At 67.8% G+C, this 56,419-nt stretch carries 54 protein-coding genes (2 of these 54 cut by a window edge); 27 read left to right on the top strand and 27 right to left on the bottom strand.

Annotated features, from left to right (window positions below):
* The 3 genes from RN629_RS00290 to RN629_RS00300 form a co-directional block, all read right to left on the bottom strand.
* Positions 1-15 carry the start of a sialidase family protein gene (locus RN629_RS00290; protein ID WP_407033283.1) on the bottom strand. Its footprint begins 1,095 nt before the window's first position, so 15 of the gene's 1,110 nt are visible here — the first part of the coding sequence; it begins with the start codon at positions 13-15; the stop codon falls past the left edge of the window.
* A 225-nt stretch (positions 16-240) separates the two neighbouring features.
* On the bottom strand, positions 241-2,082 hold the full coding sequence (gene typA / locus RN629_RS00295; protein WP_407033284.1) for a translational GTPase TypA: 1,842 nt from the start codon (positions 2,080-2,082) through the stop codon (positions 241-243).
* A gap of 182 nt (positions 2,083-2,264) precedes the next feature.
* The gene (locus tag RN629_RS00300) at positions 2,265-5,267 is read right to left on the bottom strand and encodes a M16 family metallopeptidase (RefSeq protein ID WP_407033285.1); all 3,003 of its coding nucleotides are present in this window, start codon (positions 5,265-5,267) and stop codon (positions 2,265-2,267) included.
* Positions 5,268-5,461: 194 nt separating this feature from the next.
* Here RN629_RS00300 and RN629_RS00305 point away from each other — a divergent pair, with 194 nt between their 5' ends.
* The 14 genes from RN629_RS00305 (at position 5,462) to RN629_RS00370 (ending at position 18,244) form a co-directional block, all read left to right on the top strand.
* Positions 5,462-6,220 (top strand): aspartyl/asparaginyl beta-hydroxylase domain-containing protein, encoded by a 759-nt coding sequence (locus tag RN629_RS00305; RefSeq protein WP_407033286.1) that lies wholly within the window; start codon positions 5,462-5,464, stop codon positions 6,218-6,220.
* 137 nt (positions 6,221-6,357) lie between these two features.
* Complete coding sequence (locus RN629_RS00310) at positions 6,358-8,172, top strand: methyl-accepting chemotaxis protein (RefSeq protein WP_407033287.1); 1,815 nt, start codon at positions 6,358-6,360, stop codon at positions 8,170-8,172.
* A 165-nt stretch (positions 8,173-8,337) separates the two neighbouring features.
* Complete coding sequence (locus RN629_RS00315) at positions 8,338-8,910, top strand: NifU family protein (protein ID WP_407033488.1); 573 nt, start codon at positions 8,338-8,340, stop codon at positions 8,908-8,910.
* Positions 8,910-9,500 carry a malonic semialdehyde reductase gene (locus RN629_RS00320; protein WP_407033288.1) on the top strand — a complete coding sequence of 197 codons (591 nt, stop codon included), beginning with the start codon at positions 8,910-8,912 and terminating at the stop codon, positions 9,498-9,500. Before RN629_RS00315 ends, RN629_RS00320 begins: the two co-directional genes overlap by 1 nt.
* Before the next feature lie 8 nt (positions 9,501-9,508).
* The gene (gene tsaB / locus RN629_RS00325) at positions 9,509-10,147 is read left to right on the top strand and encodes a tRNA (adenosine(37)-N6)-threonylcarbamoyltransferase complex dimerization subunit type 1 TsaB (RefSeq protein WP_407033289.1); all 639 of its coding nucleotides are present in this window, start codon (positions 9,509-9,511) and stop codon (positions 10,145-10,147) included.
* Positions 10,147-10,641, top strand: a complete 495-nt coding sequence (locus RN629_RS00330) for a GNAT family N-acetyltransferase (RefSeq protein ID WP_407033290.1) — start codon at positions 10,147-10,149, stop codon at positions 10,639-10,641. Before tsaB ends, RN629_RS00330 begins: the two co-directional genes overlap by 1 nt.
* 100 nt (positions 10,642-10,741) lie before the next feature.
* On the top strand, positions 10,742-11,164 hold the full coding sequence (locus tag RN629_RS00335; protein WP_042489602.1) for a Fur family transcriptional regulator: 423 nt from the start codon (positions 10,742-10,744) through the stop codon (positions 11,162-11,164).
* Positions 11,164-11,910, top strand: a complete 747-nt coding sequence (locus RN629_RS00340; protein WP_407033291.1) for a lysophospholipid acyltransferase family protein — start codon at positions 11,164-11,166, stop codon at positions 11,908-11,910. The genes RN629_RS00335 and RN629_RS00340 overlap by 1 nt, the downstream gene beginning before the upstream one ends.
* A gap of 85 nt (positions 11,911-11,995) precedes the next feature.
* The gene (locus RN629_RS00345) at positions 11,996-12,400 is read left to right on the top strand and encodes a hypothetical protein (RefSeq protein ID WP_407033292.1); all 405 of its coding nucleotides are present in this window, start codon (positions 11,996-11,998) and stop codon (positions 12,398-12,400) included.
* Between the two features lie 79 nt (positions 12,401-12,479).
* Positions 12,480-13,802, top strand: a complete 1,323-nt coding sequence (miaB, locus tag RN629_RS00350) for a tRNA (N6-isopentenyl adenosine(37)-C2)-methylthiotransferase MiaB (protein WP_407033293.1) — start codon at positions 12,480-12,482, stop codon at positions 13,800-13,802.
* 130 nt (positions 13,803-13,932) lie between these two features.
* Positions 13,933-14,931, top strand: a complete 999-nt coding sequence (locus RN629_RS00355; protein WP_407033294.1) for a PhoH family protein — start codon at positions 13,933-13,935, stop codon at positions 14,929-14,931.
* Between the two features lie 109 nt (positions 14,932-15,040).
* A complete protein-coding gene (ybeY, locus tag RN629_RS00360) occupies positions 15,041-15,556 on the top strand; it encodes an rRNA maturation RNase YbeY (RefSeq protein WP_407033295.1) in 516 nt (171 codons plus the stop codon).
* 9 nt (positions 15,557-15,565) lie between these two features.
* Positions 15,566-16,471 carry a hemolysin family protein gene (locus RN629_RS00365; RefSeq protein ID WP_407033296.1) on the top strand — a complete coding sequence of 302 codons (906 nt, stop codon included), beginning with the start codon at positions 15,566-15,568 and terminating at the stop codon, positions 16,469-16,471.
* A 444-nt stretch (positions 16,472-16,915) separates the two neighbouring features.
* Entirely contained in the window at positions 16,916-18,244 is a 1,329-nt protein-coding gene (locus RN629_RS00370) for a PQQ-dependent sugar dehydrogenase (protein WP_407033297.1), read from the top strand.
* A 99-nt stretch (positions 18,245-18,343) separates the two neighbouring features.
* Here RN629_RS00370 and RN629_RS00375 read toward each other — a convergent pair whose 3' ends face one another.
* Complete coding sequence (locus RN629_RS00375; RefSeq protein ID WP_407033298.1) at positions 18,344-18,646, bottom strand: polyhydroxyalkanoic acid system family protein; 303 nt, start codon at positions 18,644-18,646, stop codon at positions 18,344-18,346.
* Between the two features lie 162 nt (positions 18,647-18,808).
* Positions 18,809-19,666 (bottom strand): outer membrane protein, encoded by an 858-nt coding sequence (locus RN629_RS00380; protein WP_407033299.1) that lies wholly within the window; start codon positions 19,664-19,666, stop codon positions 18,809-18,811.
* A gap of 152 nt (positions 19,667-19,818) precedes the next feature.
* Here RN629_RS00380 and parE point away from each other — a divergent pair, with 152 nt between their 5' ends.
* The 4 genes from parE (at position 19,819) to hslO (ending at position 25,102) form a co-directional block, all read left to right on the top strand.
* On the top strand, positions 19,819-21,798 hold the full coding sequence (gene parE / locus RN629_RS00385) for a DNA topoisomerase IV subunit B (RefSeq protein WP_407033300.1): 1,980 nt from the start codon (positions 19,819-19,821) through the stop codon (positions 21,796-21,798).
* Positions 21,799-21,898: 100 nt separating this feature from the next.
* On the top strand, positions 21,899-23,089 hold the full coding sequence (locus tag RN629_RS00390) for an aspartate aminotransferase family protein (RefSeq protein ID WP_407033301.1): 1,191 nt from the start codon (positions 21,899-21,901) through the stop codon (positions 23,087-23,089).
* 55 nt (positions 23,090-23,144) lie between these two features.
* Positions 23,145-24,068 (top strand): ornithine carbamoyltransferase, encoded by a 924-nt coding sequence (argF, locus tag RN629_RS00395; protein WP_407033302.1) that lies wholly within the window; start codon positions 23,145-23,147, stop codon positions 24,066-24,068.
* 119 nt (positions 24,069-24,187) lie between these two features.
* The gene (gene hslO / locus RN629_RS00400; RefSeq protein WP_407033303.1) at positions 24,188-25,102 is read left to right on the top strand and encodes an Hsp33 family molecular chaperone HslO; all 915 of its coding nucleotides are present in this window, start codon (positions 24,188-24,190) and stop codon (positions 25,100-25,102) included.
* 52 nt (positions 25,103-25,154) lie between these two features.
* Here the strand turns inward: hslO and RN629_RS00405 are convergent, their stop codons facing one another.
* The 3 genes from RN629_RS00405 to RN629_RS00415 are packed head-to-tail and all read right to left on the bottom strand — an operon-like array spanning position 25,155 to position 27,546.
* Positions 25,155-25,946, bottom strand: a complete 792-nt coding sequence (locus RN629_RS00405) for a LysR family transcriptional regulator (protein ID WP_407033304.1) — start codon at positions 25,944-25,946, stop codon at positions 25,155-25,157.
* Complete coding sequence (gene apaG, locus RN629_RS00410; RefSeq protein WP_407033305.1) at positions 25,943-26,341, bottom strand: Co2+/Mg2+ efflux protein ApaG; 399 nt, start codon at positions 26,339-26,341, stop codon at positions 25,943-25,945. The genes RN629_RS00405 and apaG overlap by 4 nt, the downstream gene beginning before the upstream one ends.
* Positions 26,338-27,546 (bottom strand): trans-sulfuration enzyme family protein, encoded by a 1,209-nt coding sequence (locus RN629_RS00415; protein WP_407033306.1) that lies wholly within the window; start codon positions 27,544-27,546, stop codon positions 26,338-26,340. Before RN629_RS00415 ends, apaG begins: the two co-directional genes overlap by 4 nt.
* Positions 27,547-27,770: 224 nt before the next feature.
* On the opposite strand from RN629_RS00415, the gene RN629_RS00420 reads away from it, so the two are divergent.
* On the top strand, positions 27,771-29,015 hold the full coding sequence (locus RN629_RS00420; protein WP_407033307.1) for a phospholipid carrier-dependent glycosyltransferase: 1,245 nt from the start codon (positions 27,771-27,773) through the stop codon (positions 29,013-29,015).
* Between the two features lie 45 nt (positions 29,016-29,060).
* Here RN629_RS00420 and RN629_RS00425 read toward each other — a convergent pair whose 3' ends face one another.
* The 14 genes from RN629_RS00425 to RN629_RS00490 form a co-directional block, all read right to left on the bottom strand.
* A complete protein-coding gene (locus RN629_RS00425; protein WP_407033308.1) occupies positions 29,061-30,161 on the bottom strand; it encodes a glycosyltransferase family 2 protein in 1,101 nt (366 codons plus the stop codon).
* Positions 30,162-30,166: 5 nt separating this feature from the next.
* Positions 30,167-31,210 (bottom strand): 3-isopropylmalate dehydrogenase, encoded by a 1,044-nt coding sequence (leuB, locus tag RN629_RS00430; RefSeq protein WP_407033309.1) that lies wholly within the window; start codon positions 31,208-31,210, stop codon positions 30,167-30,169.
* 54 nt (positions 31,211-31,264) lie between these two features.
* Positions 31,265-31,996: a DNA repair protein RecO gene (recO, locus tag RN629_RS00435; protein WP_407033310.1), complete on the bottom strand. Its 732-nt coding sequence runs from the start codon at positions 31,994-31,996 to the stop codon at positions 31,265-31,267.
* 95 nt (positions 31,997-32,091) lie between these two features.
* On the bottom strand, positions 32,092-34,194 hold the full coding sequence (locus tag RN629_RS00440) for a TonB-dependent siderophore receptor (RefSeq protein ID WP_407033311.1): 2,103 nt from the start codon (positions 34,192-34,194) through the stop codon (positions 32,092-32,094).
* 200 nt (positions 34,195-34,394) lie between these two features.
* Entirely contained in the window at positions 34,395-36,314 is a 1,920-nt protein-coding gene (uvrC, locus tag RN629_RS00445; RefSeq protein WP_407033312.1) for an excinuclease ABC subunit UvrC, read from the bottom strand.
* 68 nt (positions 36,315-36,382) lie between these two features.
* Positions 36,383-36,703: a DMT family transporter gene (locus RN629_RS00450; RefSeq protein ID WP_407033313.1), complete on the bottom strand. Its 321-nt coding sequence runs from the start codon at positions 36,701-36,703 to the stop codon at positions 36,383-36,385.
* A gap of 340 nt (positions 36,704-37,043) precedes the next feature.
* The gene (locus RN629_RS00455; RefSeq protein WP_407033314.1) at positions 37,044-37,703 is read right to left on the bottom strand and encodes a F0F1 ATP synthase subunit B family protein; all 660 of its coding nucleotides are present in this window, start codon (positions 37,701-37,703) and stop codon (positions 37,044-37,046) included.
* Positions 37,696-38,190, bottom strand: a complete 495-nt coding sequence (locus tag RN629_RS00460; RefSeq protein WP_407033315.1) for a F0F1 ATP synthase subunit B family protein — start codon at positions 38,188-38,190, stop codon at positions 37,696-37,698. Before RN629_RS00460 ends, RN629_RS00455 begins: the two co-directional genes overlap by 8 nt.
* 58 nt (positions 38,191-38,248) lie before the next feature.
* On the bottom strand, positions 38,249-38,476 hold the full coding sequence (locus RN629_RS00465; RefSeq protein WP_407033316.1) for a F0F1 ATP synthase subunit C: 228 nt from the start codon (positions 38,474-38,476) through the stop codon (positions 38,249-38,251).
* Between the two features lie 79 nt (positions 38,477-38,555).
* Positions 38,556-39,347: a F0F1 ATP synthase subunit A gene (locus tag RN629_RS00470; RefSeq protein WP_407033317.1), complete on the bottom strand. Its 792-nt coding sequence runs from the start codon at positions 39,345-39,347 to the stop codon at positions 38,556-38,558.
* A 33-nt stretch (positions 39,348-39,380) separates the two neighbouring features.
* On the bottom strand, positions 39,381-39,698 hold the full coding sequence (locus tag RN629_RS00475) for an AtpZ/AtpI family protein (RefSeq protein ID WP_407033318.1): 318 nt from the start codon (positions 39,696-39,698) through the stop codon (positions 39,381-39,383).
* A 259-nt stretch (positions 39,699-39,957) separates the two neighbouring features.
* A complete protein-coding gene (locus RN629_RS00480) occupies positions 39,958-40,338 on the bottom strand; it encodes a YdbL family protein (RefSeq protein ID WP_407033489.1) in 381 nt (126 codons plus the stop codon).
* A gap of 2 nt (positions 40,339-40,340) precedes the next feature.
* On the bottom strand, positions 40,341-40,529 hold the full coding sequence (locus RN629_RS00485; protein WP_407033490.1) for a YnbE family lipoprotein: 189 nt from the start codon (positions 40,527-40,529) through the stop codon (positions 40,341-40,343).
* Positions 40,530-40,558: 29 nt separating this feature from the next.
* Positions 40,559-43,708, bottom strand: coding sequence for an intermembrane phospholipid transport protein YdbH family protein (locus tag RN629_RS00490; RefSeq protein ID WP_407033319.1), 3,150 nt, complete (start codon positions 43,706-43,708; stop codon positions 40,559-40,561).
* Positions 43,709-43,923: 215 nt separating this feature from the next.
* Between RN629_RS00490 and radC the strand changes: the two genes are divergently transcribed.
* The 6 genes from radC (at position 43,924) to ychF (ending at position 48,553) form a co-directional block, all read left to right on the top strand.
* Positions 43,924-44,631 (top strand): RadC family protein, encoded by a 708-nt coding sequence (radC, locus tag RN629_RS00495; protein WP_407033320.1) that lies wholly within the window; start codon positions 43,924-43,926, stop codon positions 44,629-44,631.
* A gap of 72 nt (positions 44,632-44,703) precedes the next feature.
* Positions 44,704-45,699, top strand: a complete 996-nt coding sequence (locus RN629_RS00500) for a hypothetical protein (protein ID WP_407033321.1) — start codon at positions 44,704-44,706, stop codon at positions 45,697-45,699.
* 152 nt (positions 45,700-45,851) lie between these two features.
* Positions 45,852-46,427, top strand: a complete 576-nt coding sequence (gene pth / locus RN629_RS00505) for an aminoacyl-tRNA hydrolase (RefSeq protein ID WP_407033322.1) — start codon at positions 45,852-45,854, stop codon at positions 46,425-46,427.
* Positions 46,424-47,026, top strand: coding sequence for a TIGR02466 family protein (locus RN629_RS00510; protein ID WP_407033323.1), 603 nt, complete (start codon positions 46,424-46,426; stop codon positions 47,024-47,026). Before pth ends, RN629_RS00510 begins: the two co-directional genes overlap by 4 nt.
* 166 nt (positions 47,027-47,192) lie before the next feature.
* Entirely contained in the window at positions 47,193-47,393 is a 201-nt protein-coding gene (locus tag RN629_RS00515; RefSeq protein WP_407033324.1) for a hypothetical protein, read from the top strand.
* Between the two features lie 59 nt (positions 47,394-47,452).
* On the top strand, positions 47,453-48,553 hold the full coding sequence (gene ychF, locus RN629_RS00520; protein ID WP_407033325.1) for a redox-regulated ATPase YchF: 1,101 nt from the start codon (positions 47,453-47,455) through the stop codon (positions 48,551-48,553).
* 81 nt (positions 48,554-48,634) lie between these two features.
* Here ychF and RN629_RS00525 read toward each other — a convergent pair whose 3' ends face one another.
* From RN629_RS00525 to pdxH, 3 genes are read right to left on the bottom strand one after another with little or no spacing between them, the layout of a single operon-like run.
* Entirely contained in the window at positions 48,635-49,441 is an 807-nt protein-coding gene (locus tag RN629_RS00525; RefSeq protein WP_407033326.1) for a PhzF family phenazine biosynthesis protein, read from the bottom strand.
* Positions 49,441-50,391, bottom strand: coding sequence for a cation diffusion facilitator family transporter (locus RN629_RS00530; protein ID WP_407033327.1), 951 nt, complete (start codon positions 50,389-50,391; stop codon positions 49,441-49,443). The genes RN629_RS00525 and RN629_RS00530 overlap by 1 nt, the downstream gene beginning before the upstream one ends.
* Positions 50,388-50,969: a pyridoxamine 5'-phosphate oxidase gene (pdxH, locus tag RN629_RS00535; RefSeq protein WP_407033328.1), complete on the bottom strand. Its 582-nt coding sequence runs from the start codon at positions 50,967-50,969 to the stop codon at positions 50,388-50,390. The genes RN629_RS00530 and pdxH overlap by 4 nt, the downstream gene beginning before the upstream one ends.
* 152 nt (positions 50,970-51,121) lie before the next feature.
* On the opposite strand from pdxH, the gene RN629_RS00540 reads away from it, so the two are divergent.
* Positions 51,122-53,590, top strand: a complete 2,469-nt coding sequence (locus RN629_RS00540; RefSeq protein ID WP_407033329.1) for a circularly permuted type 2 ATP-grasp protein — start codon at positions 51,122-51,124, stop codon at positions 53,588-53,590.
* Positions 53,591-53,601: 11 nt separating this feature from the next.
* Entirely contained in the window at positions 53,602-54,495 is an 894-nt protein-coding gene (locus RN629_RS00545) for a transglutaminase family protein (RefSeq protein ID WP_407033330.1), read from the top strand.
* Between the two features lie 36 nt (positions 54,496-54,531).
* Here the strand turns inward: RN629_RS00545 and RN629_RS00550 are convergent, their stop codons facing one another.
* The gene (locus RN629_RS00550) at positions 54,532-55,305 is read right to left on the bottom strand and encodes a metallophosphoesterase family protein (RefSeq protein WP_407033331.1); all 774 of its coding nucleotides are present in this window, start codon (positions 55,303-55,305) and stop codon (positions 54,532-54,534) included.
* A 74-nt stretch (positions 55,306-55,379) separates the two neighbouring features.
* On the bottom strand, positions 55,380-56,419 hold the 3' portion of the coding sequence (locus tag RN629_RS00555; RefSeq protein WP_407033332.1) for a glutamate--cysteine ligase. Its footprint extends 334 nt past the window's final position; the window shows 1,040 of its 1,374 coding nt (coding positions 335-1,374); its start codon lies off the right edge, out of view; the stop codon is at positions 55,380-55,382.

Here is a 56,419-nt window from a genome sequence, read left to right on the forward strand (position 1 = left end):
CGCGGTGATCCTCATGCCGGTTATCCTTCTACCCATCGATGCGTGGCAGGCCGATAGGCGGGATCGGGGGAAAACGGAATGGGCTCCGGGGAACAAGGGCGCCGTTTTCTCACGCACCGTTCGGTCCGAGCATAGTCGACGGCCATGCCGGACCTGCGCGGAGGGCGGAATCGCAGATCGCGGGGTCGCATCACCCCAAAAGAAAAAGGGCCGGACGTTTCCGTCCGGCCCCTGTCCTGCTTACGCCGCCTTCGAGCGCGCGGCGCGCTTGCGCTCGTTGGGGTCGAGGTAGCGCTTGCGCAGACGGATCGACTTCGGGGTCACTTCGACCATTTCGTCGTCGTCGATATAGGCGATCGCCTGTTCCAGCGTCATCTTCTTCGGCGGGGTCAGGCGAATAGCGTCGTCCTTGCCGCCCGACGCACGGAAGTTGGTCAACTGCTTCGCCTTCATCGGATTGACCTCCAGGTCATCCGTCTTGGCGTTCTCGCCGATGATCATGCCCTCATAGAGCGCCTCGCCGTGCCCGACGAACAGGATGCCACGCTCTTCGAGCGGACCCAGCGCATAGCCCTGCGCTTCGCCGGCGCCGTTCGAGATCAGGACGCCGTTCTTGCGGCCCTCAATCTTGCCCTTGTGGGGGCCATACTTCTCGAACAGGCGGTTCATGATGCCGGTGCCGCGCGTGTCCGACAGGAACTCGCCATGATAGCCGATCATGCCGCGCGACGGCGCGGAGAAGGTGATGCGGGTCTTGCCACCGCCCGAGGGACGCATGTCGGTCATCTCGGCCTTGCGCAGGTTCATCTTCTCGACGACCGTGCCCGAATGCTCTTCGTCCACGTCGATGATGACGGTTTCATACGGCTCGGTCTTCTTGCCGTCCTCGTCCTCGCCGAACAGCACGCGCGGGCGGCTGATGCCCAGTTCGAAGCCTTCGCGGCGCATCGTCTCGATCAGAACACCGAGCTGGAGTTCGCCGCGACCGGCGACCTCGAAGCTGTCGCGGTCGTCGCTCTCGGTGACCTTCACCGCGACGTTCGATTCCGCTTCGCGCATCAGGCGGTCACGGATCATGCGGCTGGTCACCTTGGTGCCCTCACGGCCCGCCATCGGCGAGTCGTTCACCGCGAAACGCATCGACAGCGTCGGCGGATCGATCGGCTGCGCCTTGAGCGGCTCGCTCACGCTCGTATCGGCGATGGTGTTCGCCACCGTCGCGACGGCCAGACCCGCCAGCGAGATGATGTCGCCCGCCTTGGCCTCTTCGACCGGCACACGATCCAGACCGCGGAAGGACAGGATCTTCGACGCGCGGCCGGTTTCGATCACATTGCCGTCGGCGTCGAGCGCGTGGATCGCCTGGTTCAGCTTGACCGTGCCCGAATTGACGCGGCCGGTCAGGATGCGGCCCAGGAAGTTGTCGCGGTCGAGCAGCGTCACCAGGAAGGTGAAGGGCACGTCCTCGACTTCGACCTTCGGCGCCGGAACATGGTTCACGATCGTCTCGAACATCGGGATCAGCGTGCCTTCGCGCGCGTCCATGTCGGTCGAGGCATAGCCGTTGCGACCCGAGGCGTAGAGGACCGGGAAGTCAAGCTGCTCGTCATTCGCGTCGAGCGAGACGAACAGGTCGAACACTTCGTCCAGCACTTCCTGGATACGCGCGTCGGCGCGGTCGACCTTGTTGACGACGACGATCGGCTTCAGGCCCAGCGCCAGCGCCTTGCCGGTCACGAACTTGGTCTGCGGCATCGCGCCTTCCGACGAATCGACCAGCAGGACGACACCGTCGACCATCGACAGGATGCGCTCCACCTCGCCGCCGAAGTCGGCGTGGCCGGGGGTGTCGACGATGTTGATGCGGATGGATTCGTCGCTACCCGGGGGCGTCCAGTCGACCGAGGTCGGCTTGGCGAGAATGGTGATCCCGCGTTCCTTTTCGAGGTCGTTGGAATCCATCGCGCGCTCTTCGACGCGCTGGTTGTCACGGAAGGTGCCCGACTGGCGGAACAGCTGATCGACCAGGGTCGTCTTACCATGGTCGACGTGCGCGATGATCGCCACGTTGCGGAGGCTCATGCAGGTTTCTCTTGTTCGGAGGGTATGTCGGCGCGCGCCATAGCCGAATTGCGGACAAAGCGAAAGGGTGGCGCGGATATTGCGGCGCACGGCGACGGTCGGCGGATGAAACCCTGCTCCGGGAGCATCGTTCCGTCCCGCCGAAAACATCGTTGCGCGCCCTCCCCGTGACGGGGAGGAACTCACCTGCCGCGCGGCACCACCTTCAGCGTCCAGTCGGTATCGGGGCGCAGATAGCGCGCCGCGACCTTCTGGATATCCGCCGGGCCGATCGCGACGAACTGTTCGGCCATGCGCCGCGTCGCCTCGATCCGCTGCGGGTCATAGGCTGCACCGCCCAGCCGTTGCAGCCAGAACTGGTTGCCCGACGACATGCGCAACAGGCGCTGCGCCATCGGGCGCTTGATCCGCTGCAACTCGTCCGTCCCGATCGGATGCGCGGCCAGGTCGGCGGCGATGTCGCGCGCGGTCGCCAGGAAGAAGTCGACCTTGTCGGGGGCGACCATGCCGATCGCGATCATCCGCCCGCCGCCGGGCAGGCCGATCGGCCATTGGCTGCCGACCTGCGGACTGTAGCTCGCCCCCGCCTGCTGACGCAGCCGGTCGAACAGCCGGTCCGAGAAGACCTGTGCCAGCACGTCGAGCGTGCTGCGCGTCGCCTCGTCCCCCGCGCCGCCGCCGGTCGGCCAGGCGATGACCGCCGCCGCCTGGTCCGCCGGGCCGCCATGGGTCAGCACGACCGGCGTCGCGCCATGTTTGGGGAAGCGGATCGGCGGGGCCGGGGTCGCGTCGACCTTGCGCGCGGGGATCGCACCAAAGCTCGACGCGACCGCCGCGATCGCCTCGTCCGCCTTCACATCGCCGAAGATCGAGACCTCGATCGGGCCCGACGCCAGCAAGGGCGCCCACAGCGCCTTGAACGCCTGCGGCGTGGTCGCCACGATCGCCTCGCGCGGCGGCGTGCCCCAGCGCGGATCGCCGTCGCGCAGCAATCGCTCCAGTTCATGGCCCAGCACGCTGTCGGGCGAGGCGTCGAACCCGTCATAGCCCGCCAGCATCGCCGCCCTGGCCCGGTTGACGGGTGCGGCGTCCCAGCGCGGCGCGATGAGCTTGGCCGCCATCAGCTTCAGATTGTCGGCATAATCGCCGGGCGCGCTCAGCGCGGTCATCGCAAAGGCGTCGTCATCGATGTCGAAGTCGAGGCCCATGCGCCGCCCGGCGGTCAGCCGGTCGAGATCGCCCTGATCGAGCTTGCCGATCCCCGCCGCCATCAACGCCATGTCCGCCGCCCAGATCGGGCTTTCGCGGTCGGCGGGCAGCGCGTCATAGCCGCGCCCGAACCGCACGCGCAGATAGACACGCCCGGTCTCCCCGTCATTGGCCATCAGCAGCATCCGCACGCCATTGGCGAAGCGGATCGTCTCGACCCCCAGTTCGGCCACCTTCTCGCGCGCGACGACCTTGCCGGGACGGCCGAGCCGGGGCAGTTGCGCGAAGCTGATCGCCCCCTGTCGCGCGCGCTGCTCGGCGAGCGGGCGGACATCGGCCTTCACCGCGGCGGTCAGCTTGGCGATCGCATCGGGCTGCGGCGTGCGGGTGTTGACCAGCGCGCGGGTCGCCGCGCCCTGAAAGATCTTGCGGGTGGAGGCCAGCACCGTCTCGGGCGTGAACATCCGCGCGGCGACCGCCTGTTTCAGGATCTGATAGGAGGTCTCGGGCGCGGTGACGGTTTCACGGATGTCGAGCGCGCCGACCATGTCGTCGGCCTGTTTGGCCCCCGCCTCGACCCGCGCGGTTTCGACCTGGGTGCGCAGCGCCGCGTCGTAATCGGCCAGTTCGCGGTCGATCTCCGCCTGGCTGGGCGCGACCGCCATCGCATCGGCGATGACCGCGCGGACATCCTTCAACGCGGCTTCCCAATCGTCGCCGATCGGCACGATGTTCACCGTGGTCATGTTGGCCGAGCGCGATACGTCGTCGAGCGACACGCTGGCCTGCAGGAAGCTGCCCCCGGCGCGCGCGCGGTTCTCCAGCCGGCGGCTGATGAGCCGCGCGGCCAGCATGTCGACCATCCGCTTCTGATTGAAGATCGCGGTGTCGTCCTGATAATGCCAGGGGCGCAGCACCGCCATGGCGACGACCGGCGGGATCGCCGGCTCGACCAGCGCGCCCGCGACCGGCGCATCCGCCCGGGGCTGCCCGAAATCGGGATCGGCCGGGCTCGGGCCGAGACCCTGCCAGCCGCCGAAATTCCGCGCGACCAGCCGCGCGAGCAGTGCCGGGTCCATATCGCCCGAAATCACCACCACCGCGCGTTCGGGGCGGTACCAGCGATCGTGGAAGGCGCGCACCGCCTCCGGCGTCGCCGCCTCCAGCGTCGCAAGCTGGCCGATCGGCGACCGCTCGGCGAGCGGCTGCCCCGCAAAGAAGGTCTCGCGCACCTTGTCCGAATAGCGGACCTGTGGCCCCGGCTGTTCGCGCCGCTCGGCCAGCACCACCGGGCGCTCGGCCCCCAGCGACTGGGCGGTGATCGAGGGGGCGGACATCATCCCCGCCAGGATCTTCAGGCTTTCGTCCAGCCCCGCCTCGGTCGCGCCGGGCAGATCGAGCTGGTAGACGGTCTGGGTGGGCGTGGTGGTCGCGTTGGAATCCGAACCGAAGGTCGCGCCCAGCCGCTGCCAGATCCGCTTGGCCTCACCATCGGGCACATGCTGCGACCCACGGAAGGACAGATGTTCGATCAGATGCGCGAAGCCGCGTTCCGAATCGCGTTCGTTGAGCGAGCCCGCATCGATCCGCACCCGCACCGCCACCTGCCCCGGCGGCACGCCGTTGCGACGGACGGCAAAGCGCAGGCCATTGGCCAGCCGCCCGAATTTCCACGCCTTGTCCTGCGGCAGGTCCGACCCCTTGTAGAGCCAGGGCGACAGGTCGACGCCCGGAATCGGCGGCAGCGGGGCCAGCGGGTCGCTGGCCTTGGGCAGCGCGACGCTGGCGGGAACCGGACTGCCCTGCGGGATCGAGGGATTGACGGTCGGAGTCGGGGTCGGGCGCGGCGCCTGCTGGCCGTCGACGGGGAGCGAAAGCCCCAAAAGCATCGGGCCCAAAAGGATCGAACCCCAAAGCCTCGGCCGGAGCAGGAGCGACGGGGCGGGGATGCGCATCGCGCGGGTCGGGAACGCCATGCCCCCTCTTATCGCGCCGCGCGCCACGCCGCCAGCCGCCCCTAAATGGCCATGGTCCGGGGCGTCCCAGCCATGATTTCGACCCACAATGCGCCTAGCCATCGCAGAATCGCCGATCGGATCCTGGGACAGACCAGGCCCGAATTTGACCAAGGAGCGGTCGGGCGAGAGCGGCCGGGGAAGTGAAGCGCGTTATGAGCAAGGTGATGAATGCCGGTGTCCACCGCCCGTCGGTCGAGACAATATGGCATGAATCGGGCGCGAGTCCCGGGTCCGGCCATCAGTCGCGCGCGCGCCTCCTCCGCCTTCATCCGCACGGCGATTCGTCTATCCTGGAGCCCCAGGCGCACACCTCCTGGCTGCTGCGCCGCTTGTGCCGGGCGACCAACCGGACGATCGCGGCGTCCTCGCTTGCTCCCCGGGGGCCGTTGATCGACGTGCGGGAATTTGCCTGGACCGCGACGCTGCGCCGCGAATGGCGGGCGATCCGCGACGAGGCGCGCGACGCCGGGTGGCGGGACCAGATGCTGTGGCAGGGCGGGCTGCCGGCCAGCGATCTGGCCGATCGCTGCCCTGTGACAGCGCGCACGCTCAGCGGCATTCCGGGTCTGCACAACGCCGCCTTCGCCGCGCTGCCCGCCGGGGTGCATGTGCCCGTGCGGCACGGCCTGACCAAGGCGCTCATCACCTGCCATCTCGGACTGGCGGTGCCGCGTGACGGCGATGCGCGGATGCGGTTGCGCGACAGGGTCGTCCGCTGGGCCGAGGGCGAGACGCTGTTGTTCGACGACAGCTATGATCATGCGCTCTGGAACGACGGGTCGGCGCCGCGCGTGGTGCTCCACCTCCAATTCGCCCGGCCGCTGCGCCAGCCCGGCCTAGGACTGGCGACGTTGATTCTGCGGGCACTACGCCATGCCGCCCCGCCGCTGGCGCGCGTGTCGCCCTTATAGAAGGCCGGTCATCGGCAAAATTGATCGGCTTCGATCAGGAATTGCATGACCGCACCGACCGCGCATTAACCTTTCGATAACAGGTGACGACCCAAAGATCGACCGTTCCTCCGAGGTCGTTCTGTCATGGTTTTGTCATGTTTTTCAAAAGCGTAACCGCACGCCTGATCGCGCCGCTGCTGCTCTCGATGGGATTGCTCGGCATCCTGTCGGCGGTGACGCTGCGCATCGAAAGCCAGGTGGCCGACGCCAATGCGACGGCGACCCGGGCGGAGGCGCAGATGGTCCTCCTCGCCGAGGCGCGCTCGCTCAGCCGTTCGTTGCAGCGTGATGCGCTCAACCTGGTGATCGAGAGCGACCCGGCCGAACGACAGGTCATCCAGGACAAGTTCGTCCATCGGCTGGACACATTCGCCCAGCAACTGGCTGCCGTGCGCGCCGACCCCGCGCTGACCGCGGCCTCGCCCGACTATCTGCCCTCGCAGGATCAGGTCCGGGCCGAACTGGCGACGGTCGGTCGCCTGTCGATGGCGGGCGACCGGATGGGCGGGCTGGCGCATTTCCGCGAACGCGTACGCCCGGCCGAACGCAATGCATCCAAGATCGCCGATGCCCGGATCGACGCGCTGCACGACATGATCGCCACGCTTCGCGACCAAGCCGATCAGACGGCCACGCGTGGGCGCTGGATCCTGATCGGTGCGACGCTGCTGCTCGCCGTCCTCGGACTGGCCGCGGGCCTTTCCATGGCGCTGCGCACCGTGGTGCGCCCCCTGCACGACCTGCGCGCGGCGATGGGCGCGCTGGCCGCCGGCGGAATCGACACGCGGATCCCGCATGGCGAGCGCGGGGATGAAGTGGGGCAGATGGCGCGGTCCATGACCGCCTTTCGCGACCAGCTGGCCCAGGCCGAACAGGCCAAGACGACACAGACCGCGCTGATCGTCTCCAGCATCGGCCAGGGGCTGTCCACGCTGGCGCGCGGCGATCTGACGGCGCGGATCGACGCGCGGCTGGACGCGCCGTTCGATCGGCTGAAGCTCGATTTCAACGACGCCATGTCCGCGCTGCAATCGGCGATGACCGCAGTGGCCAGCACCACCGGCGGCATCCGCGCGGGCGCGATGGACATTCGCCAGGCCTCCGACGACCTGTCGCAGCGGACCGAGCAGCAGGCGGCGAGCCTGGAGGAAACCGCCGCGGCGATGGACGAGATCACCGAAACGATGCGCCACGCCGCAAGCGGCACCGCCGATGCGGCGCGCGCGGTCGAGCGGACCCGCGCCGACGCGCGCGACGGCGGCAGCGTGGTGGTCCGCGCCCGCGCCGCGATGACCGATATCGAACGCGCCTCGACCGAGATCGCCGAGATCATCGGTGTGATCGACGGCATCGCCTTCCAGACCAATTTGCTGGCGCTCAACGCCGGGGTCGAGGCGGCCCGCGCGGGCGAGGCGGGGCGCGGCTTCGCGGTCGTCGCGTCGGAGGTTCGCGCGCTGGCGCAACGCTCCGCCGATGCCGCCAAGGATGTGAAGGACCGCATCGTCGCCAGCAGCGGCCATGTCCGGGTCGGCGTCGGCCTGGTCGGCGAGACGGGCGACGCGCTCGACCGGATCAATGCGGGCATGGGCGAACTCGGCACGCTGATGGCGACGATCGCGGAGGAGACCACGCGACAGGCCTCGGGCATGGCCCAGATCAACGTCGCACTGACCGAAATGGATTCGGTGACGCAGCAGAATGCCGCCATGGTCGAACAGGCGACCGCCGCCGCGCGCGGCCTGGCCGATGAGGCCGAGGATCTGAACCGCGCCGTCACCCGCTTCCGGCTGGCGCACGAGGTGGATGCCCCCACCAGGCCCCGTGTCGCGGCCGACGCGCCCGCCCGCATCCCGGCCCCGCCGGTACGGTCGCGGCGCGCGGCCAATGACGGCGGCTGGTCGGAGTTCTGACACCGGCGCGTTCGAGGCGGCGCCGACGCTCTGCGCGCGACCTGTCGGACCGGCCTTTGACAGGACGACGCAAGGGGATCCGCGATAGCGGGCGTGGGGCATGAGAAACGCATCCTTTCGCGCAGCCTGCTTGATCCCCACCGCCGCCCGCGCCACATGGTGCCCATGCTGATCGAGACCGAACCCACGCCCAACCCGGCGACGCTGAAATTCCTGCCCGGCCGCAAGGTCATGGACAACGGCACCCGGGACTTCGCCTCACCCGAGGAGGCCGCCGCCAGCCCGCTGGCCGAGGCGATCTTCACCCTGGGCGACGTAACCGGGGTGTTCTTCGGCCGCGATTTCGTCTCGGTGACGATCGCGCCCGGCGTCGACTGGGCCGAGGTGAAGCCCGATGTGCTGGGCATCCTGCTCGACCATTTCTCGGCACAGATGCCGCTGTTCAAACAGGGCGGCGCCGATTTCACGGTTCCGTCGGAGGAAGAAAGCTTCACCGACAATCCCGAGGATGCCGACATCGTCGCGCAGATTCGCGAGTTGATCGACACCCGCGTGCGGCCCGCCGTCGCCAATGACGGCGGCGACATCGTCTATCGCGGTTTCGACAAGGGCAAGGTCTATCTGCGGATGCAGGGCGCCTGCGCCGGCTGCCCCTCCTCGACCGCGACGCTGAAGAACGGGATCGAGCAGCTTTTGCGCCACTATGTTCCCGAAGTCACCGAAGTGAGGTCCGTCTGATGAACCCGATCAATGATGCCAGCCTGGACCGGCTGTTCCGCGAAGGGCGGACCTTCAACCATTATCTCGACACGCCCGTGGGCGAGGCGGAAATCCGCGCGCTCTGGGACCTGATGAAGATGCCGCCGACCTCGACCAACCAGAGCCCGGCGCGCATGGTCTGGTGCCTGAGCCAGGAGGCCAGGGACAAGCTGGCGGAGTGCGCCACGGGGAGCAACGCCGACAAGATCCGCGCGGCGCCCGCCGCCGTCATCATCGGCATGGACGTGAACTTCCACGAACACCTGCCGCAGCTCTTTCCGCATGTCGATGCCAAGAGCTGGTTCGACGGCAATACCGAGCTGCGCGAGGCATCGGCCTTCCGCAACAGCTCGCTTCAGGGGGCCTATCTGATCCTGGCCGCCCGCGCGCTGGGACTGGACACCGGCGCCATGTCGGGCTTCGACCAGGGGGCGGTGGACAAGGCCTTCTTCGCCGACCAGCCGGGGGTACGGTCCAACTTCATCGCGACCATCGGTTATGGCGACCGCGAAACGCTGCACCCGCGCAACCCGCGCCTCGCCTTCGACCAGGCCAACCGGATCGTCTGAGCACAGCCTTGCGCACACTGGTCATCGACACCGCCACCGCCGCCTGCTCGGTCGCCCTTCTCGACGGCGACCGGGTGATCGACCGTGCCCATGACGTGGTCGGGCGCGGCCATGCCGAAAAGCTGGTCCCGATGATCGCCGCCCTGCCCGATGGCGGCCGGGCGGCGCGCATTCTGGTCGATTGCGGGCCGGGGAGCTTCACCGGCATCCGCGTGGGCATCGCCGCCGCACGCGGGCTGGCGCTGGGCTGGGGCGTGCCCGCCTCAGGCTATAGCGCGCTGGCGCTGGTCGCCGCCGCCGCCTTTGCCGGATGCGATGACGACAGGCTGTCGATCGTGCTGGAAGGCGGGCATGGCGAGGTCTTCGTGCAGGGCTTTGCCCGCGACCTGACACCGCTCGCCCCGTTCGCCTCGATGAAGCCCGACGCCGCGCTCGCCGCGCTGGACGGGCGGATGGCGGTCGGCAATGGCGTGCGCTGGCTGACCCAGTTGGCCCCCGACCTGCGGGTCGTCGAATCGCTGCCCGACGCGGCGCAGGCATGGCGTCTGCCCCCCGCGCTGATCGACCTGGTCCCGCGCCCCATTTATGGCCGCGCGCCCGACGCCAAGCTGCCCGGCGGCATCACTCCGCCCGGAATCGCCGCCTGATGGCAAGCTTGAGCCTCACGCTGCGCCCCGGCGACGCGCGCGACGCGGGGGCCGCCGAACAGGTGATGGCCGCCGCCTTCGACCCGCAATGGGGCGAGGCATGGACCCGCGCCCAATTGCTGGGCGTGATGGCGATGCCCGGCGTTCGCCTGCTGATCGCCGAGGCGCCCGGGGATGCAGGCGGCGATGCGGGCGGGGAGCCGGTCGGCTTCGCGCTGACCCGATCGATCCTCGATGAGGCGGAATTGCTGCTGCTGGGCGTCGCCCCCGATCATCGGCGCCGCGGCATCGCCAGCGCGCTGGTCCGGGCGGTGATGGCCGATTGCGCGGCGGCGGGCGTCACCGTCCTGCATCTGGAGGTGCGGTCCAACAATCCCGCCATCCTTTTCTACACCGCGCATGGTTTTGCCAAATGCGGCGAACGGCGTCATTACTACCGGGGGCAGGACGGCCAGCTCTATGACGCGCATACCTATCGGCGCGCCATTGGCTGAGGCGATCACTGTCTCCGGGTTATTGCGAGCCGCTATCCTCTTTTCGCAATTAGGGAAAGCGCGTAGATAGGCACCTACTCCAGGGAGTTTGAACGTTACCATGGCCCGCAAAATCGATCTCGAAGCGCTGTGCGCCCAAAAAGGTCTGCGCATCACCGAACAGCGCCGCGTGATCGCCCGCGTCCTGTCCGAGGCGGAGGACCATCCCGATGTCGAAAAGGTCTATGAGCGCGCTGCCAAGATCGATCCGGGCATCTCGATCGCGACCGTATACCGCACCGTCCGCCTGTTCGAAGAGGCGGGCATCCTCGACCGTCATGATTTCGGCGACGGCCGCGCCCGCTACGAGCCCTCGCCCGAGGCGCATCACGACCATCTGATCGATGTCGAAACCGGCCGGGTGATCGAATTCGTCGACCCCGAACTGGAGCAGTTGCAAAAGGCGATCGCCGAGAAGCTGGGCTTCCGCCTGGTCGACCATCGCATGGAACTCTACGGCGTCAGCCTCGACCGCAAGAGTTGATGGCGGCCGCCGACGATCGCGACATCGACGGCAAGGGCGGCCTGCGCGCAGCGGGCCGCCTTTCATGTATCGTGGGCGCACTGCTGATCGCGCTCGCGCTGCACGGCGCGTGGCGGCTTTGCGGGCGTTCCTCGCCCTGGCCACGGCGATTCCTGCGCCGGGTGGCGATCATCCTGGGCGCGGACATCCGGGTTGTCGGCCAACCGCTGCGCCGGGACGCGGTGATCGTGTCCAATCATCTGAGCTGGTTCGACATTCTGCTGCTGTCGGGGACGGCGGGCACACGCTTCGTCGCCAAGGCGGAGGTGGCCGCGCTCCCGCTGATCGGCTGGCTGGCGGGGCTGAACCGGACACTCTTCGTCGAGCGTGGCGACCGGCTGGGCGTCAGCGACCAGATCGCGGCGATCCGCGCCGCCCTGGCCGAGGGACAGCCGCTGGCGATCTTTCCCGAAGGAACGACGGGCGACAACCTGTCGCTCCTGCCCTTCAAGCCCGCGCTGTTCGCCGCGCTGCTGCCGCCCGTCCCCGGCATCCGGGTGCAGCCGACGCGGATCGACTATGGCGCGGCGGCGGCCGATCTCGCCTGGCTGGGCAGCGATCCGGGCGATGCCCATGCCAGGCGGATGCTGCGACGTCCCGGCCGTTTCACCGTGACGCTCCATTACCTCGCCCCCTTCGACCCCGCCGACTATCCCGATCGCAAGGCCATGGCCGTCGAAGCACGCGCCCGAATCGCGGCGTCCTGACCGTCCCGCAATCAACGGTCGCCCCGCCCATCCCCGTGCGATAGGCTGACCTCCGCACGCCGATGCGTCGCAAAAGGGGGAAGCCATGCTCAAGACGATCCTCGTTGCCGCCAGCCTGTGGACCACCACCACCGCCGCCGCCGCCGCCGCGCAGACCACCAATCCCTGCCCCGCCGGGTCCAGCCCCGCGACGATCCGCCACAGCAGGATCAAGCCCGGCGGCTTCGCCACCTTCGCCAGGGCGGTCGCGGCCCATAACGCCTGGTATGCCGCGCACAACGACCCCACGCGCACGATGCTGGTACGCGTCCTGACGCGCGGCGGCGCCGGCCCGGCCGTGACCGAGACCGAGGCCGTGACCTTCACCCGTTATGGCCCGACGAAATCGCAGGCGGCGCACGACGCCGCCTATTCGCGCTTCACCGACCTGTATCGCCAGAGCAGCGAGATGATGGACGAGGCGCGGGTCTGCCTGGCGCCGGGCGGATGATCGCCCCCGCCCCCCTGGCATGAACGCCCGAAATCGGCGGGTGCTGGCGACGTCGGGGGATTTGCGGTAAGGGGCGCGGATGCCCGCATCCCCCAAGACCTTTCACGTCAAGTCCTTCGGCTGCCAGATGAACGCCTATGACGGCGAGCGGATGGCCGAATTGATGGCCGCGCAAGGCCTGACGGCGACCGACGATGCCGCGGCGGCCGATCTGGTCGTCCTGAACACCTGCCACATCCGCGAAAAGGCGACCGAGAAGGTCTATTCGGATATCGGCCGCCTGCGCAAGGACGCGGGTGAACAGGGCCGCAAGCCGATGATCGCGGTCGCGGGCTGCGTCGCGCAGGCCGAGGGCGCGGAGATCATCCGCCGCGCCAAGGTCGATGTGGTGGTCGGCCCGCAAGCCTATCACAACCTGCCCGAGCTGGTCGCCCGGGCGGCGGCGGGTGAAGCCGCGCTCGACACCGACATGCCGGTGGAGTCGAAATTCGGCCACCTACCAGGCCGTCGCAAGGTGAACCCCTCCGCCTTCCTGACCGTGCAGGAAGGCTGCGACAAATTCTGCACCTATTGCGTGGTGCCCTATACGCGCGGCGCGGAGGTCAGCCGCCCCTTCGCCGCGATCGTCGACGAGGCCAAAGCGCTGGTCGATGCAGGCGCGCGCGAGATCACGCTGCTGGGCCAGAACGTCAATGCGTGGAACGATGCCGAGGATCGCGGGCTGCACGGCCTGATCCGCGCGCTCGACCGGATTCCGGGGCTGCACCGCATCCGCTATACGACCAGCCATCCCAACGACATGACGCAGGGGCTGATCGACGCGCATCGCGATGTCGAGAGCCTGATGCCCTTCCTGCATCTGCCGGTGCAGTCGGGCAGCGACCGCATCCTGAAGGCGATGAACCGGCAGCACACGCGCGACAGCTATATGCGGCTGATCGACCGGGTCCGCGCCGCGCGTCCCGATATCGCGCTGTCGGGTGACTTCATCGTCGGCTTTCCCGGCGAGACCGAGGCGGACTTCGCCGACACGCTCAGCCTGGTCGACACGATGGGCCATGCCCAGGCATTCAGTTTCAAATACAGCCCCCGCCCCGGTACCCCCGCCGCGACCATGGCCGACCAGGTGCCCGCCGAGGTGATGGACGACCGGCTCCAGCGGCTCCAGGCCGCGCTGAACCGCGACCAGCAGGCGTTCAATGCCGCCACGGTCGGGCGCACCTGCACCATCCTGATCGAACGCCGTGGCAAGCTGCCCGGCCAGATGCTGGGCAAATCGCCCTGGCTGCAATCGGTCCATCTGATCGGCGACCATGCGATCGGCGATCTGGTCGAGGTCGCACTGGTATCCGCGGGCCCCAATTCGCTGGCGGGCGAGGTGACGGTGCGCGCGGCGGCGTGAGCGCCAGCACCGCCCGGTGCCGCCCTCCCGTGACACCCATGCCTCGTCATATCCGTGTCACGCAATTTCGCTGGTGTTCCGACCGTCCCCGCCCCATCTTGGGGACGACCACAGACGGTGAAAGGACCGCATGAGCCGCAAGCCCCTCCCCGCCCAGGCCGGTGAACGCAGCCGGGCGGAACTCAGCTTCGACAAGCCGCAAGCGCTCTCGCAGCTGTTCGGCCAATATGACCGCAATCTGGTCGCGCTGGAAAATCGACTGGGCGTCTACATCACCGCGCGCGGCAACCGGGTGGGGCTGGAGGGTACGGCCGAGCAGGTCGCGCTGGCCCGCGACGTGCTGAACGATCTCTATGCCCGCATCCAGCGCGGCGAAGAGGTGGATGCCGGCCTGGTCGATGCCTCCATCGCAATGGCCTCCGAACCCACGCTCGAGGGGATCATCAGTGCGGAACGCAACGCCGCGCCGCGGATCATGATCCGCACGCGCAAGAAGACGATCGTGCCGCGCACCCCCGCCCAGGCTCAGTATATGAAGGAGCTGGTCTCCCACGACATGGTCTTCGCCCTGGGCCCGGCGGGCACCGGCAAGACCTATGTCGCGGTGGCGCAGGCGGTGGCGCAGCTCATCACCGGCTCGGTCCAGCGCCTGATCCTGTCGCGCCCGGCGGTCGAGGCGGGCGAGCGGCTCGGCTTCCTGCCCGGCGACATGAAGGAGAAGGTCGATCCCTATCTCCGCCCGCTCTACGACGCGCTGTATGACTGCCTGCCCGCCGAGCAGGTCGAGCGGCGGATCAGTTCGGGCGAGATCGAGATCGCACCGATCGCCTTCATGCGCGGACGGACGCTGGCCGACGCCTTCGTCATCCTCGACGAGGCGCAGAACACCACGCCGGCGCAGATGAAGATGTTCCTGACCCGCTTCGGCCAGAACAGCCGGATGGTCATTTGCGGCGATCCCAACCAGGTCGACCTTCCCGGCGGCGTCGCGGCATCGGGGCTCGCCGATGCGGTCCGGCGGCTGGAGGGGATCGAGGGGATCGCGATGAGCCGCTTCACCGCCGCCGACGTCGTCCGCCATCCGATCGTCGGGCGAATCGTCGAGGCCTATGAAGGGCCCAATGCCTGAGCCAGGATACGGCGATGGCCGCGCGCGACCCCCATGGCCCGCGCGCGGAACCGTTGCAGAAGCGTGACGATTTTTCCCCGACCGATTTGAACGCCCCGGAAAGGCCCCGATGATTGAGATTGCGCTGCTCCACGAGGAGCCATGGTCCGGCGACGAGGATAGCTGGACGATTCTTGCCACCCGCGCCGCCAACGCCGCCATCGAACGCACGCCATATGGCCCGTTGCTGACCACGCCCGCGCTGGTCGAGATTTCGGTGCGGCTGACCAGCGATGAGGAGGTTCATGCGCTGAACCGCCAATATCGGCAGAAGGACAAGCCGACCAACGTCCTGTCCTTCCCGATGGTGCAGCCCGACCTGATCGAGACGGTCACCCAGAATTCGGACGATGGCGAGGTGCTGCTCGGCGACATCGTGCTGGCGCATGGCGTCTGTCTGGCCGAGGCCGCCGAGCGCGGGATCTCACCTGAAACGCACGCGACTCATCTGCTGGTGCATGGCGTGCTGCATCTGCTAGGCTATGACCATATGCAGGATGACGAGGCTGAAGCGATGGAAGCGATCGAACGCGACGCGCTGGCCAGCCTCGGCATCGCCGACCCCTATCTGATACGCGAGGACTGACACCCCCCGATGGCCGACGGCCCCAGTAGCAGCACCGGCAACGGTGACTCGAACGAGAATGGCATATGGCGGGGCCTGAAGGCCCTGATCTTCGGTGGAGAGCCCGAGGAATCGCTTCGCGAACAGCTCGAAGAGGCGATCGACCGGCATGAGGGCGAACCGGGCCCCGATGCCAAGGGCGACCTGACCCCGCTGGAACGGCAGATGGTGCGCAACCTGCTGCATTTCGGCGAGCGCGACGCCGGGGACGTGGGCGTCCCCCGCGCCGACATGATCGCGATCGAGGAACGCACGACGTTCGACCATCTGGTCCAGATCTTCGCCGAAGCGGGGCACAGCCGCCTGCCCGTCTATCGCGAGACGCTCGACCAGATCATCGGCATGGTCCACATCAAGGATGTCTTCAACATCCTGGCCACCGGCGCGGCGCATCCCGAGACGATCGCCGACCTGATCCGCGAGCCGCTCTACGTCCCCATGTCACGCGGCGCGCTCGACCTGCTGGCGGATATGCGGCAGAAGCGCGTGCATCTGGCGGTGGTTCTGGACGAGTATTCCGGGACCGAAGGGCTGGTGACGATCGAGGATCTGATCGAGGAGATCGTCGGCGAAATCGAGGACGAGCATGACGAGGCGCCGCAGGCGCTGCTCGTGCCGCTCGACGGCGGAGCCTGGGATGCCGATGCGCGTGTCAGCCTGGAAGAGGTCGGCCGCGCGATCGACCCCGCGCTGGAACAGGCCGAGGAAGATGTCGACACGCTCGGCGGCCTGACCGCGGTGCTGGCGGGCCATGTGCCCGAGGTCGGCGCTTGCATCGACCATCCCAGCGGCTGGCGGATCGAAGTTACCCAGGCCGATGAGCGCAGGATCCACCGGCTCCGCCTGCATCCCGCGGTGGCGACAGCCGACGATTGAGGCGAAGGGCGGGACGCGGCGCGCCCGCGTCCGGTCGCCGGGACGACATCCGCCCGGCCGCGTCTTTGCGCCGCCGTCAAATCACGGTTTCGATCACAGACGATGCCTTAATGCGTTATCCCCGCCGCTCGCCGCCGCCTATGGCTCGTGGCGGAAACTCGAACACTGGAAGGAACGGTTGCGCGGCCCCGCGACAGGAGGTCCTTCGCAGCAGGATATCGCAGCCGAATCTCCCGAGTTCGAGGGCGTGAAACAGCTCCCTATCGTTCGCGTCCTCGAGGCCGCCGGCACGCTCCCCGTGGTGCCGGCGGCCATTTCCCGGCGCGATCGGGACCTCGATGGTGCGCCCTCACTTCGTATCGGACCGGCCGCGCACGCCAGAAAATCGGCCGCATCCACGCTTCGTCCTTCCCCCGGCACGCGAGCGCCCCTATTCTGCGCGCCATGCGCAAACACGTCCTGATCGTTCTCGGCATCATCGTCCTGCTGGGCATCGCCATCGTGAGCTGGCTTGCCTGGCCCGACGCGGCGCGGTTGAGCGTGGACCAGGTGGCGGGCAAGCGGCCGACCATCGGCGCGCCGCGCGAGCAGGTGATCCCCACGGTCGTCATCGCAAAGCCGGTCGGCTGGGCCAAGGGGACCATGCCACAGGTGGCGCAGGGCTTGGCGATCCAGCCCTTCGCGACCGGCCTCGACCATCCGCGCTGGCTGTACGAACTGCCCAATGGCGATGTTCTGGTCGCCGAGACCAATTCGCCCCCGCGCGACGGCGGCGGAATCGTGCAGAAGATCATGAATGTCTTCCTCGGCCGCGCGGGCGCGGGCGGCCCTTCGGCCAACCGTATCACGCTGCTGCGCGATACCAATGGCGACGGGGTGGCGGATCTGAAGACGCCGTTCCTCACGGGACTCAATTCGCCCTTCGGCATGGCGCTGTTCGACGGCTATCTCTATATCGGCGACACCGACGCGCTGGTCCGCGTGCCCTATCGCGATGGCGAGACCCGGATCACCGTCACGCCCGAAAAGGTCGTGCCGCTCAATCCGGGCGGCAATCACTGGGCACGCAACGTGATCGCCTCAGGCGATGGGCAGACGCTGTTCGTGTCGGTCGGCTCGGCCACAAACATCGCCGAAAAGGGCCTGGACGCGGAGAAATATCGCGCCGCGATCCTGCAGGTCTGGCCCAAGGACAAGACCTGGCGAATCTATGCCGCGGGTCTGCGCAACGCCAACGGCATGGCGCTGAACCCCAAAAACGGACGGCTGTGGACCGTGGTAAACGAGCGCGACATGCTCGGTTCCGATCTGGCGCCCGATTATCTGACGCAAATCGAGTTCGGCGACCATTTCGGCTGGCCCTGGTATTATTGGGGCGGCTATCCCGACGATCGCGTCGAGCCGGCCAACCCCGCGCTCCAGCAATATGTGAAACGCCCGGATTACGCGCTGGGCCCGCATGTCGCCGCGCTGGGCCTGACCTTTTCGCAAGGGGCCAGGCTGGGGGACCGCTATGCGCAGGGTGTGTTCATCGGCGAGCATGGCTCCTGGAACCGCAAGCCGCCCTCGGGCTACAAGGTGGTTTATGTCCCCTTCGGCCCCAACGGCTTCCCGCTGCCGGGAGCCAAGCCGGTCGACGTGGTCAGCGGCTTCCTGAACGCCAGGGGCGAGGCGCAGGGGCGGCCGGTGGGCGTCATCGTCGACAAGAAGGGCGGACTGCTGGTCGCCGACGATGTCGGCAATGTCGTGTGGCGGGTGCACGCGGCCGGGTGATCGAACGCGGGGGGTTAGCATACCCCTCGCCTTTCCCATCCGTCACCATATCGGCATCGTGGCCAGGGGGGATCGGCGCCGGCCCGCGCCGCCGCGACGCTATTTCAACAGCTTCGGGGCCTCTGCCCGTATCACCGCCTCCAACTGGCTGGAGAATAGCGACAGGAAGGCGGGCAGGTTCACGATCGCATGAACCTTGTCCTCATAGACCATGGCCTGCGCGTCGATCGACTGGCCCATGGCCCCTATGGTGAAATGCATCGTGTCGCCGCCCCAGCGATGCTCGACCGTCGCGCCGCCGGGGATCAGCCGGCCGATCTTGCCGATGCCGCCGTCCAGCCGGGCACGCACCCCCTCCTTGCCAAGCCGATGCGGGATATCGAGCGAAATGGGGGCACTCATGCGATCATCTCCTTGGCGACCATCATGGCATCATCGGCAAGGGTCTTGAAGCCCGCAGCGACGCCCCTGGCCAGCCCGCCTTTGCGGCGGGATCGCGTCCCGTCCGCGCACGGGGGCATACGGAAGAGGCACCGGGGCCACCCACCCCGGTGCCATCCGGCCTCAAAAGCGGAACGCCGCCGTGGCGCGCAGGCTGTGCCAGCGGAATTTCTCGTCCGACCGGCGAATATCGGTGCCGTTCGTATTGGGCGGCAGCACGAACGGATTGGTCGCCAGCGCCGACCCCTGGGTCACGCGGACGCGGGTCTTATCGTCCTTATACTGGTGATACATATATTCCATGCCGACCGAGAAGTTGCGCCCGATCTTCTGCTCGATCCCGCCGCCGCCGAGGAAACCGAAATGGTTGCGGTCACCGCTCAGCGCAAAGGCGTTCTCCGTGTTCGACGTCGCGAAGTCGCGGTTGATCCGCGCATAGCCGCCACCGAACGTGCCGTAGAACAGCGTCTTGTTCGCCGCATAGCCCAGACGGCCACGCACCGAAGCCTCCCAATCCAGACTGCGGGTCATGGTGTACCAGGCTGGCGTGGTGGAAAAGCCCGAGACGCTGTCGGTGATCTCGGACTTCCCGAATTCGCCGACCACGCCGTACACGATATTGCCCTGCTGATGATCCAGGCCGACGCGGCCATAATAGGCGATGGCGTCCTTGTCGTTGCCGCACCCGGTCGCGCCGTTCTGCGGCGAGATGGCGCTGCGCGCACGGCCGTTGCAGAAACCGGGCGAGAATGCATTGGCCCCGGTCGATGTCGTCACCACATCGCCGAAACGACCGTCGAGACCACGGTCGAACAACAGGCGCGATCCGACATCATTGGGCTGCACGTCATAGCCGAAGCTGCCGCCGACATAGACACCCGAAAAGGGGGCCGTATCGTCCGTCGCATAGCGATCCTGCGCCATCGCCGGTGCCGCGGCCAGCACCGAGGCTGCCGCGCCCGCCATCCAGAATTTCATCATAAACACTCCCGTACCCTTTGATAAAGGTGCCGGGGAAACGGACGAGCGGCGGCGGAATATCCCCCTCGGCCCCACTGGCCAAACATGTGTTGCATTTACGCCACGCACGCCAGCGCTGGCGTGGGCGCACGGGACGGCCTATGGTTCCCGTTATGTCCAACGATCTGTTCGCGGGCGCGCCCCGTCCACAACCCGCCTATGACGCGTCCTCGATCGAGGTGCTGGAGGGGCTGGAGCCGGTACGGCGTCGTCCGGGCATGTATATCGGCGGCACCGACGAACGCGCGCTGCACCACCTTGCCGCCGAAGTGCTCGACAATGCGATGGACGAGGCGGTGGCGGGCCATGCCACCCGGATCGAGGTGAAGCTGGAGCCGGGCAACCGCCTGACCGTCATCGACAATGGGCGCGGCATCCCGGTCGACCCGCACCCCAAATTTCCCGACAAATCGGCGCTGGAGGTCATCCTCTCGACCCTCCATTCGGGCGGCAAGTTCACCGGCAAGGCCTATGCGACCAGCGGCGGCCTGCACGGCGTGGGAGTGTCGGTGGTCAACGCGCTGTCGTCGGACACGGTGGTCGAGGTGGCGCGCGAGCGTATCCTCTATCGCCAGCGTTTCTCGCGTGGCGCCACCCTTGGTCCGCTGGAGACGGTGGGCGCCGCCCCCAACCGACGCGGCACCAGCGTCGCCTTCACCCCCGATACCGAGATTTTCGGGACCGAGATGAACTTCAAGCCCGCCCGCCTGCACAAGCTGGTGCGGTCCAAGGCGTATCTTTTCGCCGGCGTCGAGATACGCTGGCACTGCGCGCCCGAACTCATCACCGACGACACGCCAGCGGATGCGGTGTTCCAGTTCCCCGGCGGCCTGGCCGACCATCTGAAGGAACAGATTGGCAGCCGCGAATGCGCCACCGCCGATTTCTTCTCCGGCAATCAGGATTTTCCGGCCGAACAGGGCCGCGTCGAATGGGCGGTCGCCTGGCCATTGTGGAGCGACGGCAGCTATAGCTGGTATTGCAACACCATCCCGACGCCCGATGGCGGCACCCACGAACAGGGGCTGCGTCAGGCACTGGTGCGAGGGCTTCGCGCCTTTGGCGATCTGGTGAACCAGAAAAAGGCCAAGGACATCACCGCCGACGACGTCATGGTCGGCTCCGAACTGATGCTCTCAGTCTTCATCCGCGAACCGCAATTCCAGAGCCAGACCAAGGACCGCCTGACCAGCCCGGAGGCGGCGGGGCTGGTCGAAAAGGCGGTGCGCGACCATTTCGACCATTATCTCTCCGCCAACATGGAGCGCGGCAAGGCGCTGCTCGGCTATGTCCTCGACCGAATGGACGAGCGCCTGCGCCGCAAGGCCGAGCGCGAGGTCAAGCGCAAGACCGCGACCAGCGCCCGCAAGCTGCGCCTGCCCGGCAAGCTGACCGACTGTTCCGCCGACAGCCCCGAGGGGACCGAGCTGTTCATCGTCGAGGGCGACTCGGCGGGCGGCTCGGCGAAGCAGGCGCGCGACCGCAAGACGCAGGCGATCCTGCCGATCCGCGGCAAGATCCTGAACGTCGCCAGCGCCACCTCGGCCAAGATCCTGCAAAATCAGGAGATTGCCGACCTGACGCTGGCCATGGGCTGCGGCACGCGCAAGGATTGCGACCCGACCCAGCTGCGCTACGAAAAGATCGTCATCATGACCGACGCCGATGTCGACGGCGCGCATATCGCCACGCTGCTGATGACCTTCTTCTTTCAGGAGATGCCCGATCTGGTCCGGCGCGGGCATCTGTATCTGGCGCAGCCGCCGCTCTATCGCCTGACGGTCGGCGCCAAGTCGCTCTACGCGCGCGACGACGCCCACCGCGCCGAGCTGGAGCGCACCGCGTTCAAGGGCAAGAAGGTCGATGTCGCGCGCTTCAAGGGTCTGGGCGAGATGAACCCCGGCCAGCTCCGCGAAACCACCATGGACCCCGCCACCCGCAGCCTGATCCGCATCACCCTGCCCCAGGAATATGAGGAGCGGGCGGGCGTAAAGGATCTGGTCGACCGGCTGATGGGCAACAACCCCGCCCACCGCTTCGCCTTCATTCAGGAGAATGCGGCGCGACTGGACGAGGAAGTGATCGACGCCTGACCCCAGCCTCGGCAGCGGTGTTGTTTCGTCATTTCCGTTCGGCTATCGTGATGAAGGGCGGCCCATCGAGCCGCCCTTTGCTGTTTGAAGGAGACGTCCCGTGACCATCACCCCCCTGATGCCCGTTTACCCACGGTGCGGGGTGCGTCCGGTCCGAGGCGAGGGCGTGTACCTGTACGGCGAGAAGGGCGAACAGTATCTGGACTTCGCCGCCGGGATCGCGGTGAACGCGCTGGGCCATGGCCACCCCAGGCTGGTCGAGGCGATCGCCAGGCAGGCCGCGACGCTGATGCACGTATCGAACCTGTACGGCAGCCCGCAGGGCGAGCATTTCGCGCAGCGGCTGGTCGATTCGACCTTTGCCGACACGGTGTTCTTCACCAATTCGGGGGCCGAGGCGGTCGAGTGCGCGATCAAGACCGCGCGCCGCTATCACCATGCCAATGGCAACTTGCAGCGTCACACGCTCATCACGTTCAACAACGCGTTCCATGGCCGGACGCTGGGCGCGATCTCGGCGACCAACCAGCCCAAGATGCGCGACGGGTTCGAGCCGCTGCTGCCGGGCTTCACCTATGCGCCGTTCGACGATCTCGCCGCCGCGCTCGCGCTGATCGACGACAACACCGCCGGCTTCCTGGTCGAGCCGATCCAGGGCGAAGGCGGCCTGCGCCCCGCCAGCATGGAGTTCCTGCAAGGGCTGCGCAAGGCGTGCGACGAGCATGGCCTGTTGCTGGTGCTGGACGAGGTGCAGTGCGGTTATGGCCGGACGGGCAAGTTCTTCGCGCATGAGCTGTACGGCGTGACGCCCGACATCATGGCGGTCGCCAAGGGCATCGGCGGCGGCTTCCCGCTCGGCGCGTGCCTCGCGACCGAGGAGGCGGCCAAGGGCATGGTGATCGGCACGCACGGCTCGACCTATGGCGGCAACCCGCTGTCCATGGCGGCGGGCGAGGCGGTGCTCGACGTGATGCAGGAGCCGGGCTTCCTCGATCATGTCGCCAAGATGGGCGACCGGCTGCGCGCCACGCTGGAGCAGATGATCCCGAACTTCGACCATCTGTTCGAGGAGGTTCGCGGCCACGGCCTGATGCAGGGCCTGAAGATGAAGAGCGACAGCCGCCGCTTCGTCGCGCATTGCCGCGACCATCACGGCCTGTTGCTGGTCGCCGCCGGCGAGAATGTCGTCCGCATCCTGCCGCCGCTGACGATCGACGAGAGCCACATCACCGAGTTCGCGACGAAGCTGTCCGACGCCGCGCGCGTCTACACCCCCGCCGCTGACGACTGATGATCTTTGCCATCCCGGCGGTGGGGACCGCCGGGGCGACGGAGTAGCCGACCCCATGACGATTCGCCATTTCCTGAACCTCGCCGATGCCGGGACCGAGGGACTCAACGCCATTCTGACCGACGCGCAGGCCCGCAAGGCCGCGCGCGCCGGTTTCCCCAAGGGGCGGGTCGATACCGATGCGCCCCTGGCCGGCCATGTGCTGGCGATGGTGTTCGAGAAGAATTCGACCCGCACCCGCGTCAGCTTCGACATGGCGATCCGCCAGCTCGGCGGCAGCTCGATCGTCCTCGATGCGGGAACGATGCAACTGGGGCGCGGCGAGACGATCGCCGACACCGCGCGCATCCTGTCGGGCTATACCGATGCGATCATGATCCGCACCGACGACCATGCCAAGGTCGAGGAAATGGCGCATTACGCGACCGTTCCCGTCATCAACGGCCTGACCGACCTGTCGCACCCGTGCCAGATCATGGCCGACCTGCTGACCGTGATCGAGGCAGGCAAGACGCTGTCCGGCCTGAAGGTCGCGTGGCTGGGCGACGGCAACAACGTGCTGCATTCGATCGTCGAGGCGGCCGGGCTGCTCGGCTTCGACGTGGTCGCCGCCTGCCCGCAAGGCTATCAGCCGGAGGCGACGACGCTGGCGCTGGGCCAGGGCCGCGCGACCTGCACCACCGATCCGCGCGCGGCGGTCGAGGGCGCGGACATCATCGTCACCGATACCTGGATCTCGATGGGACAGGCCCATGCCGAGGAAAAGCTGGCCGCGATGATGCCATTCCAGGTCAATGCCGACCTCATGGCGCTGGCCAGGCCCGATGCGAGGTTCCTCCACTGCCTGCCCGCGCACCGCGAGGAGGAGGTCACGTCGGACGTGATCGACGGCCCGCAATCGCTGATCTGGCCGGAGGCGGAGAACCGGCTCCACGCACAGAAATCGGTGCTCCGCTGGTGCTTCGGCCAGATCGGTTGATCGGCGCGAGACCCATCCTATCTAGGAAAAGGCCGGCGGGTTCGTCGGCCTTTCTTCATTTTCCCGCCCTTGACGGCATCATTCCGCCCGGAGTCGCTCCGGCGCGCTAAGGCATGAGCATGACCGACATCACCCTGCCCGACCTCGACCGTGCGATCGGTTTCACCATTCCCGAACAGAATGCGCGCGGGCGGCTGGTGCGGCTGGGCCCGGTGCTGGACGAGATTTTGAAGGCCCATGCCTATCCGCCCGCGATCGAAAAGCTGCTGGCCGAGGCGCTGACCCTGACCGCGTTGATGGGCGCGACGCTGAAGGATGCCGAGGGACAGCTGACCATCCAGACGCGCAGCGACACCGGCGTGGTCCAGCTTCTGGTCTGCGACTATCGCGGCGGCGAATTGCGTGGCTATATCCAATATGATGCCGACAAGCTGGCAACGCTGCCCGCCGAGCCGACGCTGTTCGCGCTGTTCGGCCAGGGCTATCTGGCGATCACCTTCGACCTGGCGGTGACCGGCGAACGCTATCAGGGCATCGTGCCGATCGACGGCGAAACCCTGTCGGCGGCGGCGCAAAGCTATTTCATCCAGTCGGAGCAGATCCCCAGCCTGTTGCGCGTCGGCGTGGTCAAGGGACCGGACGGGCGGATGGTCGCAGGCGGCCTGTTCCTCCAGCATCTGCCCGAGGGGGAGGAAGGCCGCGAGCGGCTGCATGTGAAGCTCGACCATCCCGAATGGGAGCATGTCCAGGCGCTGGGCGAGACGATGCAGGCCGACGAACTGGCCGATGCCGCCTTGCCGCTGGAAACGCTCGTTTGGCGGCTGTTCCATGAGGAGCAGGACGTCCGCGTGTCGGAAAGCCCGGCCATCGTGCGCGGCTGTCGTTGTTCGGCGGACTATATCGCCAGCGTCATCTCGAAGTTCTCGATCGAGGAACGGCGCGAGATGGCGGATGCCGACGGTCTGATCCAGGTCGACTGCTCGTTCTGCGCGAAGAAATTTCCGGTGCGCTATGACGCGGAAGCCATAGCCTGATGCCCCCGCGACCCCGGCACAGGCCGGCGTCGTCCGGTCCGGCGGAGTAGCCTTAGCCCCCCAATGCCTCGATCAGCGCCTTGACCTTCTGCTGCCGCCATTGCGGCAGGGGGGCGACGAGCCAATAGCCCATGCGCGAGGGGATCGCCGCTCCGGTGGCGACCACGCGCCCATCGGCCAGATCGCGTTCGGCCAGCAGGTGCGGCACCGTCGCGCGGCCGAGCCCCGCCGCGACCGCGTCGATGGCGAGCCCCGCATCGGTGACGCGGACCAGCGGCGCGCCCTCCTCCGGGGCGCCCGGCCAGGCGATCAGCGGCGCATCCGCCGGTGCGCCCGGCGCTCCGATCGCGATCATGCCATCCGATTCGATCGCCTCGCCCTCTAGGCCGCCGGGCCCATCGCCCCAGCGGATGGCGAGGTCCAGATTGGCCTCGGTGAAGTCCAGCCCCTCGTCCGACGCGATCAGCGAGAAGCGCAGGTCCGGGTCCGAAGCCGCGATCGCGGCCAGACGCGGCATCAGCCATTTCTCGGTCATATCGCGCGGCGCGGCGATGGTGAGCGACTTGGACGATTGCCCCGCCTGCATCGCCCGCACGGACTCCTCGAATTGCAGGAAGCCGGCGCGCAGCGGCCCGAGCCCCGCCTCCGCCTCGGACGTCAGTTCCAGCCCGCGGGTCGTGCGGCGGAACAGGACCACGCCCAGCGTGTCCTCCAGCGCGCGAATCTGCTGCCCGACCGCCGCCGGGGTCACCGCCAGTTCGTCGGCCGCGCGGGTGAAGCTCAGATGGCGGGCGGCGGCATCCAGCACCCGCAGGCCGTTGAGCGGCAGATGCGTCCGCTTCACGACGCCACCGCCGGGGCGATCAGCGCGAATGGCGGGATTGCCGCATTGAATGTCAGGCCGTCCGCGCCCACCATGCGATAGCTGCCCTGCATCGCGCCGCTGGTGGTCGCCAGCGGACAGCCCGAGACATAGTCATAGGATGCGCCCGGCTGGATCACCGGCTGCTCGCCGACCACGCCCTCGCCCTCCACCGAATGGCGCGCACCGCGCCCGTCGGTGATGATCCAGCGGCGGGTGAGCAGCTGCACCGGCTGATCCCCGTCATTCTCGATCCGGACATGATAGGCCCAGAACCAGCGACCGCGTTGCGGCTCGGACTGTTCGGGCAGATAGCTGACCGACACCCGGACCGTCACCGGCCCGGTGGTCAGTGCATGGGGAAAGAGCGCCTTCACAGACCCACGGTGCGCAGCGCCTGGTCGAGATCGTCGATCAGGTCGTCAGCATCCTCCAGCCCGATGTTCAGGCGCAGCATCCCCTCGCCGATCCCCATCTCGATCCGCTTGTCCTCGGCAACACCGGCATGGGTGGTCGAGGCGGGATGCGTCATCAGCGAGCGCGAATCGCCGATATTGTTGGAGATGTCGATCAGTTCCAGCGCGTCGAGCAGGCCATGCGCCTGGGTCCGCCCGCCATCGAGTTCGATCGCGAAGATGCTGCCCGCCGCCTTCATCTGGCGCATCGCCAGCTCATGCTGCGGATGGCTGGGGAGTGCGGGGCACAGGACGCGGGGGACGCGGCCCTCCAGGAACTGCGCCACCTTCAACGCCGATTCCGACTGGCGATGAATACGCAGGTCGAGCGTCTCCAGCCCCTTCAACACCACCCAGGCGTTGAACGCCGACAGCGTCGGCCCGGTGTTGCGGGTGAAGGGCAGCAGCGTGTTGGTGATGAAATCTTCCGTACCGCACACCGCGCCCGCCAGCACGCGGCCTTGCCCGTCCATCATCTTGGTGGCGGAATAGGCGGTGACGTCCGCGCCGAAATCCATCGGCCGCTGGAGCGCGGCGGTGGCAAAGGCATTGTCGACGACCGTGATGATTCCCCGCTCGCGCGCGATGGCGCAGATCGCCTCCAGATCGGCGACGTCCATCGTCGGGTTGGCGGGCGTTTCGAAGAAGAAGACCTTGGTCTCGGGCTTCACCGCGTCGAGGAACGCCTGCGGGTCGCGCGCATCGACCACGGTGGTCGCGATGCCGAACTTGGGCAGCAGCGTATCTGTCAGCCAACGGCACGATCCGAACGCCGCGCGCCCGCCGACCAGATGATCCCCCGCCTGCAACTGGCAGAGCAGCACCGCGGTCATTGCCGCCATGCCCGACGCCATGGTGCGGCACGCCTCCGCCCCTTCGAGCAGCGCGATGCGCTGTTCCAGCATCTCCACGGTCGGGTTCTGAAGGCGGGAATAGGTCATCCCCACCTGCTCGCCCGCGAACCGCGCCGCCGCATCCCCCGCCTTGTCATAGCAATAGCCGGAGGTGAGGAAGAGCGCCTCGGAGGTTTCGCCATATTCCGACCGCGCGGTGCCGCCGCGAACGGCCTGCGTCGCGGGGCGCCAACGGGTGGTGATCGAACGGTCCTGGCCAGTCTTGCGCTTCATGCCCGCTCATTTGCCGGTCCGGGCGGCGGGGTTCAAGGATATTCGGTCGAACGCGCATGACGGGCCGCGCCGACCGGGACAGAGCTTGTGCAGCATGACTGCGCCCCCCTTGGCCGTTGTCAGGCGCTCCAAGCCACGCCGAGCCCGTCGCCGTCCGCCGAAAAGCGATCGCCACGCCCATGCCCGCCGTTGCCCAAAGCCGGGCGCCCCGCCATGACGATGCCATGCGCCGCCTGCTCGCCCCCTTCAGCCGCCCGGTCCCGGCGCTGCTCGCCCTCCTGGTCGCCGCGCAGGCGTTGTTCTGCTGGCGGCTGACCACCCCGCACAGGCTGGTCTTCGACGAGGTGCATTACGTCTCCGCCGCGCGGACGCTGCTGGCACTCGACGGGCCGGTGAATATCGAGCATCCGCTTCTGGGCAAGATGCTGATCGCCGCCGGGATGCTGATCTTCGGCGACACGCCGCTGGGCTGGCGCGCGCTGTCGACGCTGGCGGGTACGGCGATCGTCGGCGGCGTCTTCGCCATCGTCTGGCTGATGACCCGGCGGACGCGGCCAGCGGCGACGGCGGCGCTGCTGACGCTCGTCAATTTCATGGTGCTGGTCCAGGCCCGGATCGCGATGCTCGACGGCTATATGGCCGCCTTCCTCGTGCTGGCCATCGCCATGATGGGCTGGGCGATGCGGGGGTCGGTCGCGCAGAGTCGATGGCGCTGGACGCTGGGCGCGGTGCTGCTGGGGCTGGCGGTGGGCGTCAAATGGGCCGCCGTCCCCTATCTGGGCTATGCCGCGATCGGCTTCGTCCTGATGAAGCGCGGCGATGCCAGCCGCTGGCCGGAACTGCGCTGGTGGTCGGCCTGGGGCCTGCTCGGGATCGGGGCCGGGCTCGCCTATGCCGTCACCTTCACCCCTGCCTTTTTCTACGCGCACGATCCGCTGACGCTGGCCACCCTGCTGCCCTTCCAGCTCGATATCTATGCCCGCCAGACACAGGTCCTGCCGCCGCACACCTATCAGTCGCTCTGGTGGAGCTGGCCGGTCATCGGGCGGCCGATATGGTATTTCTACGAGGTCGCCGACGGGGCCCAGCGCGGCATCTTCCTGCTGGGCAATCCGGCGGTGATGTGGGGCGGGCTGGTCGCGGTGGCGACCTGCGCGCTGGGCTGGGTGCGCACGCGCGAGGTGCGGCTGGGCTTTGCGGCGGCCTTGTGGATCGGCGGGTTCGCGATCTGGGCGATCATCCCCAAGTCGCTGGGATTCTATTATTATTATTTCCTGCCCGCGATCTGGCTGTCGATCGCGATCGCGGTGGCGATCGACCGATGGCGGCCCCGCTTGCGCGATTGGGACGAAGCCTATCTGGTCGCGGCCGTCTGCCTGCTCGTCTATTTCTATCCCATTCTGACGGCGGGCGCGCTGGCGGGGCCGGACTCCTTCGCGCGCTGGACCTGGTTCGCGGATTGGCGGTGACGGCTCGTCCCCGCCGTCACCCCCGGGCCGTCACCCCCCGGTCGGTCAATAGCGTCCCCAGACGAACCGCGACGACAGCGCATAATTCCACACCGCCCCCACCAGCACGCCGATCAACGCCGACACCGCCCATTCATTGGCCCGCGCATCGTGGAGGAAGGCCGCGACGCCGACATTGGCGATCGCGCCCACCGCACAGACCAGGCAGAAGGATACCCAGCCGTCCAGCAGCGGCCGGAAGCCCCGCAGCCGTCGATCGCGATAGGTCAGCGCGTTGTTGAGGAAGAAGTTGAAGGTCATCGCCACCGCCACCGCGACGATCTGGCTGACCAGGAAGCTCGCGCCGAACAGCACGAAGAACAGGCTCAGCACCGCCATGTGCACGCCGACGCCCAGCACCCCGATCGCCGAGAACATGGCAAAGCGCACCGGCACCACCTTACCAAAGCGGCGGTCATACAACGCGATCAGATATTCCATCGCGACAACGTGATCGAGCTTCGATTCGCCCTCGGTCCGCACGCGGAACACATAGGGCATTTCGGCGGCGCGCAACGGCCGCGGCGAGGCGCTCATGATGTCGAGCAGGATCTTGAAGCCGATCCCCGACAGATGCGGCACCGTTTCGCGCGCGACCTGGGTGCGGACCATGAAGAAACCGCTCATCGGGTCGGACAGGTCGACGTTCAGCACCCGTTGCGACAGCCGGGTCGCGAAGGCCGACTTGGCGACCCGATCGCGGTCCCAGTCGCCGGTCCCGCCGCCATCGACGAAGCGCGACCCGACGACCAGGTCGAGGTCGTCCTCGGCCTGCAACCGGTCGAGCATCCTGGGCAGCAGCGTCTCGTCATGCTGAAGGTCGCCATCGATCACCGCGACCATCGGCGCGGCGGTGGCGCACATCCCCTCGATACAGGCCGAGGACAGGCCCCGCCGCCCGATCCGCTGGATCACCCGGACGCGGCTGTCCACCCGCGCCAGAGCGCGCGCGACGTCGGCGGTGCCGTCCGGGCTGTTGTCATCGACGAAGATCGCCTCCCAGCGCCGCCCGGCCAGGGCCTCGTCCAGCTTGGCGATCAGAACGGGCACATTGGCACGCTCGTTAAAGGTCGGAATGACGACCGCGAGTTCCAGGAGCGCGCCCATCGGGATCAGAGGCGGTCGAGGATCGCATCGGCCATGGCGCGGGTCGACAGGCTGCCGCCCAGATCGCCGGTGCGCGCGCCATCGCGAATCGCGCCCGCCACCGCCGCGTCGATGCGATCGGCCGCCTCCGCCTGCCCCAGCGAATGGCGCAGCATCATCGCCGCCGACAGGATGGCGGCGCATGGATTGGCCTTGTCCTGCCCCGCAATGTCGGGAGCCGAACCATGGATCGGCTCGTACAGCCCCTTGCCGGTCGCGCCCAGCGCGGCGGAGGGCAGCATCCCGATCGAGCCGGCGCACATCGACGCCTGATCGGACAGGATGTCGCCGAACAGATTGCCGGTCAGGATCACGTCGAACTGGCCCGGATCGCGCACCAGCTGCATCGCGCAATTGTCGACATACATATGGTCGAGCGCGACGTCCGGGTACTCCTTCGCCACCTCGATCACCACGTCGCGCCACAATTGCGAGGTTTCCAGCACATTGGCCTTGTCGACCGACAGCAACCGGCGGCGGCGGCGCATCGCGGTTTCGAAGCCGACGCGCGCGATCCGCGCCACTTCCTCTTCGTCATAGCGCATCAGGTCATGGCCCTCGCGCAGGCCCGCCTCCGTCGTCCCGCGCCCCTTCGCGCCGAAATAGACGTCGCCGGTCAGCTCGCGCACGATCACCATGTCGATCCGCCGCGCGATATCGGGGCGCAGCGAGCTGGCGTCCTCCAGTCCCTCGAACAACCGCGCGGGGCGCAGGTTCGCGAACAGCCCGAAGGCCTTGCGCAGCCCCAGGATCGCCTGTTCGGGGCGATGGGCGCGCTCCAGACCGTCGAAGCGCGGATCGCCGACCGCACCGAACAGCAGCGCATCGGCGCGCTCGGCCACCGCCAGCGTCTCGGGGGGCAGCGGATGGCCCGCCACCTCATAGGCCGCACCGCCGACCTTCGCCTCTTCAAAGGTCAGGCCGAGGTCCAGCGCCTCCAGCACGCGCCGCGCTTCCGCCGTCACTTCCGGCCCGATACCGTCACCGGCGAGGATCGCGATCAATGCCATGGCTGGCCCCTTCTTGCCCAAGTTCGGAGCGCCCTTTGCCTTAGCCGACGGGCATCACGCAACCGCCCTTTTGAAACGATCGAACAGACGCGCGCGGGCGGGCGTGGGATCATGGCGCAAGCCGACCAATATATCGCGCGCGAGGAAATGCCCCGTGATCCGCGCGGCGGCGAAGATATCGGGCCAGTCCGCCGCCCGCCCTCCGCGCAGGAGAGCGGGCAAGGGAAACAGCTTCGCCTCATAGCCAAGGGCTGCCCGCGCCGACACCGCCGCGCCGCTCCTGGGGCTGACAAAGGCGAGGTCGACCGTCTCGCCGGTCACCGTGCACCGTTCCAGGTCGAGGCCGAATCCCAATTGTCCCAGCAGCAGCAACTCATAGCGCACCAGCGCTCCCGCCCAGCCCCGCGCCGATGGCGCCGATTCGATCGCGGTCAGCACCGCGTCGAGCGCATCGTATAGCGGCGCATAGGGCTGTTCCTCCGGCAGCGCGGCGGCGGTCAGCGCGCAGAGCCATTCGATCCCGGCGGCGGCCAGGGGCTCGCCATGGAGCCCCGCGCGGCTATGCCCCGGCTCGACGGTGAGCGCGGCAAGCTGCTCCGCCGTCCGCGCCCGCCACTCGCCGATGATCCCGTTGCCCGGTTGCAGCACCGGCCGCAGCGCCCGCGACCGCCCGCCCCGGACATAGCCCGGCTGCACCCCGTCCTCGCGGGTCAGGGCCCGCACGATCGCCCCATGCTCGCCATGCGGCCGGACCGACAGGATGAGGGCGGGGGCGACCCGGTGCATGGGAGCGGATGTAGGGGGGAATGGGGAGGGACGCCATCTTTGGCGAGATGGCCGCAGCGTGCAACGGGCCGGAACCGCCCCGCCCCTCGCCTCCCTTACAATCGGTAGCCCAGCGACAGCATCACGTTGCGGGGCGCCGACACGAAGCAATCGCCACGCGCGAGACAGGAGGCATAGGCGCGGTTGTCGAGAAGGTTGGTGGCGTTGAGGCGAAGCCGCCAGCGGTCGCGCTCCAGCTCCAGCAGCGCGTCCACCATGGTGCGCGCCGGGGTGACGATCGTCCAGGCGGCATTGCCCGACACCTGCTCCCCGAGATAGCGCACGCCCGCCCCCAGCCGCAGCGTCGCCCAGGCGCCCTGAAACGTCTTCGTCCCCCAGGCCGAGGCCGTATGACGCGACAGATAGCCGATCTCGCCCGTGTCGCCGTCCACGTCGTTGAAACCATAGGCGAGTGACAGGTCATAATCGCCGGGCAGGGTGCGCGTCGCCTCCAACTCGAAGCCCTTGGTGGTCAGCTCGCCCGCCTGGATCTGGCCGAGCGGGTTTCGGGGGTCGGGGACGGGACGGTTCCGTTCCTTGATGTGAAAGCCGGTAAGGGTAACAAGCGTCGCGCGGTCGGGCTGCCACTTCACGCCGCCTTCGAACTGCTTGCCGGTCTGTGGGCGGAAGGGAGTGCCGGCGGTGGTCCGACCGGCAACCGGCTGGAAGCTCTCGGTATAGCTGAAGAAGGGGGACAGCCCGGCCCCGACCTCGCCGATGATGCCCGCGCGGAAGGTGGTGGCGGTGTCGGTGGTGTAACTTGTCGTGCCGGTCTTGGTGTCCAGACTGGACCCGCGCACCCGGTCACGCCGAGCGCCCAGCACCACCGAGACGCGGTCCCACAGCCGGATCTGGTCCTGGACATAAAGGCCAAGTTGTTTCTGCGTGTTGCGGGTGAACGGCTCGGTCAGCGGCGGCTCGACGATCGAGCCATAGTCGATGTCGTAGAGGTCGATGACCTGATAGCCGTAATTGTCGCTCTTGCGGACCTGGTTCCAGCTATAGTCGACGCCCGCGAGCAGCATATGCTCCACCGCCGCGCCGGTGTTGAAGCGCCACTGGATATTGTTGTCCGTGGAGAAGACGTCGAGATGCGCGCGCGAGGCCTGGGCATAAAGGCCGATATTGCGACCGTTGCTGCCCGGCACATAGGGTGTGGTGGGATTGCGATAACTGTCAGGATAATGGGTGAAATAGTCGAGGTCGCTGTCGATGTAGCGCACCTTCAGGCTGATCTTCAGATCGTCGGTGAACCGGTGGTTGAAGATCCCCGAGCCCTGGAGCAGCCGCCCATCATAGCGATCATAGCCCGGCTTGCCGACGAACAAATAGCGCGGCAGGCGCGGATTGCCCGGATTGTCCCGCAGTGTGCCGATGATCGGTAGGAAGTTCGATGTCGAGCCGGTCCGGTCGTCCTGGTAGAGACCGAGCAAGGTCACGTCGGTGCTCGCGCCCGGCCGCCAGGTGACGGACGGTGCCAACATCACCCGGTCGTCGGGGACGTGGTCGACATAGGTATCGGCATCGCGCACCCGCGCGACGACCCGTGCGGCGAGCGTTTCGCCCAGCGTACCGTTGACGTCGGCCAGCACTTCCTTGCGGTTATAGCTGCCATAGACGAGGCTCATGTCCGCGCTGTTGGTGAATAGCGGCGTCTTCGACACGAGGTTGACGATGCCGCCGATCGATCCCTGACCGAACAGGACCGAGGCGGGGCCGCGCACCACTTCCACCCGTGAGAAATTATAGGGGTCCGACGTGATGCTGGCATAATAGCTGAAGATGTCGCGCATTCCGTCGCGAAACTGCAGCGCATTGACCCCGCGGATGGTGAAGCTGTCGACACGCGTGTCGCGGCCATAAGCGTCGGAATTGACGCCGGCGGCATAGCGGACCGTATCGGCAATATTGATCGCGCCCTGTGCCAGATAGACGTCGTCGGGGATGACGGTGAGCGGCTGCGGCACCTCGATCAGCGGCGTTTCGGTCTTGGTGCCGGCAAACGCCTGATCGCGGCGGCCCTTGACCAGGATTTCTCTCGCATTGTCCGCGGCGATCTCCGCTGGGGTGCGACGGTCGAGATCGTTGATCGCGGCGGCATGGGCGGATGCCGCAGCCAGGGCGGCAAGCGCGGCCCCGGCGAGGATGATGGGCTTCATGAGTGCGGGTTCCCCTATTCAATTGGACCGCGCTCTACTGCTATTGCTAACGACTATCAATAAATTGTTGCCGTGATCGCCAATGCCGAGGTTGTCAAACCAGCTTGATGGCGCGCGGAGCGGACATCCTCGCCCCCGATCACGCCGACAGCTGCAACTGGACAAGACTGTGAGAAATAGCGGGCTTCAAGGGCTACGCCTCACCGGCTATGGTAAAAGTCGTACACCTGCTGCGCCACCGCCTGGCTCACGCCCGGCGCTTTCCGCAAATCCTCCAGGCTCGCATTACGGACCGCCCGCCCCGTCCCGAAGTGCATCAGCAGCGCCTTTTTGCGCGCGGGGCCGATGCCGGGCACTTCGTCCAGCGGACTCGCGCCCATCGCCTTGGCGCGCTTGTCGCGGTGCGCGCCGATCACGAAACGGTGGACCTCGTCGCGCAGGCGCTGGAGGTAGAAGAGCAGCGGCGCGTTGACCGGCAGCATCCGTTCGCTGCCATCCATCATGTGGAAGACCTCGCGCCCCTCGCGGCCGTGATGCGGCCCCTTGGCAACGCCGACCAGACAGACATCCTCGATCCCCAGATCCTCCAGCACCGCCATCGCCGCGCCGAGCTGGCCGCGCCCGCCGTCGATCAGGACCAGATCGGGCCAGGTCGCATCGTCACGGTCGGGATTCTCCTCCAGCTGGCGCGCGAAGCGGCGGCGGAAGACCTCGCGCATCATGCCGAAATCGTCGTTGGTCGCCGCCTCATTGCCCTTGATGTTGAACTTGCGATACTGGCCCTTCTGGAATCCTTCCGGCCCCGCGACCACCATCGCGCCCAGAGCATTGCTGCCCTGGATATGGCTGTTGTCGTACACCTCGATCCGCTGCGGCGGGTCGGACAGGTCGAAAAAGTCCGCCAGTTCGCGCAGCAATTTCGCCTGCGTCGTCGATTCGGCCAGTCGCCGGTCGAGCGCCTCGACCGCATTGCGCTTCGCCTGGTCCATCAGGCGGCGGCGATCGCCGCGCTGCGGCACCGAGAGCTGCACCTTATAGCCCGCCCGTTCGCCTAGCGCCTCGGCCAGCAACGCGCCTTCGGACAGTTCGCGGTCAAGCAGGATCGACCTGGCCGGCGGCACATCCTCGTAAAACTGGCTGAGAAAGCTGGTCAGCACCTCTTCCTCGGGCACGTCGGTCGTATGCGCGGGGAAGAAGCTGCGATGCCCCCAATTCTGGCCGCCGCGAATGAAGAAGGCCTGGATGCCCATCACCCCCTCGCGGCATGCCAGCGCGAAGATGTCGGCATCGCCCACGCCCTCGGCGTTGATCGCCTGCGCCCCCTGGATGAAGGTCAGGGCCTTCAGTCGATCGCGCAGGATCGCGGCGAGTTCGAAATCCATCGCCTCGGCCGCCGCCTGCATCTGGGTGCCGAGCTTGGCCTGGACCTGGGTCGACTTGCCCGCCAGGAAGCTCTTGGCGTCGGCGACCAGCTCGGCATAGCCCGCCTCGTCGATCCGGCCGACACAGGGGGCGGAACAGCGCTTGATCTGGTAGAGCAGGCACGGCCGGTCGCGCGTCTTGAAGAAACTGTCGGTGCAGGACCGGAGCAGGAACAGCTTTTGCAGCGCGTTCAGCGTGTTGTTGACGCTGCCCGCACTGGCGAACGGACCGTAATAATGGCCGACCGACCGCCGCGCGCCGCGATGCTTCTGGATGCGCGGAAAGGCGTGATCGGCGCGCAGCAGGATGAAGGGAAAGCTCTTGTCGTCGCGCAACAGCACGTTGAACGCGGGACGATAGCGCTTGATGAGCTGCGCCTCGAGCAGCAGCGCCTCGGCCTCGTTGTTGGTCGTGACGATGGTCATCGAGCGGGTCTGCGCGACCATGCGCTGGAGCCGCTTGGGAAGGCGATCGACCTGGGTGTAATTGGCGACGCGATTCCTCAGCGCGCGCGCCTTGCCGACATAAAGCACATCGCCGCGCGCGTCCTGCATCCGGTAGACGCCGGGCCGCAAGGGCAAGGTCGCCAGCACGTTGCGGATCGCGGCCACCCCGGCTTTCAGATCGGGCGCATCCGCGCCGCGCAACGTGAAGGTGGATTTCTCTTCGTTGAAACGATCGACGGGAGGCTCGGACATCGCGGTGGATTTAGGGTTGCGGGGGGCGAATCGCCACCCCGCGCGCCTGTTGAATCGGCCTGTCCCGATCAGCCCTGGGCAAACAGCTTGGTGCCCATCACGCCGATCACGGTCAGCGCCATGAAGCCCGCCTGGATCGGCGCGATCCTGTCGCCGAACAGGACCGCGCCGCCGATCACCACGCCGACCGCGCCCAGTCCGGTCCACACCGCATAGGCGGTCCCGGCCGGAAGGCCGCGCATCGCCAGCGCCAGCAGACCCATATTCACAAAGCTCAGGATGATCGGCACGCTGGACGCCTGCCAGGTGGCGAGGGTCGCGGCCCATTTCAGGCTGAGCGCCCAGCAAATCTCGGTGATCACGGCAATGCCCAGAATGACCCATGCCATCGGAGCGTCTCCTCTGTCACGGGCTCGGGGATATGGGCATCGTCGCCGGAAACCCGAAAGAGACGGCGATGCGGCCCCAGCCTGCGTGGGGTTATGTCTGCGACACCCCGGCCAGCGGTCAGGGTTGCGGGCCGGGAACGGCCCTTGTTCGCGGTCGGATGCTCCGCCGCCAAGGGCGATGCCCGTATCCTTCCCCTTGCGCAGGAAAGGGTGACCGCCGCATCGCCCTTGCCCAGGCCCAACGCAGATCGGGCCCGATATATGCACGGGCGTCCGAAAAAACCGAACCGCGCCTCGGTGATCCGAAGCGCGGTCCTGTATCCGGTTCAGCCGGGGCCGATCAGTTCGGTCGGCCAAGCCCCGCGATCGAACGATCGATCATCGCCCGGTCGGCCTCCGCCGAATGATGCTCGGCGATCAGCGCACCGGCGGCGCGGGCAGCGGCCTCGGCAGCACGGGCGCGGACCTCGGCCAGCGCAGTGCGCTCGGCGGCCGCGATCTTGTCCTCGGCCATCTTGGCGCGACGCTCCATCAGCGCCTCGGCATCCGCCTTGGCCTTGCTGAGCAGTTGCGCCGCCTCATGCTGCGCCTGGGCGCGCATCGCCTCGGCATCGGCATGCGCCGCCTTCGCCTTGGCTTGATATTCGGCCTTCAGCGCCTCGGCCTCGCCACGCAGCTTGGTCGCTTCGTCGAGTTGGGCGCGGATACCGGCGATCTTCTGGTCGAGCGAGCGACCGACCATCGCAGGCACTTTCTTCACCAGCATCCCGACCAGAACGACCAGCGCGGCGAGCGCCACCCAGCCGGTCGAGTCGAAACCAAAGGCGGTCGGATCGACATGATGCCCGGGCTCGGCGGGAACGGCCGTATTGGCGGTCGAACCGACACCATGATGGCCCGGTCGCTGCGCCATGCCTTCGGCCGACGCCGCATCGGCCAGGTTCTGCGCGACCAGCGCATCGCCATTGTCCAGCGCGCCGCTTGCGGAATGATTAGCCATGCGCGCTCACCTTTCGCACCGCGTCGGCCGCCGCGTCCTGATCCAACTGGACCCCGGACAGCTTGGCGACGAGATCGCGCGCGGCCTCGGCCGCCACGCTCTGAAGATTGGCCATCGCCTCGGCCTTGGCATTGGCGATCGCAAGGTCATGATGGCCGAGCCGCTCGGCCAGATCGGCATCCGCCGCCTTGACCTGCGCCTCGAACGCATGGGCGGCCCGCGCCTTGGCGGCGTTGGTTTCCGCCATGGCCGCGGCACGCGCCGCATCCATCTCGGCCCGCCATGCCGCCTCGACCCGATCGGCCTCGGCACGCGCGGCTTCCGCCGCCGCCAGATCACTGGTGATCCGGGCTTCACGAGCGTCGACGGTCGCCTGAATCCTGGGCACCATCCCACGGCCGACCACGAAATACAGCAGGCCGAACGTAATCAGGAGCCAGAAGATCTGCGACGCATAGGTCGCGCTGATCTGCGCTATCTGGGGCATGGAGTCCTCGTTGCCATATCAACCGGGCGGCACAGGACCGCCCGGCCGATCCGAATGATTAGGCGACGAACACCAGGATGATCATCGTCACGAAGGCGAGCAGGCCCAGAAGCTCGGCACCGGCGAAACCGATGAAGAGGCGGCCCTGCTGGCTGTCCGCCGCACCCGGATTGCGCAGCGCGCCTTCGAGGAAGCTGGCGAACACGTTGCCCACGCCGAGCGAGGCAATGCCCATGCCGATAGCGGCCAGACCGGCACCGATCAGCTTCGCGGCTTCTGCGTCCATTTCAATCACTCCAGTTCAAAAGGGTCGTTGGTTGTTCAATCGGCGGCGCGGATGCGCCCGCCCGATCCGGCATCCCGGATCAGTGCAGGTTCACCGCGTCGTTGAGATAGACCGAGGTCAGCAGCGCAAAGACATAGGCCTGGATCGCGGCGACCAGCAGTTCGAGAAGGGTGATGCCGATCATCAGCAGGAAGCTCGGCAGCGTGATGAGCGCGGCATAGCCGGGGCCCATGTTGATGCCGTTGATGACGAAGGCGGCGAGAACCTTCAGCAGGATGTGCCCCGCGGTCATCGCGACGAACAGTCGCAGGCCGAGCGAGAAGGGGCGCACCAGGAAGCTCATCAGCTCGACCACGAAGATCAGCGGAATCATCAGCTTGGGCGTGCCGTGCGGCACGAACAGCGCGAAGAAGTGGAAGCCGTGGCGGCCGAAGCCGACGACCAGCACGATCGCGAACGAGATCACGGCGAGCACGCCGGTCACGGTCAGGTGGCTGGTCACGGTAAAGGGATGGACACCCGGCACCACGCCGAAGGGCAGCAGGCCCAGCACGTTGGCGAACAGGATGAACATGAACAGCGAGAAGACATAGGGCAGGAAGCGCTTGCCCTCCGGCCCGATATTCGAGGTCAGCATCGTATTGACGAAACCGGTGAAGCCTTCCACCGCCGCCTGCCAGCGGCCGGGCACCAGGTCCCGCTTCATGCCGCCGATCATGAAGATCCACAGCGCGACCAGCGTCACCACCATCCACAAGGCGGAATTGGTGAAGGAAAGGTCGTAGCCGCCGACCACCCAGTGCTGACCGAGCACCGGCTCGATCAGGAACTGGTGCATCGGATCAATCTTGCCGCCCGATTCTGCCGCCACGCTGCTTCGTTCCCACATATGACGAACGCCCGGTTACTCCGGGCGTTCGCCAGAAATCCGAATGATCTGCCTGAACGCCACGCCGATCCCCAGGAACAGCATCACGATCAGGGCCCAGGGCGCGGTGCCGAACCAGCGGTCAAAAAGCCAGCCGATCAACGCACTTCCGACAAGACTTCCGATCAGCGCGGAGATAACGCGGTTGCCCTGGGAATACCCCCTGTCGGCCTCCACCTTCACCCCCTGCCGCGACGCTTCACTGGCCCGTGCCTGGGCCAGTCGCTGATCCAGCGCGGCCAGACGTGGATCGTCCGCATCGCCAAAGTCCTGTCCGGGTTCCTTCTCCGCCACGCAGCCACCCTCACCTGTTTTCGTCACCGAAGGGGAGAATGCGCGCGAACGGCGAGCGACCCCGCCAAGGCGAGGCCCGTTTAGAAAGCCCCTCCCCCCAAGTCAACCTTTTGGGGCGCCGCTTGTGACAGATGTGTGAAGCCTTGTGACCGGGACGCGACAGGATGCGCCGTTCCGGCCGCGCCCATGGACGGGATAGCCTGGGCGACCGTCCCGCCCTGCGTGGCATGCAGGCAGGGCGGGACGGGCAGATCGCGCGTTACACGCAGGACGACGGACGCTCCGGCGGCGCGCCGGTACGCGTCTTCCAGGCCCCTTCGGGCGACCGGTATTTCTCGCCCGCCGCCGTCTGCGCGATCAGGTTGCAGCCGCTGGTGAACGCCATCTGTTCGACGGTCGCGCCGCTGGCCTGCGCCTTCTGGGTATAGGCGGCCTTGCGCTGGATGTTGATGTTGTTGACCAGCGCGCGCAATTCGGGGGTGGCGCTGCCCACGATGCCCAGATAGCCATCGGGCTGCTCGCCCACCTGGCCGGCGGCGCGCGCGGCGGCATAGGCCGGATCGCGCTGCGCCATCGCCACGCCCGATACGCCGGCCAGCATCATCGCGCCCAGCGCCGCCATCATCACCTTCGTCTTCATCATCAGAATATCCCCGGATTCTGCTGGATCAGCGATTTCGCGTCGCCATCCAGGCGATATACCACTTCCTGCGTCACATTGATGTTCAGATTGATCTCGATCGGCTTGTCCGGCGCGGAGATGTTCACGCATCCGCCGCTTGCCATGACCAGCGCGACCGGCATCCATCGTGTCACACCCAAGATCGGCATCCTGTCGAGCAATTTCAATCCTGTTACGGTCATGGCACGGTCTCGCTTGCGCTGTGCTGAATGGGGGGCTGCCCGGCCGGAATGGGCGTTGGGGACGGGGTCGTGGAGGAGGGCGCGGCGGGAGGCGCGGCCCGCTTGTTCTGCTCGTCCAGCAGCGCGGGCAGGTTGCGCTGGATCAGGCGTCGCGGATCATAGAAGGACTGCGCCGAATCGATGAGGCCACGGAAGGGCGCCTTGATCCGCACGTTGAACACGAAGGGCAGCTTTTGCAGCCGCCGGATGATGTAGTTCGAGGTCGCCCCCTTGCCCTGGCTGATCCCGGCGAAGCGCACATCGGTGATCATCTCGCCCGCCAGCGGCCCGTTCATGTCGATCTGCAGGCTGCGATAGTTGAGCGACCGCAGCGCACCAAATGCCAGATTACCCCAGAAACCCAGATTTTTCTGACTGATCTCACCCAGATAGGCGATACTGCCGCCACCGTTGCGGACGACCAGCTGGCCGCCTTCGATCCGGCCACCGCGTTCATCAAAGACGATCGGCAAGGTACCGTCGAAGACACCCGTGGCGTTGAGATTCTGGAAATCGAACTGCATCAGGAACTGGTCCGCCGCCGCCCCCTTCACGCGGAAGGTCATGCGGCGCTCCACCGGCTGCGAAAAGTCGAGCAGGGTCGGGGCAAGCGTCAATTCGCCGTCCGCAAACGGCCAGCGTCCATCCTCAACCCGGACCCGCGTGCCCGACAAAGTCTGATAATGGACGATGCCGTTCGTCACCTGAATGCCCGGATTGAAGGTGCGGATCGTCACCTCCTGATGCGGTGCGCTTTCCAGCGCCAGCAGATCGGTGAAATTGATCGTGCCCGCGATCCCGGTCACCGGGCCCGACGCGGCGGCCAGGTCGACCCCGTCGGTCCTGAAGCGGCCGGTCGAGCGCACGCCCTGCGCATCCCAGTCGATCCGCCCGCGCCCGGACACCGTCCCCTGCACGTCGGCGATCACGCCGAAGGTGACCGGAGTCAGCAATTCGGGCTGGAAATTCTTGGAAAAGGCAATGCCGGGCACGGCCAGTTCCGCCGAACCCGCGCCCTTGTCCAGCGCATGGTCGATGACCAGATCGGCGACCTTCCCATTCTTCGTCGGTTCGAACAGCGCGCCGGTCGCATGAATCTGGCTGTTTACCAGGGTCATGCCGACATTGCGCGCGGCCATCGGCAGGAAACGCGGCGAGTCCGCCCGGGCATCGCTGACCCGCAGCGCGCCGTTCAGCGCCAATATGCCTCTGGCCAATTGCCAGTCCCCCTCGGCTTGGTCGAGCAGCAGAGGCACCTGCCCCACCTGCCCGCCGCCGCCGCTGAACTGGCCCTTCAACCCTTCGGCGGTGACCTGTCCGATCAGCGTCCGGGCATCGATCCGGGTCGGTGCTTCGGGATGGCCGATCCGGCTTTCGACGCCGGTCAGGGCAAAGCGCCGATCGGCCAGCGTAAAGCGTGTCGCCGCCGCCGACAGCGTCAGCGGGCTGCTGCCGATCCGGCCCGACAATCGGGTCGCGCCCAGTTGCACGGCACCGCCGATCCGCGGGCCATCGATCCGCACCAGCGCCCCGTCGAGCGGACAGAGCGTGGTCGCCACCCGGTCGAGGCGCAGGCCCGAAATCGCCAGCCGCGCGATGGCCAGCGGCTGGCAGGTGGGATTGATCCGCCATTGCCGCCCGCCATTCCAGCGCGCCGCGACGGGCAGGACCAGCCCGTCGACCCGCCCGCCACCGATCGGCCCCGACAGCGACAGGCGGGTCGTGACCTGTGTCTCGCCACTCGCCCCCGCCTGGAAGACGAGCTGGTCGAGCGCGAGACTGGCGCCATCCGCGTTATAGCGCGCCATATCGGCGGTCCCGCGCATCGGCTTGCCCGGCCCGTCCTGGCGCAATGTCGCGCGGATATGGGGAAGGTCCCCGCCCTGCGACGCGATCTGCGTGTCGAGCCGGATGCCGCGCGCATCGCGCACCAGCCCCGATCCGCCCGCCAGCGCCAGCCGCCCGCCGCTGGCCGACGCCATGGCCAGCCGGGGCACGCGGATCGTCACGCCACCGCCCCGTGCCATGGTCTCACGATCGACCGCGATATCCATTTCGGCGACGAATCGCTGCCCCGCCCGTGTCACCGCCGCCTCGATCCGGCGCGCGACCGGGGCAACCGGCATCCCCGCCGCCGAGGCCGACCAGCCCTTGAGGCGCGCCGCCAGGGGGGCAGACAATCGACCGCCCCCTACCCGCATCTGTCCGTCGAAGCGCAGCGCCGGGCCGATCAGATAGCGCCCCTGGACCGCCAGCCGCTCCGCCTGTCCCTGCCGCGCGGCGACCTGCAACGCGGTCAATCGCAGGCGGCCCTGCGTGGCGCGGGCATTCCCAGAGAATTCGACCTCGCCCCGGGTCGCGCCGACCTGCACCAGGCTGTGGCGGATCGCGCCGTCGTCAAGCGTCGCCCGTCCTTCCCAGCGATCGAGCGCAGCGCCCAGCGTCAGGTCGAGCCGGGCGGCGACATGGCCAAGCGCCACCCCGCCGCAACGCAGCCCCGCCACCCGGACCGGCCCGGTCAATGTCGGCCGTTCGCGCACGATCCGCACCCGCATCGGCGCGGCGACCCCGCGCGCAACGCAATCGCCCTGCGCGAGTTGCGGGGCGACCAGCCCCAGCCGCCCGGCGAAACCGTCATTCAGCCGTCCCGCGCCCGACAGGCTGATCCCCACCATCCCGTTCGGCGTGTCGAGATGAATGCCGCCATCGGCGATGTCGACGTTCAGCCGGGGCAGGGCGAAGGGCTTGCCCGAAGAGGGAGGCATCAGCCGGTCGAGCGCGCCCAGCCTCAGCTGCCCCCCGACCAGCCGCGCGCGCAGCCGGACCTTGCCCGCACGAATTCCGGTGACGGCCGGCCCCGACAGCGTCAATCGCGTCCGCGTCTCCAGCCAGTCTGCGACCAAATCGGGTGCGCGGGGATCGCCGATGACCACATTCGTCAACCGTTGCCGGCCAAAGCCCAGATCGGCGACCTGATAACGCGCGGGCACCCCGCGCCGCGCCAGTTCGCGGTGGATGACATCGCTGGCCAGCGGCTTGCGCGCGACCCACAGCCCGACCAGCGCGAGGAACAGGATCAGCACGACGCCAATCAGGACGATCTGCAAATGGCGGAATCGCCGGACAGGACGCAGGGGCGTTTTGACTTGTTCGTCCACGCCCTCCACCCAGGTTCCACTCCCCATATTTCCATCGCGTCATAGCCGTCCCGTACGGCGCGAGGCAATCGCACGAAGCCCGGCGACAGTTCCCCCGCCCCGCTTTATGCTGTCCAGACGGGGGACAGGCCTGATGGGGGATGGGCCCTGACGGGGGATAGGACATGAGCGCGGGCACGAACGACGACCGGGATCGCGAAAGACGGGCGGAGGACAATGCCGGACATCGCGCGCGGCTGCGCGGGCGATTGCTGGACGGTGGCCTGTTGCTCGATCACGAACTGCTCGAATTCCTGCTGACCACCGCGATCCCCCGGCGCGACACCAAGCCGATCGCCAAGGCGCTGCTGCGCGAGTTTTCCGATATCGGTGGCGTGCTGACCGCCGATCCGGTCTCGCTGCAACGCATCGATGGCGTGGGCGAGACGGCGGCGGCGGCGATCAAGATCGCGCAGGCCTGTGCCCTGCGGCTGGTGCAGGCGGAAGCGGCCCGCCGCCCGGTCCTGTCCAACTGGCAGGCGCTGCTCGACTATCTGCATGCCGACATGGCGCATCACGGCGTCGAACGGGTGCGGGTGCTGCATCTGAATACCCGCAATATGCTCATCCGCGACGAATTGATGGGACAGGGTTCGATCGACCAGGCGCCCGTCTATGTCCGCGAGGTCATCCGGCGCGCGATCGACTTTGGCTCGGCCGCGCTGATCCTCGTCCACAATCACCCCAGCGGCGACCCCTCACCCAGCCGCGCCGATATCGAGGTGACGCGCGCCATCGCCGAGGCGGGCAAGCGGCTGGGCATCACGGTGCACGATCATATCATCATCGGCACCTCGGGCCATGTCAGCCTGCGCGCCCAAGGGCTGATCTGAGCGTATCGTTATGGGCAGCCAAGCCCTCGATCCGGGCTTGCCGCCAAACGCCCCCTCCCCCAAGACAGGCGGATGACGCCGCCCGCTCGCCTGCAACGCCTCGTCTGCGCCCCCGCCAAGCGGATCGCGGACCGGCTCCTAAGCGGCATCCGGATGCGACAGCACCTGCGCGAAGCGCGACGCATCCTCGACACGCCGCCGATCATGGCCCGGCAGGACGGGGTGGTGCTGCTGTCGATGATCGGCAGCCGTGTTCTGCTGCCCTATCTGGTGGCGATAAAATCCTTTCATCATCACCTTGGCATGGGGCGCATCGTCCTGATCGACGACGGCACGCTGACCGCGGCGGACAGGGCAATCCTGGACCACCATTGCGGATCGCCGGAGATCGTCCCGATCGCCACGCTCGACACCGGCGCCTGCCCCCGGGGCGGGACCTGGGAAAGGCTGTTGATGCTGCTCGACCGGCGGGCGCGGGATTATGTGATCCAGCTCGACTCGGACACGGTGACGATCGGCGACGTGCCCGAGATCCGCGCCGCGATCGCCGCCAACCGCAATTTCATCCTGCTCGGCGATCCGGCGAGCGAGGCGGTCGGCATTCAGAGCCTGCCCGATTTCGTCGCATGGAAATATCCCGGCGGCCCGATCCCCGCGCCCGCCCATATGCAGGCACTGATCGAATCGCGCTATGGCGATTATCCGGACGCCGCGCGTCACCGCTACGTCCGTGCCTCCTCCGGCTTTGCGGGCTTTGCGCGTGGGGGACCTGGCGACCGTGCCGAGGCGACGACCTTCTCCCGCCATGCCGAACACCTGGTCGGCCAGCCGGTCTGGTGGCGTTGGGGCAGCGAGCAGGTGACATCCAATTTTCTGCTCGCCAACGAGCCGGGCAGCCGCCTCCTGCCCTATGCCCGCTATTATAATTACTGGCTCCAGCCCGCATCGGACGATGCGCGCTTCATCCATTTCGTCGGCACCCACCGCTATTCGGACCAGAGCTATATCCGGGCCACCCGGCGCGCGATCGACACGCTGACCGCCGCCGCGCGCCGATCCCCCGCCTGACGGGGCGCGAGACGCCGAACCATATCCGCCCGGCCCGGACGACCTCCGTCGCGCGGATCACCAGCCCCGCGCCCTACGCATCTTCGCCCCCTCTTTTGCGTTGGGCTCGGCCGATGCTAGGGGCGGTCGCGATCACGAAAAAGGACATTCTCATGCAGGTCTGGGCCGGGTTGGGCAATCCGGGGCCGCAATATGCGATGCACCGCCACAATGTCGGCTTCATGGCGGTGGACGCCATCGCCGAGGTGCACGAATTCGGCCCCGTGAAGAAGCAATTCCAGGGCTGGACCCAGGAAGGCCGGATCGGCGGTCAGAAGATCCTGCTGCTGAAACCCGCGACCTTCATGAACGAAAGCGGGCGCAGCGTGGGCGACGCGCTGCGCTTCTACAAGCTGGGCGTCGAAGCGCTGACCGTCTTTCACGACGAACTCGACATCGCGCCCTTCCGCGTCAAGGTGAAGACCGGGGGCGGCACGGCGGGGCATAACGGCCTGCGCTCGATCGACCAGCATCTGGGGCCGGATTTCCGCCGCGTGCGGCTGGGCATCGGCCATCCGGGGCACAAGGACCGGGTGACCGGCTATGTCCTCGGCAACTATGCCAAGACGGAGATAGAGCCGTTGTCCGACCTGCTCGGCGCGGTCGCGGCCGAGGCGCATTGGCTGGCCGATGGCGACGATGTCCGCTTCGTCAACGATGTCGCGCTCCGGCTGGGGGATGCGGCATGAGCGTCCGTCGCCTCTTCGCCTCGCTGCTCTACGAGGGCCAGCTCGACGACAGCGATCTGCTCGACGAACTCGAACAGAGCTGCTGGGCACTGGCCGAGGATGATCGCGCCGGGCGGCGCTGGTCCAAGGAACATGGCTATCGCGGCTATACCAGCTACGCCTCGCTCAACGACCTGCCGATCCGCGACCCGGTTTTCGCCGATCTGCGCAAGAAACTCGACCGCCATGTCGCGCGCTTCGCCGAGGAATGCGCCTTCGATCTGGGCGGGCGCAAGCTGAAGCTGGACAGCCTGTGGGTCAATGTCCTGAAGCCCGGCGGGCATCATTCCGCCCATATCCACCCGCATTCGGTGGTGTCGGGCACGCTGTATGTCGCCATGCCCAAGGGGGCGGGCGCGCTGAAGCTCGAGGATCCGCGCCTGCCGATGCTGATGGCCGCACCGCCGCGCCGCCCGGATGCGCCGGACGACCTGTCGACCTTCGCAACCGTCGCGCCCCAGCCCGGCACGGTGCTGCTGTGGGAAAGCTGGCTGCGCCATGAAGTCGTCCCCAATGGCGCCAAGGGCGAGCGGATCAGCGTCAGCTTCAACTATCGCTGATTCATTCGGAACGCGCGCGACGACCCGGACGGCACGCGCGACCAGGCGAATGGTTCCTTCCGCCGGCCGCAGCGGGAAGGCGTTTGGGCGACGCGATGTCGAGCGGCAATTCCGTCTTGGCTAAGGCGCACGTCCAACATCGTTCTGATCCCGGACCCTTTCCCCAATGCTCGAATTCGCGGTTTTCACCTTTGGCATGTTGGCGAGTTTCCTTCTGTCGGGTCTGCGCCGGAACAAGAAGGCGCAGCGGGCCAATCCGCCGATGCTCCATCATATGGGTCTGGTCATGATGGGCTTTTCCGGGACGATGGGAATATTGCTGCTGGGCTATGCCGCCGCCATCATGCTGCAACGCGGCATTGGTTGAGCAAAACGCACTTCGCCGCTAGAGGGGCGCTTTCCCCTTTTCCACAGGAATAGCGACGCATGGGTTTCCGCTGCGGCATCGTCGGCCTGCCGAATGTCGGCAAGTCCACCCTTTTCAACGCCCTGACCGAAACGGCGGCGGCGCAGGCGGCCAATTACCCGTTCTGCACGATCGAGCCCAATGTCGGCAACGTGGCGGTTCCCGATCCGCGCCTGTACCAGCTTGCCGAGGTCAGCGGGTCGGCCAAGATCATCGAGACCCAGCTCGCCTTTGTCGACATTGCGGGCCTGGTGCGCGGCGCGTCCAAGGGCGAAGGGCTGGGCAACCAGTTCCTGGGCAATATTCGCGAGGTGGACGCGATCGTCCATGTCCTGCGCTGCTTCGAGGACGGCGACGTCACCCATGTCGAGGGCAAGGTCGACCCGATCGCCGATGCCGAGACGGTCGAGACCGAATTGATGCTCGCCGATCTGGAGAGCCTGGAAAAGCGCGTTCCCGCCTTCGTGAAGAAAGGCCAGCAGGGCGACAAGGAGGCCAAGATCGCCGCCGCCGTCCTGGGCCAGGCGCTCGACCTGCTGCGCGACGGCAAGCCCGCGCGGCTGACCGTGCCCAAGGATGAAGAGGAAGCCCGCGTCTTTGCCCAGGCGCAGCTGCTGACCGCCAAGCCGGTCCTCTATGTCTGCAATGTCGAGGAAGCGAACGCCGCAAGCGGCAACGCCCATTCGCAAAGGGTATTCGAGAAGGCCGCCGCCGAAGGCGCCCAGGCGGTCGTCGTCTCGGCCGCGATTGAAGCCGAGATCGCGACCATGCCCACCGAGGATCGCGGCGAGTTCCTGTCCGAGCTGGGCCTGTCCGAAACCGGCCTCGCCCGCGTGATCCGCGCCGGCTATGCGTTGCTCGACCTCCTGACCTTCTTCACCGTCGGGCCCAAGGAAGCGCGGGCCTGGACCGTCCATCGCGGGGCCAAGGCGCCGAACGCGGCGGGTGAGATCCACAGCGATTTCGAACGCGGCTTCATCCGTGCCGAGACCATCGCCTTCGCCGATTATATCGCCTTCAAGGGCGAAGCGGGCGCCCGCGATGCGGGCAAGCTCCGCGCGGAAGGCAAGGAATATGTCGTGCAGGACGGCGACGTGATGCTGTTCCGCTTCAACGTCTGATGTCCATGTCGCCCGGCGGGACAGCCGGGCGACGCCTTCCTGACCCGGTATCCCGCCCAGCGCCGGGCCGTTTCGGCGCGATTATCCCAGCAGGAAGCTGCCCTCGATCACCGTCACGCAAGCGCCGCCGAGCAGGACGCGCGCGCCGTCCCAGCGGCAGGTCAGCCGCCCCCCGCGCGCACTCGCCTGTTCGGCGACGAACGAATCGCGGCCCAGCCGCGCGGTCCAATAGGGTGTCAGCACCGCATGCGCCGCGCCCGTCACCGGATCCTCGTCGATCGCAAAGGCGGGCACGAAGACCCGGCTGACCACATCCGCGTCGTCCGCCGCATCCCCCGGCCCGGTCAGGATGACGACATAGCGCCCCACCGCGGCCAGCGCGGCGAAATCGGGCACGCAGGCGCGCACCCGTGCAGCGTCCTCCACTACCACGACGGCATAGCCCGCCGGATGAAGCAGCGTCTCCACCACGCCCGCCACGCCCAGCGCCGCCACGACCGCGGGCAACGGCGCGGGATCGGGCGCGCGCGGCGGCAGGGACAGGCTATAACCCTGCCCCTCGCGCACCACCGCCAGCACACCGGCATGGCGGGTCGCGAACCGCACCCGCTCGCGCGACATGTCCGATGACAGCACGACATGGCCGCTGGCGAGCGTGGCGTGGCCGCACATCTCCACCTCGTCCCCCGGCGTGAACCAGCGCAGCTCGAAATCCGCGTCCTGCCCGTCGGCCGCCACCAGAAAGGCGGTTTCGGACAGGTTGTTCTCCTGCGCGATGGCGAGCAAGGTCGCATCGTCCAGCCAGCGGGGCAGCAGCATCACCGCCGCCGGATTGCCGCCGAACGCCGCCTCGGCAAAGGCATCGACCTGGGTGAAGGGGATACGCATCAATAGACCCTCTTGCCGAACCAATGGGGCGTGACATCCGCCTCGATCAGCGGGTTGTCGGTGTCGACATGGCCTTCGGGATCGAGATGGATCAGCACCTCGACCTTGGGAAAGACCTTGCGCAACGTGCGCTCGACGCCCTCGACGATGTCATGCGCCTGCGCCACCGTCAGGTCGCGCGCCACCTCCATGTGGAATTGCGCGAAATCATGGCTGCCCGAGCGGCGGGTGCGGAAGTCGTGAATGCCCTTCAGCCCCGGCTGGCGCGCCGCGACGTCGAGGAACGCCGCGCGCTGGTCTTCGGACCATTCCTTGTCCATCAACTGGTCGATCGCGGTCGATGACGCCTGGAACGCGCCCCATGCGAGCCAGAGCGCGATGGCGATGCCGAAGATCGGGTCCGCGCCGTGCCAGCCCAGATACTGGTCCAGGACCATCGCGACGATGACCGATCCGTTGAGCAGGACGTCCGACTGGTAATGGACATTGTCGGCCAGGATCGCGACCGATCCGGTGCGCCGGATCACGCTGCGCTGATAGGCGAGCAGGACGATGGTGGCGAGGATCGCGATGACCGACACGCCGATCCCGAATTCGGCGTCCGTGGTGGGGTTTTCCGAACCCAGTGCCATCACCGCGCGCCACGCGATGCCCGCCGCCGAGGCGGTGATGAGCGCCACCTGGAACAAGGCCGCCAGCGCCTCCGCCTTGCCATGGCCGAAACGATGGTCGTGATCGGCCGGGGTCGCCGCCAGCCGCACGCCATATAGCGTCACCAGGCTGGCCAGCAGGTCGAGCGCGGTGTCGGCCAGCGACCCGAGCATCGCCACCGATCCGGTATGCCATGCGGCAAATCCCTTCAGCCCCAGCAGGAGCAGCGCCATGGCCACGCTGGCCAGCGCCGCCCGCGTGGCGAGCGGTATCACCTTCTTGCGTTCGTCCTGGGTCACGGAAACAACAGTCCTTCGTCCCAGTCGCCGTCGCCCATGCGGGTGAAGACCCGGCGTTCGTGCAGGCGATGTTCGCGGTCGAGCCAGAATTCGATCCGCTCGGGCGTCACGCGATAGCCGCCCCAATGCGGCGGACGCGGCACCGGCCCGCCCTCGAACCGCGCGCGCACCGCCTCGAACCGCGCTTCGAAGGTCGCGCGGCTGTCGAGGGGGCGCGATTGGTCCGATGCCCAGGCCCCGAGTTGCGAATCGCGGTGCCGGCTGGCGAAATAGGCATCCGATTCGGCGTCGGAGACCAGGCTCACCGGCCCCTCGATGCGAATCTGGCGGCGCAGCGATTTCCAGTGGAAGAGCAAGGCGACCTTCGCCCCCTCCCCCAGATCCTGCGCCTTGCGGCTTTCGCGATTGGTGTAGAACACGAAACCGCGTGGATCATGCCCCTTCAACAGGACCATGCGCACCGAAGGCTGGCCGGCGGCACTGACGGTTGCAAGGGCCATCGCATTGGAATCGTTCAATTCGCTCTGCCGTGCTTCGGCATACCACAGATTGAACAGTGCAAAAGGATCGTCAGCCATGGGCGGTTCATACGCCCGCCCGCCGTGAAAACCAATGTCGCGAACGGAAACGCCGGATCGCGGAATTCTCCTCCCCGCGACACCGGGGCCCCGGCCGCCACCTGCAATCGCCTGTTGCAACCGGGGGCCAATGCGGTGATTTTCGCGCCCCCATGGACCCCCGCGTCGCCCCCGCCCAGGACAGCCCCGCCCAGGCCGCCGCCTGGATCGCCGCCTATCGCGCCGCCGCCTCGCCCGCGGACGTGCTGGCGGGCTCGACCGACCCCGCCTGGACCATGGTGCTGGAGGAACTGGCCGCCGTCGCCAGCAACCTGGCCCATGCGCGCGAACGGGTACAGCGCCACGCCGCCGATATCGGCACCGGTTTTCGCATCATCGGGGAGACCGATGAGCGGCCCTGGCCGGTCTCGCCGGTCCCGCTGCTGATCGATACGCGGGAATGGGCAGGGATCGCGGCGGGCGTGACCCAGCGCGCCGAACTGCTCGAGACGATCTTGGCCGATCTCTACGGCCCCGGCACATTGATGGCGGACGGCCATGTTCCCGCCGCGCTGGCGACCGGCAGCCCCTATTTCCTGCGCCCGATGGCCGGGGTGGTGCCGACGGGCGGTCATCATCTGAGCTTCGTCGCCTTCGACCTGGCGCGCGGGCCGGACGGCGCGTGGCGCGTGCTGGCCGACCATCTGCGCAACCCGGCCGGGGCGGGCTATGCGCTGGAGAACCGGCTGGCGGTCAGCCGGACGCTGGGCGGATTGCAGGGGCGGCTGAACGTCCAGCGTCACGCCCCCTTCTTCGCGGCGTTTCGCGCCGGGCTGGCCGCCCAGTGCCGCCGCAGCGATCCGCGCATCGGCCTGCTGACGCCGGGACGCTTCAACCCCAGCTATCCCGAACAGGCGCATCTGGCGCGCTATCTGGGCCTGCTGCTGGTCGAGGGCGCGGATCTCGCCGCGATCGAAGGGCAGGTCTATGTCCGCACCGTGGCGGGGCTGAAGCGGATCGACGCCTTGTGGCGGCGGCTCGACCCGCGCCTGCTCGACCCGCTGGCGTTCGACAGCCATTCACAGATCGGCGTGCCCGGCCTGATCGACGCCTATATCGAAGGCCAGGTGGTGCTGGCCAATGCGCCGGGCGCGGGCGCGTTGGAAAGCCCGGCCTTTTCCGCCTTCCTGCCGCGTCTGGCCGAAAGGCTGCTGGGCGAGGGATTGCGGCTGCCCAATATCGCGACTTGGTGGTGTGGTGGCGCCGCACAGGCCGATCATGTCGCGCGGCATCTGGACGAACTGCTGATCGCCCCCGCCTTCGGTCCGCGCCCGCTGGGCCTGCCACAGGGCGCCCGTACGGGCGCGGACCTGTCGCCCGCCGAGCGCACCGCGCTGCTCGCGGACATGGCGCGGCGGCCGCAGGATTATGTCGGGCAGGAGATCGTCCGCCTGTCAACCATGCCCGTGGTGATCGGCGATCGGCTGGAGCCGCGCCCCTTCACCCTGCGCGTCTTCGCCGCGCGCGATGGCGAGGGGCAGTGGGCGGTCCTGCCCGGCGGGTTCGGCCGGATCGGCGACCATCCAGAGGCCACCGCCGCGATGATCGGCGAAGGCCTGTGGTCCGCCGATGTCTGCGTCCATGGGCCGGAGCCGGTTGCCCCGGTCTCGCTGTTGACCACCACCGATTCGCTCCATGTCCGGCGCAATCCGGGCACCCTGCCCAGCCGCGTGGCGGACAATTTCTATTGGCTGGGCCGCTATCTGGAGCGGGGCGAGGCGTTGCTGTCCGCGATCCGCGTGATGCTGGGCAATTCGATCGATGTCGATGGCGGCGCGGCGCTCGACACGCGGACCGTCGGGCGGCTGGTCGGCCTGATCACCGGCGCGGGCGCGGCCCCGCGTCCCGACAGCCTGGACCGCGCCGCCCTCACCCAGTTCGCGCGCACCGCCATGGAGGATGAAAGCTGGCACTCGGTCGCGCGGATCAACCGGCTGACGCGCGGGATCAGCGAGGGCGCGCGCGACCGCCTGTCCGCCGACATGGTGCGGTTGCTGGAGGCCCCCTTCCCCAGCCATGCCGGGATGCTCGACCGGGCCGGGTCGCTCCAGCGCCGCTATGCCGCGATCGCCGGACTGTCGGCCGAACATATGGTGCGCACCACCGCCTGGCGTTTCCACGATCTGGGCCGCCGGGTGGAGCGCGCCATCGCGCTGGCGCGGGCGACGCGGCTGTTCGGCATGGCGGGCGCCTCGGCCGACGATTTGTCCACGCTGCTCGATCTCGCCAACAGCCAGATCAGCTATCGCCAGCGTTATCCCACCGGCCTCGCCCGCGTCGCGGTGGTCGATCTGGTCGCGCTCGACCCCAACAACCCGCGCGCCCTCGCCTATCAGACGATCCGCATCGCCGATGAGTTGTCGCGCCTGCCGGTGCTCAGCGACGACGCCATGGCCGAGCCGCAACAGGCGCAGGCCATCGCGATCCGCGCCGCGGTGGAGACGGCGGATGCGCGCACGCTCGACGCCGACATGCTGGGCGATGTCGAACGGCGGCTGGGCCTGTTGTCCGAGGCGATCGCGCGACGCTATTTCCTGCAGGGGGCCGAACCGCTGCGCGCCGGCGGGCTGACGCTCGCATGACGAAGGGTGGCATGATCTACGACATCCGCCACATCACCCGCTTCGATTACGGCGCACAGGTGAAATATGCGCGGTGCAACCTGCGGCTGAAGCCGATCGACTGGCCGGGCCAGACGCTGGAACGTTATGAATTGCTGGTCGAGCCGGTGGGCCGGACCCAGGCGACCCGGGCCGAGGCCGGGCTGGCGCATGTCACGCGGCTGGTCGTCGACCGCCCGGTGCGCAGCCTGACCATCGAGAGCCGCGCGCGCATGACGGTCGACCGGCCGATCCCGATCCCCGCCCCCGGCGACCCGACACTGGGCGAGGTCGCCGCGCTGGCGCGCGCCAGCCGCGACCTGTCGGCGGCGGGGCCCGCCAATTATATCTTCCCCTCGCCGCTGATCCCGCTCGACCGGGCGATCGCGGAGTGGTGCGCCGCCGACCTGTCGCCCGGGCGCGGCGTGCTGGAGGCGGGCTTCGCGCTGGCGAGCCGGATCCAGCGCGAATTCGCCTTCGACCCGGCCGCCACCCTGGTCGACACGCCCCCGGCCGAGGCTTTTCGCCAGCGGCGCGGCGTGTGCCAGGATTTCGCGCAGATCATGATTACCGGCCTGCGCGCGGCGGGCATCCCGGCGGCCTATGCCTCGGGCTATATCCGCACCCTGCCGCCGCCGGGCCAGCCGCGCCTGGTGGGGGCGGACGCGACCCATGCCTGGGTGCTGATCTGGGGCGGGCCGGATCATGGCTGGGTCGGGATCGATCCGACCAATGGCATCTGGATGGCGGGCGACCATATCATCGTCGCGGTCGGGCGCGACTATGCCGAGATCGCGCCGGTCGACGGTGTGGTGCTGGGCTCGGGCGCGCAGAAGATGGAGGTCAGCGTCGACGTCGCGCCGCTGGAGGACGTGGGCACCAAGTGATCCCGGTCCCGGCGGCGGCGATGGCGTCGCGCCGCCCTATCCGGCGCGGCTGTCCTCGGTGATGACCTGCGGCACGGCCTCCCCGAATTGCCGCACCAGCGTCTCGAACCGGCCATCCTCGATCCGCAGTTCGTTGAACGTCGGCGGCGTCTTGCGCGTGCGCTTGGACAGGGTGCCCGCGCCGACCATGCGGATGATCCGGCCATTGCGCTCCACCGGCACGTCGAAGGGATCGTGGACATGGCCGGTCAATACCGCATGGGCCCCCGCCGCCGCCAATCGGGTCAGCGCGACATCGCCGCGCCGCGTCTTCGCCGTTCCCCTGGTCCCCCCCTCGATCAGCGGGTGATGCGCCGCGACCAGGATGAGGTGATCCCGGGGCGCTTCCTCGATCAGCGCGAGCGCGCGCCGGAGCGAGCCCGGGCTTACCCGCCCCTTCGACCAGTTCCAGCGCCACTGGGCGCGCGCCGTGGTGTTGAGCGGCACCACCGTGACGCCGGGCAGGTCGAGCGGCCGTTCGATCATCCGCTCGACCGCGGCATAGCGCTGGTAGGGCGCGAAGAGGCGGCGAAATGGATCCCAGTAATAGGGAATATCGTGATTGCCGACCTCCAGCGTCACCGGCACGCCCAGCGACTGCAACCACGCCCCGCCCGCCTGGAATTCGCGCTTGGTCGCGCGCATGGTCAGGTCGCCGGTCATGATGACCGCCTGCGGCTTTTCCACCGCCACCCGTTCGGCGAACCAGGCGAGTGCGGCGGGGTCTTCGGCACCGAAGTGCACGTCGCTGACATGGAACAGGCGGATCATGCCGCCTGCTCTAGCCGCTGGCCGTGCTCCACCGCAACTCGGCCACGCGGTGCAGGTCGCCGGGCCTTATCCCGTCAGAAGCTCGCCTCGCCATAGACGCGCGCGATCTCGCCATCCCATGCGCCGCGATAGCGCTCCAGCAGCATTTCCGCGGGCACCTTGCCCGCGCGGACGATCTCGCGCAGCGGATCGAGGAAGCCGGTCTCGTTATCGCCCGCGCCGTTCAGGCGGCCGCGCGCCGCCAGACCCGCATGGGCGATGTCCAGCACCTCACCCGCGATATCCCGCAGCCGTCCGCCGCCGGGCAGCGGGGCGTCGAGCGCCAGCTTCGGCACCGAATCGCGCAGCGCCTGCCGCTCGTCGAGCGACCAGCCCTTGACCAGGTCCCACGCCGCCTCCAGCGCGCCGTCGTCATAGAGCAGCCCGACCCACAGCGCGGGCAGCGCGCAGATGCGGCTCCACGGCCCTCCGTCCGCGCCGCGCATCTCCAGGAAGGTCTTGAGCCGCACCTCGGGGAAAGCGGTCGAAAGATGGTCGTTCCAGTCCTCGATCGTCGGCCGCTCGCCCGGCAGGACCGACAATTCGCCCTTCAGGAAGTCGCGGAACGACAGGCCCGCCGCGTCGATATATTTGCCGTCGCGGTAGACGAAGTACATCGGCACATCGAGGGCATAGTCGGCATAGCGTTCATAGCCGAACCCGTCCTCGAACACGAAGGGCAGCATGCCGGTGCGCGCGGGGTCGGTGTCCGACCAGATATGGCTGCGGAAGGACAGCATCCCGTTGGGCTTGCCCTCGGTAAAGGGCGAATTGGCGAACAGCGCGGTCGCCAGCGGCTGCAACGCCAGGCCGACGCGGAACTTCTTGGCCATGTCGGCCTCGGACGCGTAATCCAGATTCACCTGGATCGTGGCGGTGCGCAGCATCATGTCGAGGCCCAGCGTACCGACGCGCGGCATGTGGCGCAGCATGATGGCATAGCGGCCCTTGGGCATGACCGGCAGTTCGGCCCGGGTCTTGTCCGGCCACATGCCCAGCCCCAGGAAACCCAGGCCCAGCTTGTCGCCCGCCGCCTTCACCTGTTGCAGGTGACGGCCGGTTTCGGCGCAGGTCT

This window comes from Facivitalis istanbulensis (assembly GCF_040560405.1).
GTDB classification, from domain to species: Bacteria; Pseudomonadota; Alphaproteobacteria; order Sphingomonadales; family Sphingomonadaceae; genus Sphingomonas; species Sphingomonas istanbulensis.

Excerpts from the sequence above, each read along its gene's own strand:
- typA (WP_407033284.1), bottom strand. The coding sequence starts at position 2,082 with ATGAGCCTCCGCAACGTGGCGATCATCGCGCACGTCGACCATGGTAAG.
- RN629_RS00300 (WP_407033285.1), bottom strand. The coding sequence starts at position 5,267 with ATGGCGTTCCCGACCCGCGCGATGCGCATCCCCGCCCCGTCGCTCCTG.
- RN629_RS00305 (WP_407033286.1), top strand. The coding sequence starts at position 5,462 with ATGAGCAAGGTGATGAATGCCGGTGTCCACCGCCCGTCGGTCGAGACA.
- RN629_RS00310 (WP_407033287.1), top strand. The coding sequence starts at position 6,358 with ATGTTTTTCAAAAGCGTAACCGCACGCCTGATCGCGCCGCTGCTGCTC.
- RN629_RS00315 (WP_407033488.1), top strand. The coding sequence starts at position 8,338 with ATGCTGATCGAGACCGAACCCACGCCCAACCCGGCGACGCTGAAATTC.
- RN629_RS00320 (WP_407033288.1), top strand. The coding sequence starts at position 8,910 with ATGAACCCGATCAATGATGCCAGCCTGGACCGGCTGTTCCGCGAAGGG.
- RN629_RS00330 (WP_407033290.1), top strand. The coding sequence starts at position 10,147 with ATGGCAAGCTTGAGCCTCACGCTGCGCCCCGGCGACGCGCGCGACGCG.
- RN629_RS00335 (WP_042489602.1), top strand. The coding sequence starts at position 10,742 with ATGGCCCGCAAAATCGATCTCGAAGCGCTGTGCGCCCAAAAAGGTCTG.
- RN629_RS00340 (WP_407033291.1), top strand. The coding sequence starts at position 11,164 with ATGGCGGCCGCCGACGATCGCGACATCGACGGCAAGGGCGGCCTGCGC.
- RN629_RS00345 (WP_407033292.1), top strand. The coding sequence starts at position 11,996 with ATGCTCAAGACGATCCTCGTTGCCGCCAGCCTGTGGACCACCACCACC.
- miaB (WP_407033293.1), top strand. The coding sequence starts at position 12,480 with ATGCCCGCATCCCCCAAGACCTTTCACGTCAAGTCCTTCGGCTGCCAG.
- RN629_RS00355 (WP_407033294.1), top strand. The coding sequence starts at position 13,933 with ATGAGCCGCAAGCCCCTCCCCGCCCAGGCCGGTGAACGCAGCCGGGCG.
- ybeY (WP_407033295.1), top strand. The coding sequence starts at position 15,041 with ATGATTGAGATTGCGCTGCTCCACGAGGAGCCATGGTCCGGCGACGAG.
- RN629_RS00365 (WP_407033296.1), top strand. The coding sequence starts at position 15,566 with ATGGCCGACGGCCCCAGTAGCAGCACCGGCAACGGTGACTCGAACGAG.
- RN629_RS00370 (WP_407033297.1), top strand. The coding sequence starts at position 16,916 with ATGCGCAAACACGTCCTGATCGTTCTCGGCATCATCGTCCTGCTGGGC.
- RN629_RS00375 (WP_407033298.1), bottom strand. The coding sequence starts at position 18,646 with ATGAGTGCCCCCATTTCGCTCGATATCCCGCATCGGCTTGGCAAGGAG.
- RN629_RS00380 (WP_407033299.1), bottom strand. The coding sequence starts at position 19,666 with ATGATGAAATTCTGGATGGCGGGCGCGGCAGCCTCGGTGCTGGCCGCG.
- parE (WP_407033300.1), top strand. The coding sequence starts at position 19,819 with ATGTCCAACGATCTGTTCGCGGGCGCGCCCCGTCCACAACCCGCCTAT.
- argF (WP_407033302.1), top strand. The coding sequence starts at position 23,145 with ATGACGATTCGCCATTTCCTGAACCTCGCCGATGCCGGGACCGAGGGA.
- hslO (WP_407033303.1), top strand. The coding sequence starts at position 24,188 with ATGACCGACATCACCCTGCCCGACCTCGACCGTGCGATCGGTTTCACC.
- RN629_RS00415 (WP_407033306.1), bottom strand. The coding sequence starts at position 27,546 with ATGAAGCGCAAGACTGGCCAGGACCGTTCGATCACCACCCGTTGGCGC.
- RN629_RS00420 (WP_407033307.1), top strand. The coding sequence starts at position 27,771 with ATGCGCCGCCTGCTCGCCCCCTTCAGCCGCCCGGTCCCGGCGCTGCTC.
- RN629_RS00425 (WP_407033308.1), bottom strand. The coding sequence starts at position 30,161 with ATGGGCGCGCTCCTGGAACTCGCGGTCGTCATTCCGACCTTTAACGAG.
- leuB (WP_407033309.1), bottom strand. The coding sequence starts at position 31,210 with ATGGCATTGATCGCGATCCTCGCCGGTGACGGTATCGGGCCGGAAGTG.
- recO (WP_407033310.1), bottom strand. The coding sequence starts at position 31,996 with ATGCACCGGGTCGCCCCCGCCCTCATCCTGTCGGTCCGGCCGCATGGC.
- RN629_RS00440 (WP_407033311.1), bottom strand. The coding sequence starts at position 34,194 with ATGAAGCCCATCATCCTCGCCGGGGCCGCGCTTGCCGCCCTGGCTGCG.
- uvrC (WP_407033312.1), bottom strand. The coding sequence starts at position 36,314 with ATGTCCGAGCCTCCCGTCGATCGTTTCAACGAAGAGAAATCCACCTTC.
- RN629_RS00450 (WP_407033313.1), bottom strand. The coding sequence starts at position 36,703 with ATGGCATGGGTCATTCTGGGCATTGCCGTGATCACCGAGATTTGCTGG.
- RN629_RS00455 (WP_407033314.1), bottom strand. The coding sequence starts at position 37,703 with ATGGCTAATCATTCCGCAAGCGGCGCGCTGGACAATGGCGATGCGCTG.
- RN629_RS00460 (WP_407033315.1), bottom strand. The coding sequence starts at position 38,190 with ATGCCCCAGATAGCGCAGATCAGCGCGACCTATGCGTCGCAGATCTTC.
- RN629_RS00465 (WP_407033316.1), bottom strand. The coding sequence starts at position 38,476 with ATGGACGCAGAAGCCGCGAAGCTGATCGGTGCCGGTCTGGCCGCTATC.
- RN629_RS00480 (WP_407033489.1), bottom strand. The coding sequence starts at position 40,338 with ATGAAGACGAAGGTGATGATGGCGGCGCTGGGCGCGATGATGCTGGCC.
- RN629_RS00485 (WP_407033490.1), bottom strand. The coding sequence starts at position 40,529 with ATGCCGATCTTGGGTGTGACACGATGGATGCCGGTCGCGCTGGTCATG.
- radC (WP_407033320.1), top strand. The coding sequence starts at position 43,924 with ATGAGCGCGGGCACGAACGACGACCGGGATCGCGAAAGACGGGCGGAG.
- RN629_RS00500 (WP_407033321.1), top strand. The coding sequence starts at position 44,704 with ATGACGCCGCCCGCTCGCCTGCAACGCCTCGTCTGCGCCCCCGCCAAG.
- pth (WP_407033322.1), top strand. The coding sequence starts at position 45,852 with ATGCAGGTCTGGGCCGGGTTGGGCAATCCGGGGCCGCAATATGCGATG.
- RN629_RS00510 (WP_407033323.1), top strand. The coding sequence starts at position 46,424 with ATGAGCGTCCGTCGCCTCTTCGCCTCGCTGCTCTACGAGGGCCAGCTC.
- RN629_RS00515 (WP_407033324.1), top strand. The coding sequence starts at position 47,193 with ATGCTCGAATTCGCGGTTTTCACCTTTGGCATGTTGGCGAGTTTCCTT.
- ychF (WP_407033325.1), top strand. The coding sequence starts at position 47,453 with ATGGGTTTCCGCTGCGGCATCGTCGGCCTGCCGAATGTCGGCAAGTCC.
- RN629_RS00525 (WP_407033326.1), bottom strand. The coding sequence starts at position 49,441 with ATGCGTATCCCCTTCACCCAGGTCGATGCCTTTGCCGAGGCGGCGTTC.
- pdxH (WP_407033328.1), bottom strand. The coding sequence starts at position 50,969 with ATGGCTGACGATCCTTTTGCACTGTTCAATCTGTGGTATGCCGAAGCA.
- RN629_RS00540 (WP_407033329.1), top strand. The coding sequence starts at position 51,122 with ATGGACCCCCGCGTCGCCCCCGCCCAGGACAGCCCCGCCCAGGCCGCC.
- RN629_RS00545 (WP_407033330.1), top strand. The coding sequence starts at position 53,602 with ATGATCTACGACATCCGCCACATCACCCGCTTCGATTACGGCGCACAG.
- RN629_RS00550 (WP_407033331.1), bottom strand. The coding sequence starts at position 55,305 with ATGATCCGCCTGTTCCATGTCAGCGACGTGCACTTCGGTGCCGAAGAC.